We start from the raw sequence: 57,671 nt of genomic DNA, 5'->3' as shown, positions 1-57,671 counted from the left end.
ACATCATGGGTGAAGACCAACCGATTGCTCTAGTGACTCGTTACTGATTCAAGAACACTGGCTATCGATGATGTTCATCGACGAAATTCGCCATTGATAGCATATAGGTATAATATGAGAGCATTGGTTCGATAAGAATCAATGCTTTTTCTTATCCACATTCGTTATGAAAATTAAAATCACTGGTTCGCATTGAACCAGTGATTTTTTTGTCTGCTGATGTTGGCATGATTAAAGATAAATGAGACGCTCATGATTTTTAGATGTTTCAGAATAAGGCAGTATTTATCATTGTGGTGCAGAATGTTCTACTGTGGTGCGCATCTAGTTTTTATGTCAATTAATTTGGATTTAACTTAGATGGTTATCATGCGCCTTGTTGACTCTCAATTTTTAGCATGATGTTAATCTTGCTTATATTTGTTACAACCTATATGTATCAGGCTATAAGTGCACTTAGAAGAGTAGTTCTTTTGAAAAAAACGCGATTGATCTAGCGAAGTTTTTAGAACGCTAATCTTATTTTTAGTGAAAAATAAAAGACAAATGGATAGCGATAGATGATGACTGGCACATCGCTTGCAATGTTAATTGTAAGCGGTTAACTACCGTATATCATTAATCTAAGAGCTAAAAAAATGCCGTCTAGGGTTCCGATATAGTAGAGGAAAGCTTTCTAAAACTATATGACTGGTCCGAGAGATGGCGGTTCGAAAGAACTACACGGAGGGATAAAAGCCCGGGAGACTCTAAGTGATACTAATCACTTAAGCTCATAACTGTGGAGTTTTTTATGTCATCCGTTTCAATCACTACTTCCGATAGTTCGTATTCAGATCGTTTCACCACGCATCTACCAGGTGGCCATCATTGGTGCGGACGTATCAATAAAAATACTGTATTAACACTCAAATCACTGGCAGCCAATGCCAATGCTAGCCTATATGTGGTCAACGCTGATGAGAAGCTTGAACGCTTCAACATGCCAGACAGTCTAAAAGCACAACACACCTTATATTTATCTGAAGGTCACGTACTCTACTCCGATATGGGCCGAGTGCTGGCCTCTATTATCAGCGATGACCATGGCTGGAACGATGCCATTTGTGGCCCTAGCACCGCTGCTATGATCAGCTCACAATATGGCAAAAAAACCTTCCAAGATGCTCGTAACGAGCGCTATCAAAACGGTCTTGACGGACTACTAACAGAGATGTCGAAGTTTGCGCTAAATGAGCGCGACCTTACGGCAACGATAAACCTGTTCTCCAAAGTCACCCCCGATCTACAAGGGCAGCTGTCCTATATCGCTGCTGACAACACCAACCAATCTATCGCCCTACGGTTTGAGATGAATTGCTTAGTATTCATCTGTAATGCCCCGCACCCACTTGATCCATCAGACATCTATGATCCAGCTGATATTGAGCTAACCATTCAGCAGGCAGTACCCATAGTGCCAAAGTCAGAGTCTGATATCTGCCGTGACTCTTGCTCGCAAAACCAACGCGGGTTTGAGAACAATGCACGCTATTTTGGCGACTATACGAACGCCTAACGAAAGGCAGTGTTCGATAGGCGAAAGCAGCTATTAAATGCTTATCAGTTAAGCGGCATTAAATACTAATCAAGTGGTTATCAATTTCTAATTTTTGACTGACAAAACGAGTTCTATAGGCTCATTCACATAACATTTATGCCTATAACGTTTACAACCAGTCATATCAACTAAGAGAGCAGGCTCATGACAACTAACAATGATACTAAAAATAAAGATCAAGCTATTCAAAATCCAGCGCCAACAACTTTAGATTCAATCGATTCCAAGACAATCAAGCTACGTGAGGTTTGTGCTGCTGGAGAGGGATGGATGGCAGAGGTTAAGAAAAACCAGACCTTGCGTATTATAGATACCGAAGGCAATCAAGCGGTCGATACCTTGTTTATAAGCTGTGCAGATACTGCAGAACGTTATAGTGCCACAGATACCTTGGCACAAAATCAAAAGCTGTTTTTAGAGATGGGCAGTCAGCTCTTCACTAATAGAGGGCAAGTCATTGCCACTATCACAGATGACACTTGCGGTCGTCATGATACGTTGGGCGGTGCATGCTCATGTGAGAGTAATACCGTGCGTTATGCTCATGATACTTATCCTATGCATAGCTGCCGAAACAACTTTATGCATACCCTAGCAACGCATTCAGTTGCTCAAAAATATGATCTGAACCTACGTCATGTCGGACCAAATATCAATTTCTTTATGAACGTGCCTATTACGCCTGATGGTAGTTTGGCGTTTGATGATGGCATCTCAGCCCCTGGCAAATACGTCGATATCACTGCACAAATGGACATGATTGTCCTGATATCGAACTGTCCTCAGCTCAACAATCCCTGCAACGGTTATAACCCCACGCCTATTGAGCTGGTGATTTATGAGTAAGTAAGCGATTTTCGAACAAGACGATACTGCCTATTAATGAGAATGCTGAGGAAGTTGTGATGTTTAAAAAAGTATTGATTGCCAATCGCGGTGCTATTGCTTGCCGAATTATACGTACCTTAAAGCAAATGGGTGTCGGCTCAGTCGTTGTCTATACTGATGTGGATAGGGGCTCACTACATGTCAGTCAGGCTGATGAAGCCATCAACATCGGCTCTGGTCCTGCCAGTGATAGCTACCTGAATATGGATAAAGTATTGCAAGCAGCGATTGATTCAGGCGCAGAAGCGATCCATCCTGGTTATGGGTTTTTATCAGAAAACGCGGCATTCTGTGATCGCTGCAGTGATGCTGGAATCGCTTTTATTGGGCCAACCTCTGAGCAGCTGCTGAGCTTTGGGCTCAAGCATACGGCTCGTAAGCTCGCCATTGACAGCCAAGTGCCATTGTTACCCGGTAGCGAACTGCTACAAGATGTGGACGAAGCATTATGTGAGGCCGAGCGTATTGGTTACCCTGTCATGCTAAAAAGCACTGCAGGCGGCGGTGGTATCGGCATGCGTCTGGTGTGGAATGAGGTCGAACTAAAGGATGCTTATGAGTCTGTGCATCATTTGGCACAAAGCAACTTCAGTGATGCTGGGCTATATCTCGAAAAGTTTGTAGAGCATGCTCGCCATATCGAAGTGCAAGTGTTTGGTGACGGGGTAGGTAATATCATCACTTTAGGAGAGCGTGACTGTTCTATCCAGCGTCGTAATCAAAAAGTGATTGAAGAAACACCAGCGCCTTTACTATCAGATACACAAAGACAAAATCTACAAGCGGTGGCGACTAAGTTGATGCAACAAGTCAACTATCGCTCTGCTGGTACTGTCGAGTTTGTGATGGATGTGTCGACGCAAGACTTCTATTTCTTGGAAGTCAACACACGCTTGCAAGTTGAGCATGGTGTCACAGAAGAAATCTATCAAGTGGACCTAGTACGCTGGATGATTGAGCTGGCTGCAGGCGAGTTCGTATTACCAGAGCTACCACTGCACGCGTCAGGACATTCGATTCAGGTGCGTCTGTATGCTGAAGACCCTGTCAAAAGCTTTCAGCCAAGCACGGGGATTTTAACGGATGCCTATTTTGATACAGCAGCTCGCGTTGAGACTTGGATAGAAAAGGGCAGTGAGATATCAGCCTTTTATGACCCGATGCTAGCAAAAATCATTGTCACGGCACCTGACCGCGCGCAAGCGCTGGAGAAAATGAGCCAAAGTTTGGCTGTGTCACGTATGGCAGGTCTTGAAACTAATTTTGAGTATTTGCAGCAGATAGTGGCTTCAGAGACGTTTGATCAGGGCGAGCAGACTACAAGGTTTTTGAACACTTTTACGTGGCTCAGTCAAAAAATTGAAGTGTTGCAGTCGGGCGTACAGACCGCCGTACAAGATGTACTTGGCCGAGAAGGCTACTGGGATGTGGGCGTACCTCCATCAGGTGCGATAGATGGTCTGAGTCTCAATACGGGTAATCAGCTGTTGGGTAATCCATTTAACACTGCAGGTCTTGAGTGCGTGGTTACTGGACCAACCTTATTGTTCCATTGCGACAGTCAGATTGCCATTACTGGCGGTAGCATGGCCTGTACCTTGGATGGTGTAGAGCAGCCGATGTGGCAAACCATTCCTGTGCGTAAAGGTCAAAAACTTATTTGTGGCAATATCACCTCAGGTTGCCGAAGCTATATCGCTATCAAAGGTGGAATAGATGTCCCTGAATATTTGGGTAGCCAAGCGACCTTTAGTTTAGGTCAGTTTGGTGGTCATGCTGGTCGTAACTTACTTATCGGCGACATGCTGCCCGTTGTACAGTGCGATACGTCCATTGCTACTAAAGCCTTACCTGCTGTACAGCAACCAACGTTTGATGGACTATGGCAAATCGCGGTCATGTACGGGCCACATGGCGCGCCAGATTTCTTTACGGACGCTGATGTGACGCAGTTCTTTAAACATGAATGGGACGTCCATCATAACTCTAGCCGTACCGGTATCCGTCTGGTCGGACCCAAACCCGAATGGGCACGTGAAGATGGCGGCGAAGCAGGGCTACACCCATCCAACATCCATGATAATGCCTATGCCGTTGGCGCGATCGACTTCACAGGGGATATGCCGATCATCTTAGGCCCTGATGGGCCAAGCCTCGGTGGCTTTGTCTGCTTGAGCGTCATCGTTGCAGGTGAGCGCTGGAAAATGGGACAGCTCAAGGCAGGTGATCGAGTGCAGTTTATCCCTGTCAGCTACGATCAAGCAGCACAATTACATCAGCGCTACGATGACATGCTACGGGCTGATGACTATTATTTGGTTGATTATGATTTACCCATTCATACAGAAAACGCGACTTTGCAGACAGCTATATTGGACACCTTACCCATCATTGATGACCATCCAAAAGTGGTGTATCGCCCTGCTGGAGACAGCTACATATTGATTGAGTACGGCGAGCAGGTGCTTGATTTGCAATTGCGCTTCCGCGTTCAGGCATTGATGGAGTGGCTACAAGCACAGCACGTCGATGCCATTATCGATATGACGCCAGGTATTCGCTCGTTATTAGTGCATTACCATTCATTAAAATTGCCACAGGCGGCACTACTGGCAATTCTCAAGCAAGCAGAAAGTGCATTGCCCGATATTAAACACATGCAAGTGCCGTCCAGAATTGTTCATCTACCAATGGCATGGGCTGACTCTCAGACCAAGCTAGCAACTGAGAAATATCAGCAACTTGTCTATCCCGACGCACCTTGGTGTCCTGACAATATCGAATTCATCAGACGTATCAATGGCTTGGCCTCTGCCCAAGCGGTCAAAGATATTGTCTATGATGCCAGCTACTTAGTCATGGGACTCGGTGATGTCTATTTGGGTGCGCCTGTTGCCACACCGCTTGATCCAAGACATCGCTTGGTCACCACTAAATACAATCCTGCCAGAACATGGACGCCAGAGAACGCAGTGGGTATCGGCGGCGCTTATATGTGTATTTACGGTATGGAAGGCCCAGGCGGCTATCAGTTTGTCGGTAGGACACTACAAATATGGAATCGCTATCGCTCGCATCCCAGTTTTGAAGCTGAAAAACCATGGTTACTACGATTCTTTGATCAAATTCGTTTTTATGAAGTCAGTGAAGAAGAACTGTTATCGATGCGAACTGCCTTTAAGGCAGGTGAGCTATCGATTGAGGTTGAGGATAGTGTGTTAAACCTCGCTGAGTATTACGAGATGTTGCATGAAAACAAGGACAGTATTCAGACGTTCAAAGATCAGCAACAAGCCAACTTTGATGCAGAGCGACAACGTTGGAAGCAGCAAGGTCTTGACCAGTATGTTGGCGAAGATATTGACGCGGTAGAAGTATCATCAGAAGTTTCTGTACCTGAGGGCGGGGTAGTCGTCAAAGCTCATATGATGGGCAGTGTATGGAAGATTTCTTGCGCGGTAGGTGATGTAGTCGATGAGGGGCAGACCCTAGCAATCATAGAAGCCATGAAAATTGAGATACCAATTGTCTCACCCGTTGCGATGCAGGTCGTGAGTATTGAAATTGAGATTGGTACTACAGTGAAACCCGAGCAGCCTTTATTTGTACTTGCACCCATTACTGCTCGTGAGACAGTGGTGGCAGACGCAGACGCAGACGCAGACGCAGACGCAGACGCAGTCAGCCGATGCTGTACGGACTCATCTAGCCGATAGTGAGATAGCAAAACAACGATAAAAATGGCGAAGAATAATAGAGAGAGCAACTATGCAAAAGAATTGGACGATCAAAGATTGGCAAAGCGCTTATGCCGAAGGAAGTATCCAGCTAAGTGATCTACTGGATTATGTGGCGGGTATTAGCAATGATAATAATGCTTGGATTGAGATTGCGACTCCTGAGCAGCTAACCGCTCAGATTGACAGTATCGCCACGCAAAACTCCCAAGACTTACCGCTATACGGCATACCGTTTGCGGTAAAAGACAACATCGATGTGGCAGGGTTTCATACTACGGCAGGATGTACAGCCCCTTTGTATTTGGCTGACAAAGACGCGCATGTGATTGCCAAGCTCAAATCAGCAGGCGCTATCGTCATCGGAAAAACCAATCTTGACCAATTCGCGACAGGACTGGTAGGGACGCGCTCATCTTATGGGGCAGTGGCCAACAGTTTCAATCCCGACTATATCAGTGGCGGCTCAAGCTCAGGCTCTGCGGTAAGTGTGGCAAATGGCATCGTTCCTTTTGCATTAGGAACGGATACAGCAGGCTCTGGACGTGTGCCTGCGGGTCATAACAATATAGTGGGTTTGAAGCCTACAAAAGGATGGTTCTCCAGTAATGGTCTCATTCCAGCGTGTCGATTACATGATGTGATTTCTATTTTTGCGCTGGGCGTTGATGATGCGTGGCAAGTAGCACAGTTAATGAAAGGCTACGATAAAGAGGATGATTATAGTCGTATCCATCCCGCCACTGCGCCAGTCGCCTTTAGTCTTGGCAAAATCGCTATCCCTGATACTTTAGAGTTCTACGGTGATACCGAGTCAGAGCAGGCTTTTGAGATAGCCATCACGCAGCTAAAGATGATGGGCTACGAGGTCACACCGATAGACTTTACCGTCTTTAACGAGTTAGCAGATGCGCTCTATAACGATAGCTGGGTCAGCGAACGCACCTTTGCCATCGATCAGCTCGTCGAGCGTGACACGCTGTTGCCTGTCACTCGCGAAATCATCAGTCAAGCTGAGAACTACAATGCGGTTGATGCAATGAGTGCTGAGTATTCTCGCGCTGCATTAAGTCGCCGTATTCAACAAACGCTATCTGAATTTGACGCATTAATGGTGCCAACTGCGCCGACTATTTACACCATCGATGCAGTCAATGCTGACCCGTTAACGAAAAATAGCCACATGGGTGCTTATACTAATTTTGTAAATCTAGCGGACTTGTCGGCGTTGGCGTTGCCGAATCTAATCGCTAGAGACGGATTACCGCGCGGTGTGACCTTTATCGCTATGGGCTGGCATGACGAAGCTTTAGCCAACTTTGGGCATCAGTGGCAAACCGCTCTGGATATACCAATGGGAACCTCTAACCATCGTTATCACTCCGACACCTCTCAAACACAAACAGCTCAATTAGATCAACCACAACCGCTTATTCCACTGAGTACCGATGACAGTGATAGTAGTGTGGCGTTAGCAGTAGTTGGTGCGCATCTGAGTGGTATGCCGCTCAATTATCAGCTGACGGATAGAGGTGGTGTGTTGTCCGAACAAACCCAAACGGCAGCAACTTATCAGCTCTTTGCATTGGCAGGATCGACACCTGCCAAACCGGGACTGAAACGCCATGACGAAGGACGCTCTATTGCGGTAGAAGTTTGGCGAATTCCTAGAGCAAGGTTTGGCGAAATCGTCAACGAAGTGCCTACGCCATTAGGCATTGGCAATGTTGAATTGGCAGATGGGCGCTGGGTCAAGAGCTTCATTTGTGAAGAATATGGGTTTGAAGGCGGTACAGATGTGACCGCATTCGGTGGTTGGAAAGCTTATATAGCCAAGCAAACAGAATCGGTTATTTAGATGGCTGCTTAATTAATCAGCATTCAGACTGACTCAGCTGAATGCTGATCCAAAAATAGTAGCGCCAGTAATATTCTCTCTCGTGGTATTGCAAACAATAATCAATGGACATTCCCATAATGGGCTTGTCTTTATTCAAGGAGCAAGACTCATGAATCGACGCTTATTTACTTTTGCGGTTCTCTCAAGCTTTATGCTATTTGGTTGTGACAACACGGCCACCGTGTCAGTACCCGAAGGGGAAGCGGCACCAGAAAAAGCCACTGCCTCAAATGATGAACCGATTTCTATCGGTTACAGTGATTGGCCTGGCTGGGTAGCGTGGCAAATTGCGATTGATAAAGGCTGGTTTGATGAAGCTGGCGTGAATGTTGAGTTTAAGTGGTTTGATTACTCTGCCTCGTTATCTGCTTTTGCATCAAAACAGTTGGATGCTATCTCTGTGACCAACGGTGACAATCTAGTCAACGCTGCGAGTGGTAGTGAAGGCATCATTATTTTGGTCAATGACTACTCAGCAGGTAATGATCAGATCATCGCTAAACCTTCGGTCACCAGCATAGCGGATCTAAAAGGCAAATCAATCGGTGTCGAAAAGGGCTTGGTAGATCATTTGCTGCTCAATAGCGCGCTGGCTGACAATGGGTTGACAGAGGCTGATGTAACACTGGTGAATGCCACCACAAACGAGCTACCTCAAGTCTTCACAAATGACAGTATTGACGCCGTCTCCATCTGGCAGCCCAATGCCAATCAAGCACTAAAAAATGTACCAAGTGCAAAGGCTATCTATACCTCAGCGGATAAGCCCGGTCTGATTTATGACACGTTAGCCGTCAGTCCCGCCAGTCTCTCTGCGCACAAGGCAGAGTACGCCAAGATCATTCAGGTGTGGGGCAAGGTCGTCAACTATATCAATGATCCAGCGACTAGAGATGATGCGATTAGCATTATGTCTAACAAGGTCAATGTCCCTGCTGATCAATATAGTGCTTTCTTGAATGGGACGAAATTAATGAGTCTGGAAGACAATAAAAAGATTTTTGCGAAGTCTGATGAGCTGAGCTCTATTTATGGGTCTAGCTATCACGTCAACCAGTTCAATATTGATAATCAAATTTATGATCAAACGCTTGATATAGATAAATTGATCTATCCTGATTTGATTAATCAGTAAGGATAGTTGTAGTTTTGTCTATTACAAAGGCAGTGGTTTTTGAGTCTTTATCATCGTTTTAGAGGGTAGTCTATGAGTCATATCAATACATATCTCACCAAGAAAACCACGCTTGGGCTCAATGTACTCTCATTTTTGATTCCAATCTTAATATGGTGTGCGGTCAGCTATCTGCCTTTCATTTGGCATCCGCAGGTTGAGATTACCGATGCTGGCGCAAGTAGCTATCTACAAGAGGGCAGCCGCATTGATAAAGAGGTATTTTATCGAGAAGCACAGGATGCGATGGCCTCTGATGCAGTACCTCCGCAAGGAAAGCTGGTCAACCCTGTCTACTTGCCAGCACCTGATGAGGTAGCCACAGCGATGGTTACTGCATTTGCCACCCCGCCTGCGCAAGCGGATGCTCCTTGGTTACATGAGAGTCTTTGGCAAAGTGTACGCACGGTATTTATCGCTTTTTTTATCTCATCTATTTTCGGTATACCACTAGGTCTGCTGTGCGGGTTTTCTCAAAAAATCGCACAAATCACTCAGCCTTTCGTAGAGTTCTTTCGCTATCTACCAGCGCCAGCATTTGGACCCTTAGCCGTGGCGGTGCTTGGTATCTACGATGGACCAAAAATTGCCATCATCGTGATTGGGACTTTGTTTCAACAGATTCTAATCATTGCAAATACTACGCGTACTATGGATCTTGGTCTTATTGAGGCAGGTTACACGCTAGGCACAACCAAACTCAAAAGTTTCTTTTATGTACTGCTTCCTGCGGTGTTGCCCGATGTCTATCGAGACTTACGTGTCCTACTCGGCTGGGCATGGACGTATTTGATTGTCGCTGAACTGATCGGGACGACCTCAGGCATCACATGGTTTATTGTGCAACAAGCCCGTTACCAGCATTTTGATAACGTCTATGCAGGTATTCTTCTTATTGGGTTTATCGGTTTAGGTACAGATATCTTGTTGTACCAGCTCGGTAAAAAACTCTTCAAATGGAAAGCGAGTATTTAAATGATGACTAATGATATGACCTCTTCCGTCCCTACAAACAGTGCTCGCACTACCCATAGCGGCACCACTGACGATTATTTCAAAGCGCTCTATCAGCGAGATGTGGTGCTGCAAGTTGATCAACTGACACAGTCGTTTGATCAAGGCGGTAGCCAAAAAGTAATATTGAAAGATGTCAGCCTAAAAATCTATGAGCGTGAGTTTGTATGTGTGATCGGTCCTTCTGGTTGCGGTAAATCAACATTGGGGCGTATCGTTGCAGGATTAGATACTTATCCCAGCGGAGAGGTAATCGTTGATAAAGAAAAAGTCAAAGGTCCAAGCGCCAGTCGTGGCATGGTTTTTCAAGGCTATACGTTATTTCCTTGGAAGACGGTTAAAGAAAATGTCATGTTTGGTCCTATCATGGGCGGCCGCAGCAAGTCGAGTGCAGAGCGTAGCGCTCGTGAGTGGCTTGATGTGGTTGGACTGACCAAGTACGAAAACCACTATCCGCATCAACTGTCTGGCGGTATGAAGCAGCGTGTTGCGATTGCGCGAGCGCTGGTCAATGAGCCAAAAGTATTGATCATGGATGAGCCTTTTGGCGCACTTGATCCTTATACGCGTCAAAAAATGCAGAAGCATTTGCTAGATTTATGGCGCAATATTGACATTACTATCGTATTTATTACGCATGATATGGATGAGGCAGTATTACTGTCAGATCGTATTGTTGTACTCAAGGCAAATCCAGGTGAGGTACAAGAGATTATTGAAGTGCCGCTCGCACGGCCTCGTTCTCCTGATATTGTGACAGACAGTCATTTTTTACAACTAAAAGCACGTATCAATAATATCGTACACAATCCACAGCCTGTCATTGATCCTGCATTGATAGATATGCCAGATATCCCACGTATGACGCCTTTGGACAAAAACAAATCAGCAACATAGCTATTTATCTCAAATTATAAAATACATTCCCTAATCATAACTTTCTACCACCACAATCGTTGCTAGCTATAAGGCGCATCGGTTGTGCATAACTGTATTTGATTATAAAGTATATGACTCATATACCAGTCTCGCTTAGCAATACTACTACGAGTTATCTCTGATTAACTGCTGCTGATAAATACGACTGCTGTTATACTCAGTAGCGTATTCATCTGCTTATCGATCCTTTTATGACTACCACCTCTTTTGTTTTAACCAGCTACAATATTCACAAAGGTATGTCACCACTAAACCGCCAAGTGAAAATGCAGGGTATTGCTCAAGCGCTAGAAGCTGTGGGTGCAGATATATTATGCTTACAAGAAGTGCAGGGTCAAAACCTCAAACGTAACATGCAATATAACGAATATCCTGATCAGTCACAACATGAATGGTTTGGCGAGTTTTTAGATCTAGAAAACAGCTATGGTAAAAATTCAGAGTACGAGAATGGTCATCATGGCAATGCAGTATTGAGCCGATTCCCGTTAGATCCAAAACACAATGTCAATATTACGGTCAATAAGCTTGAGCAGCGCGGGGTCTTGCACTGTGAAGTGCAACCTATCGGTTGGGAGCAGCCTGTCGTTGTATTGTGTGCGCATCTCAATTTGTTTGAGCGTGATCGTATCAAGCAGTATCAAGCGATTAGCGACTACGTGCGCCATGAGATTGCACCTGATCAGCCGCTTATATTGGCAGGCGATTTCAATGACTGGAAAAAGATGTCTTGTGACAAGCTCGCGACCGAGCTGGGTATGATAGAAGCCTTTAAACACTGCCATGGCAAGCTAATGCCGACGTTTCCAGCAAAACTGCCAGTACTCAGCCTAGATCGTATCTATGTGCGTAACTTGATAGTCAAAGATGCGTGGGTACACACTGGTAAGCCTTGGTCGTCGCTATCAGATCATCTACCGATTAGCGCAGAGTTGGCATTGCCATAAAGCAGCGCTACCGTACCAAAAAAATAATGAGAAAGGCTCTATAAAAAAGCTTCTATAAAAAAAGCTCGATTACATAAAGTACTAGTCAACAAATGGGTATAAAATAAATCGTGCGATAATATATAAGGATATATAACGATGTCTAATAATCAAATACCAATCACTCAACAGGCCGTACTTATTCGTGAGTTTGGCGAACCTGACGTTATGAATTATGAGGATAGTGTTGCTGTTCCTACTTTGGCGGATGAGCAAGTCTTAGTAAAAGTAGCCTACGCAGGCATTAACCCCGTTGATTACAAAACCCGTCAAGGCAAAGGGTGGGGCGCTGATAATATTCGTAAAGATAAATTTGATCATGATCAGCCAGCGATTTTAGGCTTTGATATGTCAGGAGTGGTAGTCAGTAGCAATAACGAACAGTTTGCTATTGGTGATAAAGTCGCCGCCTTGACTTTCAATGGTGGCTGCTATGCTGAGTATGTGGCAGTCGATGCCAAATTGCTCGCCAAAGTGCCAGAGTCAGTCACATTAGAGCAAGCAGGTGCGCTGCCTTGTATCGGACAAACGGCGCTACAATTTGTAGAGTTTGCTGATATCAAAAAAGGTGAGCATGTCGTCATAAATGCACCAGCAGGCGGCGTCGGTCATTTATTGATTCAATTGCTCATGAATAAAGTGTCGCAAGATAACATTAAGGTGACGGTAATTTGTTCGCCAGAAAAATATGCCAAGCTCGATGCATTAATAGATAAATCTAAGCTGGCAGGTTGGATTGATTATACCAAGGATGAGGAATTTCCTGAGCTGCAAGCGGATGTGCTGCTAGATTTGGTCGGCGGTGATGCAGGTATACGAGCGATTAGCGTGATCAAGCCTGAAGGTCATGTCTATGTATTACCCACTATTTGGGTAGATAAGCTCAAAGAGGCGGGTAGTCAAAAGAACTTAAATGTGGCTGGTTATAAAGCGCAGCGTAGTGGGCAAGATATGGCAAGAGTGTTAGAACAAGTGGGCACTGGTAAGCTCAAATTACAGATTCAGCAGACGTATCCGTTATCTGAAGCCGTGGCAGCACACCGCGAGCTACAAAAAGGCGATACCTTTGGTAAGATTGTTCTAAAGGCAGACTAATCGGGCAGCATCTGCCGAAACGTGAGACTAATGCGTCCAGTGTTGACAGTTTTAGTCTTGGTGATAGTGTGTTTCCAGTAGGCTTGTGTATCGCCATGCATGACAATAAGCTGACCAGACTCAAGATAAAGCTCGACTTTATCTTGAGTTTTTTTATGCTTAAAGACAAATTTGCGCGTGGCACCGAGCGATAGGGCAGCGATAATTGGCTGATAGCCTAACTCTTTCTCGTCATCTGCATGATAGCCCATGCCATCGCTACCTGAGGGGTAATAATTCAACAGACAAGAGTTAAAGTTAGCGACAATGCCAATATTTGCTAGTTGTTGTTCGACATACTGTCTCATGTGAAACACTGTCTCTGACCATGGGATACTTTGGCGGGCGTGTCCAGAGTAGTGATAGCTGCTATTGTTTCCACCCATCCAAACGATTTGACGCGTGGTGACATGGGTCTTGCCAAACAAAGTAACGATGTCAGCATGCCAAGGCAGTTCGCTTAATAAGAGGTCGTAAAGCTCATGGCTATTCTCGACAACGATGCCCAGATCATTGAGTATCCCTTCATAAGGCAATAGGTTATCTACAGGACTAGGGGCGAATAAATCAGTCATAAGCTAAAATTTTAACGATTAAAATTCTGTAAGATAAAAGTGGCGCATTGCTTCGGTGCTTCTATAGGCAATAGATGTCCGTTCTCAGGCATGATGTTAAGCTGGTTAGCGGGCACAAATTTTTGCCAATTATTACGAACTTTATCATTAATAAAAATAGTCGGCTTGCCAATGATGAGTTGGTAAGGCACCTTGGTTTTCGCCAGCTTCTTTAATGCACTGTCGATATAAGGAATGCCAAAATAATTCGCTATCTCTTGTTCGGGAGTGAATATAAATGCATAACTGCCATCGCCTTGCTGTATTAAGCTTTGTTCGGCAAACAGGTACAAGTGCTCATCAGAGATGCGTCGATAAGCGCTTTTTTCTCGTAGGTTTTTATAGAACTCATCTATATTTGCCCAAACCTTTTGCTTGGTTAAAGCGCTTTTAAAAGGTTGACGTTTAAGCTTAACGGAACGAGGTATTAGCTTATACAACAGCGCTTGCGATTTGGTAAAAGTTACCGGCTCAATCAAATACAACTCAGAGAATAGATCAGGGCGTTTAGCCGCTGCCATAGCGGTAGCGGTAGCGCCTTGTGAATGTCCAATGCCTATAACAGGACCATCTTGAGTCTGCTCTAAAAACTGAATAAGCAGATCGGCATCTTGCTCACGCGTTAATACACGGGCTTTTGGCTGGTCGTACCAATAGCCGCGCATCGCGAGCGAGCTGATGTCAAAACCAGCAGCAAGCTCTGTCAACAGAGGCTTGTAGTTACCTACTGTAAAACCATTGCCACCATAAAAGTGCGCTCTAGGGCGTTTGTTTTTATTATTAGCGGATGTATTCAATGAGCTTAAATCATAATAGCGTGCCTTTTGACCACTGATATCGATACTGTTTGTGAATGCTTCCATAAAAGTAACACTGCCTTATGATTTATTATTCATCAATAATTAATTGTTTTCGCCTAAGAAGCCGCCACTTTGACGCTGCCATAAGCCAGCATACACCCCATTTAATGCCAATAGTTCATCGTGGCTGCCTTGCTCGATAATCTGACCTTTATCCATGACCACCAGTCTATCGAGTGCGGCAATCGTAGAGAGACGATGGGCAATGGCAATAACTGTTTTGCCCGTCATAATATCATTCAAACTTTCAGTAATGGCAAATTCAATCTCGGAGTCGAGCGCACTGGTCGCTTCATCTAAGAGTAAAATCGGCGCATTTTTTAGCATGACACGTGAGATGGCGATACGCTGACGCTGGCCGCCAGATAGTTTAACCCCACGCTCGCCCACTTGTGTATCCAGACCAGTATTGCCTTTATCATCATATAAATCTTTGATAAATTCCCAAGCCTGTGCTTGCTCAGTGGCAAGGATGATTTCTTCATCGCTGGCATCAGGGCGACCATAGGCGATGTTTTCACGGACAGTGCGATGGAGCAGCGAGGTATCTTGCGTGACCATACCGATTTGTTGACGCAAGGACTCTTGAGTGACTTCGTCAATCGCTTGTCCATCAATGTAGATTTTACCTTTATCCACATCAAAAAAGCGCAATAATAAATTCACTAAGGTTGATTTACCAGCACCTGAGCGGCCCACCAAACCAATCTTTTCACCCGGTTTGATATCTAGATGGAAGCCATCAAGTAGTTTGACTTGTGAATGGGTAAGGGCTGTTCCGGCAGTATTAACCTCGTCAATGCGCTCGCCTTCGATATCATCGTTTTCACTTTCATAACTAAAGTCAACATGATCAAAGACGATATGGCCATCAGTCACTTTTAGCGTAGCAGCGTTAGGTGTATCAACGATAGTCTGCGGTGCAGATAGTGTACGCATACCGTCCTGAGCGGTACCAATGCTTTCAAATAAGCTGGCTGTTTGCCACATAATCCACTGCGTTAAACCATTGAGTCGCAAGGCCATCGCTGTGGCTGCGGCAACAGCGCCAACACCGATGTCGCCTTGCTGCCATAAATAGATGCCAATCCCAGCCGTACTACTCACTAAAATGACACTAATCAGATGGGTTGAGACCTCTAAATAGCTGACCCAGCGCATTTGTGCATGAACCGTTCCTAGGAACTGACCCATGGCGTTCTTGGCATAACCCAGCTCACGGCGTGAATGGCTGAACAATTTGACAGTCATGATATTAGCGTAAGCGTCAGTGATTCGGCCAACCATCAACGCACGGGCATCAGCCTGGACGATAGCCGTCCGTTTAAGCTTGGGAATAAAGAAGCGCAACGCAATGCCAACCAGGACAAACCAAATAACAAATGGGATGAGCAATAAGCTGTCTAAGTTAAATAAGATAACACCAGTCGTAATAAAATACACGATCACGTACATAAACATGTCAGTGACCGTCATCACCGTATCGCGTACGGCCAGAGCCGTCTGCATCACTTTAGCAGAAACGCGACCAGAGAACTCATCTTGATAAAACTGCATCGACTGTCCGAGCATGTGCTGATGAAAACGCCAGCGCATTTGCATCGGAAACACGCCTTGAATCGACTGAAAATGAATAAACGAAGATAAGGCAATCCAAAAGGGACTCAATAGCATGACTGCTAGCATCAAAAGGAGCATATCACCTTTTTCAGCCCACAGCGTTTGTGGCGTATAGATACCCAACCAGTCGACGATATTACCAATCCAAGCAAACAGCATCGCTTCATAAATGCCGATACCCGCCGACAAAATCATAAAAAAGAGTAGCCAGCCACGCAAACCTTTAGTACATGCCCATAAAAACTTCATCAGCCCGTCACGAGGTGAGGGCAATGGCATAGGCGTATCAGGAAAGGCGGGTAGACGGTTTTCAAAAAAGCGAAATAGAGCATTCATAGGCAAGGGTAGAGCATCAATAGCAATACGCCAAGACAAAAGCTGGCAAGCATTGTCTTGAACATTTATTTGTGTGAATAGGAAGTTACGCTATTTTAACAAAACTTCGTAATCACGCCTGCATGCTAATTGTAAATTGACAATCAATAGCTGCCTGCATTTATTACTTGTTAGCAAAAGCATTATAAATAGATTGCTGTGTAAAACATATTTTGTTACATTCTATGGTTTTGTTGAGCAGAAAACATAGCTTAGGGCCTGTTCTCATTTCTGGCTAATTTAGTCGCTTCTGTTTAGGGCGTGTTGAACATTCAAATGTGGTGCTGGCAGTGACTATTTTTTAGACAATATGCAGTGAAATTTTTGATGCCTAGTCATTCTAGGTTAAAAAATTTCGCCATATATTGGCAAAAAATAGTCCTGCCCTGAAAGGCTGATGCCAAAATCACCCCAAACGTTGTTGTAAGCCTAGCTAAGGTCTCGATATTATCGTCAGCTTACGCCTGATTTGATAAAATGTTTGGTGCAATTTTAGCAATCAGCAGCCCTAATATTTGAATATTCAACACGCCCTAGATTGATGACGCGTTTGAGTAAACGAATAATAAATACACAAAATTGCAGCCTAAAAGGTAGACGTTCATGATGTATTTAACCATCGCGGTACTATGTAGTGTCGCTGTGTCAGTACTTTTAAAAATATTACGTCAACGAAATATCGATATCCGTCAGACTATCGTCGCCAGTTACCCAGTAGCGTTCTTACTCACTTGGTTTTTATTGAAGCCAGACATCAGCGGACTTAGTCTGTTAGGAAGCGCGTGGGGTATTATCATAGCGCTTGGCGTATTGCTGCCTGCCGTATTTATCATTCTTGGGCGCGCGATTGCAGCGGTCGGCATGGTGGCAACCGATGCCGCCCAACGCTTATCACTCATCATTCCTATCGTTGCCGCATTTTTATTATTCGGTGAGATGCTGACGGGTACTCGTATATTTGGTTTGGTATTAGGGTTTTTAGCTCTCGGTGCTTTGGTTTATCGTCCACAGCAAGGCGGCATGGATAAACAGGCGCGCCAAACGCCGCTTTGGTTATTTGGCGTCTGGGCAGGCTACGGCATTATTGATATTCTATTCAAGCAAGTTGCCAAGCAAGGGTCTGCCTTTCCGCTAACTTTATTTATAAGTTTCGGGCTGGCAGGGCTGTTACTGTTTATTTATTTGCTAATCACTCGTGTGCGCTGGCAGGGCAATGCCCTCATGGCAGGAGTACTGCTGGGTGCGCTGAATATGGGTAATATTTACGCTTATGTACGGGCACATCAAGTATTGTCTGAGTCACCAAGCATTGTGTTTACTGGTATGAATGTGGGTGTCATCGCAGTGGCAACTATGATAGGCGTTGGGGTATTTAAAGAGCGGCTCAATCGTATTAATATAGTAGGCTTGGTATTAGCAATTTGCTGTGTGGCAGTATTGTTTTTAGCTTAGGAAACACCCTAATAATTTAGCCTAAATCCATCAACGTCGTTGCGATTTATAAAGTCGTTAACTTATCAGATATAGGCACGCAGGGCATCCTATGATAAGGTTGCTTAAAAATAGCAAGGCTGATATAAGCTGATAAAAAGCGATTTGCTTTGAGACACTTGACCTCAATGAATAACAATAGGATATACACTCAATGGAATACCAGAAGCAATTACAGCGTATAAAAAATGGTTCAGGCTTCATCGCGGCGCTTGACCAAAGTGGGGGCAGTACGCCAAAAGCACTCGAAAATTATGGCGTGAGCAGCGACGATTATGACAATGATGATGCCATGTTTGATCTCGTACATGAGATGCGAGCCCGTATCATCACTTGTGAGTCTTTTGATAATGAGCGCGTGCTTGGGGCGATTTTATTCGAAGATACCATGGAGCGTGAAGTTGACGGTAAGTCGACGGCTAACTATCTGTGGGAAAATAAAAATATCGTGCCATTTCTTAAGGTTGATAAAGGTCTGGCTGAACAGATGAACGGCGTGCAAGTCATGCGCCCGATACCTGATTTAGATGCGCTATTGGACAAAGCCAAAAACTATCCAGTATTTGGTACCAAGATGCGTTCAATAATTTATGAGCCCAATGTCGATGGTATCGAGCTAGTCGTGCAGCAGCAATTTGATGTCGCCAAGCAAATCATCTCAAAAGGCCTGATGCCAATCGTCGAGCCAGAAGTAAATATTGATGGCACTAAAAAACATGACTGTGAGCTGATACTTAAAACCAGTCTATTGCATAATCTGGATCGTTTAAGTGGTGATCATCAAGTCATACTGAAATTGACTTTGCCAGAGGAAGCGGGTTTTTATCAAGAACTGATTGATCATCCAAAAGTGCTAAAAGTGGTGGCTTTATCGGGTGGCTATAGCCGGAGCGATGCTTGTGCTAAGCTAAAACAAAACCCAGGTATGATTGCGAGCTTCTCACGTGCCTTTACTGAAGGTTTAAGTAAGCAACAAAGCGATGAGGAATTTTCTGAAACCATTAACAACTCAATTGAAGATATCTTTGAGGCGTCGAAAGTTTAATCTCCAATTATTTTAGAACATAGATTTGGAATCCTAGTAAGCATATTGTTTACTGGGATTTTTTTATTGCTTTAATTCTATATTGAACTTATTATTATCCGAATTAAGTTCATCATTTTATGAGCTTATTTATCATAAAATGGAGCTCTTCTGATGAATGTACGTTACTCAAGCTTGTTATTAGTTTCTATATTAGCTTTATCTGGTTGTGGCGGTGGTTCAGATTCAGATAGTGGTGATTCTTCTGTTACTCCGAATACTGGTAGTCCTTCTGTAGAGCAAAATACTAACACTCAACAGCGTCAAGAGCCTGAACCTTTTGCTGGCTCTTACAGTGGCGTAATCAACAGTGATTTAAAAGACATCTATAATACCTATTTATCAATGAGCACTATCGTCAATAATGATGGTGAATTTTGGATGGTATATACCAATAATGGCTTCATTTATAATGCCAATGATTTAGTATTTGGTTTGATAAATGGTAGATTTGAAAAAAGTAGTAATCCAAATTTCACCTCATTATCATCAAATGCTACTGACTATAGTTTTACCAGTAATAGTGTTGGCACAAGATCCATTGATCTTGACCTTGGCAGACAAAATGGTGCTGATTTTACTTTTTTTGAAACTGTGGTTTATGAAGATGTGTCTAATCCAGAAGGCTTTGAGGAAGAGCTCCGGTACCCAGTATTCTTAGACTACAATCAAGGAAATTCTACAGATAAATTAGAGGATTACAAAGGGGTTTACCAAGGTGCCTTAGTGACTACGAGCACGCGTAGTACTGCTAGCATGGTCACGAACGCTATCTCAAAGGGAAGGATGGGATATAGTATTGTGGATGAACAGGGTTGTATTATTGAAGGAGATATTACTTTTGACCCAAAATCTATTTATCTTCGTGTGGATGGAAACGTAGACAACTCAGCCATCACTTGTCATCTAGAAGAGGGCAAGGTACATGGCCTTGTAACTAAAGATGATGATAAGTCCAAGGTTTTGATGCTTGTTAATGACGATAACAAAGAAGCATATGTATTTAGCGTCGTTAGTTAAGCAACCAAATATCTCTAATATTCAATTAAGACCAATAAAAAAAAGCTTGCCCCTAATCTAATTAGAGGCAAGCTTTTTATTTTATCTGTTTTTCAGTACTTAAAATCAAACCTCTTTATACAACTGACGACTGTCAGAATGACATTTCTTGGTCATCGCAGTTTTACCTCAACGAATTTTTTCAGCAATGGCTTCGCCAAATTGTCCAACGAGATCCATATTCACCTTTTTAACCAAATTACTAGCATTCGTTCAGTCGACTGTTTAAAGCATTGCTTTTTGGCTGGCGGCATTTTTGTCCAGTCCTGCCGCATAATCTCGCACATTCTGAGTGATTTTCATCGAACAGAATTTTGGCCCACACATCGAGCAAAAGTGCGCTGTCTTATGCGCGTCTTTCGGCAGCGTTTCGTCGTGATATTCACGCGCCGTATCTGGATCGAGTGCTAGATTGAACTGATCATCCCAGCGGAATTCAAAACGTGCTTTAGATAACGCATTGTCACGTGCTTGTGCACCTGGATGACCTTTGGCCAAATCAGCAGCATGGGCAGCAATTTTGTAAGTGATGATGCCGTCTTTGACATCCTTTTTATTGGGTAGACCCAAATGCTCTTTTGGCGTGACATAACAAAGCATCGCAGTGCCGAACCAACCAATCATCGCCGCTCCAATGGCACTAGTAATATGGTCATAACCCGGTGCAATATCAGTCGTTAATGGCCCCAATGTATAAAATGGCGCGTCCGCACACAGCTCAAGCTGCAAATCCATATTTTCTTTAATACGGTTCATCGCGACGTGACCCGGTCCTTCAACCATCACCTGCACATCATGCTCCCATGCCACTTTGGTCAGTTCACCCAAGGTTTTGAGTTCGCTAAACTGAGCTTCGTCATTGGCATCTTGTAAACAACCCGGACGTAGGCCATCACCCAAACTAAAGGCGACATCGTAGGCTTTCATAATCTCGCAGATGTCTTCAAAGTGCGTGTATAAAAAGCTCTCTTGTTGATGCACCATGCACCACTGCGCCATGATAGAGCCGCCGCGTGACACAATGCCTGTTAGGCGTCCGGCAGTCATTGGCACATAATCCAGCAACACACCTGCGTGAATGGTGAAATAATCAACGCCTTGCTCTGCTTGTTCAATTAAGGTGTCACGGAATATCTCCCACGTAAGGTCTTCGGCCACGCCATCGACTTTTTCTAGCGCTTGATAAATAGGGACCGTACCAATCGGCACTGGTGAGTTACGAATCAGCCACTCGCGGGTTTCGTGAATATGATTGCCGGTGGACAAATCCATGATGTTATCCGCGCCCCAACGTGTGGCCCACGTCATTTTTGAGACTTCTTCATCGATAGAGGAGCCGAGTGCTGAGTTACCGATATTGGCGTTGATTTTTACCAAAAAATTGCGCCCGATAATCATTGGCTCAGATTCAGGGTGGTTGATGTTATTGGGAATAATGGCACGTCCAGCGGCCACTTCACTACGCACAAACTCAGGAGTGATAACCGTCGGCGTATTAGCACCAAAGCTCTCTCCGTCATGTTGGCGTATGTCCGTCAAATCATGCTGCTTTTGAGTTTCACGGATAGCAATGTATTCCATTTCAGGCGTAATAATGCCGCGACGTGCGTAGTACATTTGCGTGACGTTGCCTGTTTTACCATCAACATCTTTGGCACGGCGCGGTTTATCAATGTGAGCAAATCGTAAGTTGGCAGTGCTGATATCACGCGCGCGCGTTTGTCCATACTGACTTGATAGGCCTGTTAACTGCTCGGTATCTCCGCGCTCGTTTATCCAGCCTTCACGTAGTTTTGGCAGACCTTTGGTGAGGTCAATGGTGGCATTGGGGTCAGTATAAACACCTGAGGTGTCATAGACATAAAACGGTGGGTTTGGCTCCCATTCGTTCTCAGAAAGGCCTTGCACAGGGGTAGGATCAAGCGTTATTTCGCGCATCGGTACTTGAATATCGGGTCTTGAGCCTTCGATATAAATTTTACGGGAAGCGGGCAAGATACGGTGCAAGTCGCGGGCATCTTCTTCAAAGCGCGCGTCTGTTTGATGGCGATGGGCAGGGGTTTTTAGGGCATCTGCTTTTTTATCCGCTTTGCTAGCAGTCGCGTTGAGCGAAGCATTGGCTGGGATATGAGTTTGAGCAGCTTTTGTGTTCGAGGTAATGTCTGAAATAGTCATATGCTGTCCTAGCGTGTTGGTCTAATAGTATAGGCAACACCGCCAGAATCTGCGGGGGTAAGCATATATGATACGGACAAATTCAATCGTAAAAAAACCTGCTAGCGCTATCAAACCTAAACGTAGTCAGTAGTCTTTTGCTGATTGAGGGACGGAACTGTTTATTAACGCTATCCACCAGCACAAAAAATACTGGTAGAGGTTGGCGATAATAAAAAGGCATTTCTGCACGCCCTTTGTACTTGTATAACATATGCTTAAGACTTCCCTGCGTCGGTACTAACCGCATCAGGTTCGGCGGGTGATCTCTCAGCGAATGTATAAAGGCGGTTACTTTAATAAAGCGAATTTAATAAAGCCAGTCTTTAACACACCGCACCCCGAGTCTGTCAGTGTTGTGAATCTTATTCATACTAACAAAATTCTGCACCAACGGCTAATAGTATTTGGCTAATCATATAACAACTTAAGATGGCGTCTGATGGTTTCTATGAGTATAGTTGCATCAGGTTGTTATCTATAAATTATTGATATAATTAGTATTTATTGAAAATATAGCAGTGCTACCTGAATATTATGTAAAGCGAATGAAAGATTGTGACAACTGTCATCAAACTGTCATAAAGATTTGGCAAGATAGCACGCATATCACAAACAATACTTTTTCATATCGTTGTTAAACTTCAGGAGTCCTACATGCGTTATTCGTTATTAGCAGTAGCCGTTAGTTGTACATTAATGCTCACGGCATGTAATAAATCAACCGACACGGCAGAGCCCACTGCTGATACTAGCAGTAGCGCTGTTACAACGGCTGAGTCAACCTCTCAAACAGCCTCTTCTGCTACTACAGGTTTTAAATCTGCTGAAAATATCGCCATGAATATCACGGGTGCAGGTGCGTCATTCCCGCAGCCTATCTATGCCAAATGGTCTTATGACTACAATGGGGCAACTGGTGGCCAAGTCAACTATCAATCTATTGGCTCATCTGGCGGTATCAAGCAAATTCAATCAAAAACCGTTGATTTTGGTGCTTCTGATGCACCGATGACGCCTGAAGAGCTTGAAGAGTCTGGCCTTATTCAGTTTCCGACGGTTATCGGTGGCGTCGTGCCAATCGTCAACATCGATGGTATAGAGCCGGGCGCATTGAAGCTAGACGGTACGACCTTAGCAGATATCTATTTGGGTAAAATCAGTAAATGGAATGACCCAGCTATCAAAGCTATGAACCCAGATTTGACCTTGCCAGACGCGGCAATCACGACGGTATTCCGTTCAGACGGTTCAGGTACGACTTTTAACTTCACGGACTATCTGGCCAAAGTATCACCAGATTGGAAAGACACGGTTGGTGTTGATAAAACAGTTAAATGGCCGACCTCTGCGACTGGTGCAGGCGGTAAAGGTAACGAAGGCGTATCAAGCTACGTAAACCGTATGAAAAACTCTATCGGCTACGTTGAGTATGCATACGCTAAGCAAAACAAGATGTCACATACGGCATTGAAAAATGCAGCTGGCAACATCGTGCAACCATCAGCTGAGACCTTTGCTGCGGCAGGTGATATTGATTGGTCACAACAAGAAGGCTTTTATAAAGTCATCACCAACTCTGAGACGGACCAAGCATGGCCTATCGCTGCTGCCACCTTTATCTTAGTACATAAGCAACCAGAGAATCCTCAGCAAGTCGCTGGCGTGTTGAACTTCTTTGACTGGGCTTATAGCCAAGGTGATGATGATGCCATGGCACTAGACTATGTACCATTCTCTGACACGGCAGTGGCCTTGTTCAAAGCAAAATGGAACGACGTAAAAGGTAGCGATGGACAGCCTGTCTATAAACCTGCTCAGTAATTCGATAGTCATTATTTAATAACGATCGAATTACCCTTTCAAACAACTATTCTCCGGTAGTTGTTTGAAAGGTTTTATCACAGCGAATTTAAGCGTAAAGCCAATGATACTTATAGCTTCTGATACTCATATCTGCTGAGTTTGTTGTGATAAAACCTGATAAACACGCTCATTTTTTAATCTTATCCTATTGAATGCTGAGACACTTATGACAGACTTAAGGTCCCAACTGGCTAAACAAAAACGTTACGATGCTTTATTCGTTAACTCCACCAAAGCATTTGCCATACTGGTATTGATGTCTCTAGGTGGTATTTTAGTGTCGTTAATTGTCGGGGCTTGGCCAAGTATTCAAGAGTTTGGTCTAGGTTTTTATACCAGTAATAACTGGGACACGGTCGCCAATGAATATGGTGCACTTGCACCCATCTATGGCACCTTAGTGACCTCGTTTATCGCCATTCTGATAGCCGTGCCAGTGAGCTTTGGCATTGCCATATTTTTGACCGAAATGTGTCCTGCTTTTCTAAAAAAACCGCTTGGTATCGCCATTGAGCTATTGGCTGGCATCCCCTCTATCATTTATGGTATGTGGGGCTTGTTCGTCTTCGCGCCGTTTTTTGGCGATCACATCCAGCCATGGTTTATTGAACACGTCGGGCCTTTACCGATCATCGGTAAACTGTTTGCAGGCGCGCCGATGGGACTGGGGATGTTTACCGCTTCCTTGGTGCTTGCCATCATGATTATTCCCTTTATCGCTGCCACCATGCGCGATGTTTTTTCCGTCGTGCCAGACTTATTAAAAGAATCAGCCTATGGCATGGGCGCGACGACTTGGGAAGTCATGTTCAAGATTATTTTGCCGTATACCAAAGCTGGTGTGGTTGGTGGTGTTATTTTAGGGCTGGGTCGCGCATTGGGCGAGACCATGGCGGTGACTTTCTTGATTGGTAATGCCTTTAATATCAGTCCAAGCCTGTTTACCTCTGGGGTTACGATTACCTCAGCGCTGGCCAATGAGTTTGCCGAAGCGTCTAGTGAGCTGCATCTGGCATCTTTATTACATTTAGGCTTAATCTTATTTGTGATTACTTTCATTGTGCTGTCCATAGCGAAGCTCATGCTCATGCGCATGGATCATAAAGCAGGCAATCGCTAAGCCAACGTTGTATCAGCACGATAGAGATTAATGTTGTCTAAAAAGATTATCTAAAAAGGCTATCTAAAAAGATACGGGAAACGAATGTTATGCCTAATCAAGCTATCAGAGCTACTACCGCATTACCGACGAAGACAAGCTTTGAGGCACGTTATAACAAAAGCCTTTATAACAAGCGTCGTCGTCTGAATAAGCTTGGATTGGGCTTTGCGTTGTCGGCGATGGCGTTTGGTTTATTTTGGCTATTATGGATTTTACTGACCCTGTTCGTTGAAGGTTTTCAAGGATTGGTACAGTTGCCAGTATTTACGGCTGATACCCCGCCACCGATGAGCGCAGGTGGCCTACGCAACGCCATTGTCGGCTCAATCATGTTGGCGTTTTCAGGCTTGTTTATCGGGGCACCGATTGGGCTGATGACCGGTATTTATTTGTCAGAATTTTCTCAAGGCAGTATGCTAGGCAAGGTAACTCGTTTTTTAAACGATATTCTGCTATCAGCACCCTCGATTGTGATTGGTCTCTTTATTTATGCGCTGATGGTCAAAGGCAATAACTTTTCTGGTTGGGCAGGCGCATTGGCGTTGGCATTAATCGTTATTCCTGTCGTCGTACGCACCACAGAAAATATGCTCAACTTAGTGCCCAATAGCATCCGTGAAGCGGCCTATGCCTTGGGCACACCAAAGTGGCAGCTGGTAACCAAAGTCACGATCAAAGCTGCCAAAGCCGGACTGACCACAGGTGTGTTGTTAGCCTTTGCCAGAATCACTGGTGAGACCGCACCGTTATTATTCACCGCGCTGAACAATCAATACTTCAGTACCGATATGGGTAAGCCCATTGCCAACTTGCCCAACACCATTTATCAGTTTGCCATGAGTCCTTATGACAATTGGCATACCTTGGCATGGTCAGCGGCATTACTGATTACCTTGTCTGTACTGATACTGAATATTTTGGCGCGGTTTATTGGCAACCGTGGTCACAGCAAATAACAGCTACTAAAAATCAGGCCTTGTCGATTTTTACTTAAATTTATATCACTTTTCATTGAGTTAGGTTGGATAATATTATGAATGATGTCATCAATAAAGCGCCTAAAAAAACGGCGGTTAAAAAGTCTCATATCACCGAAGACAATCTATTAACCAACCCTTTATCGACCAGTGCACAAATGGCTCAGCCAGATGCTGCAAGCTTTAACAAGCAAACACTGCATGATATTCCACAAAATATGCCGCCTGCAAAATTGGAAGTTCGAGATCTGAATTTTTATTACGATGATTTCCAAGCATTAAAAAATATCAATATTGATATCCCTGATAAAAAAGTGACCGCGTTTATTGGCCCATCAGGTTGCGGAAAATCAACGCTGCTGCGTACCTTTAATCGTATGTATGATCTGTATCCGGGCATGCGGGCAGAAGGTAATATCAATATTGACGGTGCAAATATTTTAGACAAAGACGTCGATGTTAATTTGCTACGCGCACGAGTCGGCATGGTCTTTCAAAAACCGACACCATTCCCAATGTCGATTTACGACAATGTGGCGTTTGGTGTGCGTCTTTATGAAAAATTAAGCAAAGCTGAGCTGGACAATCGAGTGGAATGGGCGCTGAAAAAATCAGCATTATGGCCTGAGGTTAAAGACAAACTTAAAGCCTCTGGACTGTCATTATCAGGTGGACAGCAGCAACGCTTGTGTATCGCGCGTAGTGTCGCCACCAAGCCAGAGGTATTGTTACTCGATGAGCCAACTTCCGCGCTTGATCCTATCTCTACCGGTGCTATTGAAGCGCTGATTGAAGATCTCAAAAATGACTACACCATCGCTATTGTGACGCATAATATGCAGCAAGCGGCACGGGTGTCAGACTATACGGTCTATATGTATTTGGGTGATATGATCGAGATGGGCGAGACGGATCAGATATTTACCAAACCGGCGCAAAAAGCGACGGAAGATTATATTACGGGTCGTTATGGCTAAGCGCATTGATGATTAAGTTGGGCGACGCTTAGAGTCAGCCGTCAGTCGCTTTTCATTGAGTGATAATGTCAGTCATTACGCTGATGGTTATGTACTGACCATCAAGCACTGATAATAAGACGCTGATAACAAGCAAATAGGATGAGCACTTATTGTGAGCAATCATTCGAAGTTTTTGACATTGACCGAGGTATATCGGCAGCTCGGTTTTGAGCACTCAAACAATGTGCCCTTTAATAGGCACACGGTGTCATCGAAACCCAGATTTCAGGGAATACGTTCTATGCAAAATGACAAGCATATCTCTAAAAGTTTTGACCAAGATCTTGATGAAGCGATTCGACTGTTTCTGCATATGGGTGATAGCGCGGCCAATCAAGTCGCCAAGGCAATCCATGCATTAACCGATAAAAACCAAGCGCTGGCACAAGAAGTGATTGATATGGATTTTGATATCAATCGTATGGAAGTCGATTTGGATGAACATATCTTATTACTGGTTGCCAAACGTCAGCCAGCTGCCAGTGATTTGCGTTTGGTCATGGCCATCAGCAAAGGCGTGGTTGATTTAGAGCGCATCGGTGATGAAGCGGTGAAAATCGCCCAGATGACAATCAAAATTATCGCGCAAGGTAAGACTGAGTATGGGTATGCGGAAGTCCAGCATTTGAGCAACCAAGTTCGGCTGATGGTACATAATGCGCTGGAAGCTTTTAGCCAATCAAACGCTGAGCAAGCCTTTGAAGTCATGCGTAATGATAAGGTGGTCAATGATGAGTATCAGTCGGCCATTCGCGCCTTGATGACTTATATCATGGAGGACTCGCGCTATGTCTCAAAAGTCATGAATATCATGTGGGTACTGCGTGCGCTTGAGCGTATCGGTGATCATGCGCAGAACGTGGCAGAGCTGGTTATTAATTATATCAGCGGTCAGGACGTGCGTCATTCAGACTATGCTGAGGTCGAAAAAGCGGTGCAAGAAGCCAACGATCGAATGGCTGCACGCCAAGCAAGCGCAACATCCGTTACCGATGCTGGCGCAGCAAACAAGACTGAGGATTGATAGGGTATTTAACACGCTTTATAGTCGATGTACTCTAAAAAGAACATAGCGCTACTGGGATGAATTTTACTTGCGTGCTGCGTTCCCAGAGGCTGTGCAAAATTTATCCCAGTAGCGCGTTTAAATTTATATAACAGTTTTATTTTCAATTGACTATAATTTATAAATAAAAAACGCGCTATATTACTTATATAGCGCGTTTTTTTATAGCAGAAAATCAAAAATAATTAGCTTTCTGGCGTCCAACCTTGCGCGCGCTCATAATCTTCATTGTCTAAAAACTTATCACGTTGCTCTGTTAAAAACTGCTTGGCCTTAGGATCCATCATGCTTAGATGGTTTTCGTTAATCAGCATGGTTTGGTGCTCAATCCATTCTTTCCATGCTTTGTCAGAGACCGTTTCTTGCAGCTCTTGACCTTTTTTATTAGGAAAAGGTGGATGTGGCATTTTTGGCAATTCTTGCTGATATTTGCGGCAAAATACCGTATTGGCTTGTGGATTAAAACTCTCAGTCATGAGGCAGTCCTTATTGTATTATTAAATCGAATATTAGTATCCACCTATGATAACGGTCTTGGTGGATTTAGCCAAGCCTATCAGGTGTATAGAAGGTAACCATCCATTTGTTTTTAACGCTAATAAAAAACCCGCCTAGAGAGCGGGATTTTTATTAATAGATGCTAGTTTTATTAAAGGTTTTACGCAAATACTTTTAAGCGTGCGCGACCATTAACGACGGCTTGCTTCACTTGATTGGGCGCTGTGCCACCTAAATGATCACGAGCTGCCAATGAGCCTTCTAGTGTCAGATACTCAAAGACATCGTCACCAATAGCATCGCTAAACTGCTGTAGTTGTGCCAAGGATAAATCACTCAAATCGACGCCTTCTTTGATACCTAAAGCGACGGCATGACCAACCACTTCATGAGCATCACGGAAAGCGACACCGTTACGTACCAGATAGTCTGCCAAATCAGTCGCTGTCGCATAGCCTTTCATGGTAGCAGCGCGCATGTTTTCTTTATTTGGGGTGATGTTCGGTAGCATGTCACCAAAGGCCAATAAACAGCCGGTAAGCGTATCGACGCAATCAAAAAGTGGTTCTTTGTCTTCTTGGTTGTCTTTATTGTAGGCGAGAGGCTGGCTCTTCATCAGGCTGAGCAAGGTCATGAGTTGACCAAAGACACGGGCTGCTTTACCGCGTACCAATTCAGGCACATCAGGGTTTTTCTTTTGCGGCATGATAGATGAGCCGGTACAGAAGCGATCTGGTATCTGTACAAAGTTAAACTGCGCTGACATCCATAGGATAATCTCTTCGCTCATGCGTGACATGTGCATCATCAAGATAGAAGCAGCTGATGTGAACTCAATAGCGAAGTCACGATCTGAGACCGCATCAAGCGAGTTTTGGCAAATGCCTTCAAAACCTAGCAATTCAGCAGTGATGGTACGATCGATTGGGAAAGTCGTACCAGCAAGCGCGGCACTACCAAGCGGCATCTGATTGATACGGCGACGCGCGTCAACGAGGCGTTCAGTATCGCGGTATAACATCTCAAACCAAGCCATCACGTGATGACCAAAGCTGACTGGCTGCGCGGTTTGCAAATGGGTGAAACCAGGCATGATGGTATCAGTATGCTGCTCAGCCAAATCTAGCAAACCACTTTGCAAGCGCACTAACAAGGCAATGATATTATCAGTCTCTTCGCGCAGCCATAAACGGATATCGGTGGCGACCTGATCATTACGGCTACGACCAGTGTGTAGCTTTTTGCCCACCGCACCGACGATATCTGTCAGGCGCGATTCAACGTTCATATGCACGTCTTCAAGCGCAATCGACCAGTTAAATTCACCAGCTTCAATCTCTTTCAGCACTTGTTGTAGACCGTCAATAATAGTGGCAACATCATCAGCACTTAAGATATCGCATTCTTTGAGCATGGTTGCGTGTGCAATCGAGCCTTGAATATCGTGCCGCGCGAAGCGTTGATCGAAGCCCACGGAGGCAGTAAAGGCAGCGACGAAGCTATCGGTTGCTTCACTAAAACGCCCGCCCCACATCTGCTGACCTTGACTGCTGGTCGGGCTGTTTTGTACCGCAGCGTTTGTTATAGAAGCATCTGTGCTAAAATCAGTGACAGATGAATTTTTATTTGAATCAGGATTACTAGGGTTTGAAGAATTGGCGTTCATATCGGTCTAAGACAAATCAAGAGAATAAGAGCCCAAGTATAGCAAATGATGAGGTTGCCTTACTAGCTGCGCGCTTAGAGTTTTTTATTCCCAAGCTCATGGACGTCATGAGACCTTGGCAGTGGCTGCTTTACATCTTTTTTTGGTCGCTGTTCGTGACGGTGATTGATCGTCATGACTTGGCAACTTGGTCAGAATTTGTGATTAAATTCATGAGCCGATTTTTACAAAACACAGTAAGTATCATCCCATCATTATACCTAGTAGATTATTTACGCCCTGTCTTTACACGCATGAGCATCGTCAAAGTCAGCATTTATATTCTTGCGCTACTCATGCTAGCTTCTGCAATATCAATGACATTAGTCATGCTTATTATGATCAATATGGGCTGGCTTGAATACGATCTGCAAGCTTTTATTATCAATGTCCTGTTTGATACCATCATTGGTGGCGGTTTTACCTTGGTGTTTCTACTGTATTTTTTACGTCGCTATCGTGAGGTTAGTGCGCTCAAAAAATCGTTTGAGTATAAATTGACTGCACAAAACGATGTGATTAAAGCACGCCTTGCCCCGCATTTCTTCTTTAATACCATTAATACTTTAGTATCCCTTATTGAGTCCAACCCTCCTCGGGCAGCTGATTTACTACAACACGTTTCCGCGTTATTCCGTGCCAGTTTTGAAGGTGCCCGAGAGATTAGCTTTGAAGAAGAAATCGCGCTTTGCGAGCATTATCTTGCCATTGAATCTATTCGTTTGGCGGACAAGCTCATTATCAATTGGCGGCTACCTGACGAGGATGTCATGTATGATATGGTCATCACTGCTTTGATGCTCCAAAGCGTGATTGAAAAAATGCTACTCAATGTGGTTGAAATGACCACCGAAACCATTTATATCGATATTGAAGTAACGTGGCAACAGCATCACGTGACGATTACCATCAGTGTGCAACTGCCCAAAAAAACCTTAATGGTTCACTATGATTTACGTCAGCACATGAATTTTTATATTCAGGCCGAACGTTTACGCGCCTACTTTGGCCAAAGTGCCGATATTCAAAGTACCGTCACTAGTAAGCAAATCGTTACTGTCATAGATTATCCTCTTCAAGACGTCAGTCTATGATCTTTATCTGTTTATATTCTCTTTAGTAACTGACCGTGGCATATTTATTGCAGCATTTATACTATTATGATTTTCGTTATTAGTTTTAAAGGATGGCGATAACAGCTTAAGGATAAATGTTATTATGTTACTGATACGATTAAAGAAATATACTAGGTACGCCGTAAGAAAGGAGTTTCCATGCGGATTGTAGTTTGTGATGATGAGCCGTTAGCACGTGAGCGTTTGGTTAGGATTGTGCAGGAGTCAGGTCATCAAGTGGTTGCGCAAGCAACGACAGGCGCAGAAGCCATCGTGGCAGTGAAAACTCAACAACCGGACATCATTTTATTAGATATTCGCATGCCTGAAATGGATGGGGTTCGCTGTGCGCAAGAGCTTGCTAAGCTTGAGCACCCGCCAGCGATTATTTTTGTCACTGCCTACGATCATTATGCGATTGCCGCGCTAAAAGCCAATGCGATCGGTTATTTATTAAAACCAGCCAATAAAGATGAACTGCTAGAGGCACTTGCTAAAGCGAAAAATCTAAACGCAGCGCAGTTAAACGAGATTCGTAAGCTCGAAGATCCAATGGCACGTCCCGTCCGTGAACATATTGCGGCACGTACCCACCGCGGTGTTGAGCTGATTAAGCTCAAAGATATTTACTACTTTACGGCTGATCAAAAGTACGTCAAAGTTCGCCATAAAGATGGTATTGTCCTCATTGACGAGACCCTAAAAGAGTTGGAGCAAGAGTTTGAAGACCGCCTCTTTCGGGTACACCGTAACGCTATTATTAATCTCAGCTTTTTGGACTTTTTAGAGACCTTAGATGCGGGACAGTATCAGATACGTTTTAAAGGTATTGATGAGACGCTAGCGGTGAGCCGCCGTCACCTGCCAGCGTTACGTGAAAAAATTCAGAGTATGTAACACACCATTGTCATAGCGAAATAATCATCCCATATCATCAAACCCTTATTTATGCTTAAATAGGGGTATTTTTTTGCGTCGGCAGTCATGATAAATGGTCTTTATCGCTATTTTATAAGGTAAATTTGCATGACTGTTTCGCATTGACATCGCATGAACATTGCACTGTCGTATCGAACTTATTGAGGCCCTTTATGAGCAATCCGCAGCAACCTGCTTTGACCACTTTAAATATCGCCACACGCCAGAGTCCGTTGGCGCTATGGCAAGCTGAACATATTCGTGATCGCCTGCTAGAGATGTATCCTGACTTGACCATTAATCTGCTAAAAATTGTCACTAAAGGTGACAAAATTTTGGACACGCCATTGGCCAAAATCGGCGGTAAAGGTTTGTTTGTCAAAGAGCTCGAGCAAGCCTTATATGAGAACCAAGCAGATATCGCCGTACACTCATTAAAAGACGTGCCCATGCAGTTGCCGGAAGGCTTGATGCTGGGTGTTTATTGCAAACGCGCTTCACCGACGGATGCTTTTGTTTCCAATACTTATAATAGTATTGACGAGTTGCCACAAGGTGCGGTGGTCGGCACGTCAAGCTTGCGTCGTCAGTGTCAAATCAAAGCCTATCGCCCCGATCTACAAATCAAAACCTTGCGCGGTAACGTTGGTACCCGTTTGGGTAAGCTGGATGCTGGCGAGTACGATGCGATTATTCTAGCGACCAGTGGTTTACAGCGTATTGAGCTTACCGATCGCATCCGTGGCGAGCTTGATATTGATGCTTGCTTGCCTGCGGTCGGACAAGGCGCTCTGGCAATTGAATGCCGTGAAGGTGATGACGAGGTGATAAAATTGCTTGCACCGCTCAATGATGATAAGGCTCGTATTCGCCTTATCGCTGAGCGCGCGCTAAACCGTCATTTAGAAGGTGGTTGCCAAGTGCCGATTGCGGCTTATGCCGTTCTACAAATGGCTAATGAAACAGCTGCCAACAACGATGACAATGGCGATAATGGCAACAATGATAATGGCAATGTGTTGTGGTTGCGTGGTCGTGTGGGTCAGGCCGATGGTAGTGAACTACTAAAAGCGGACAAGCGTGTCACATTAGTCGGTACGCAAGAAGAGCAAGAAATACAGGCCAATCAACTTGGTATTGATGTTGCCAAGCTCCTACTTGCCGATGGTGCTGGTGCTATCTTATCAGCGATTTATCATCCTGAATAATGTTCGAATAAATAATATTTCTGTATGGTGAGTAGCTCAATCATAGAGTGGTAATTACTTATACTGACTCTGATTACGCTCACTTTAATTTCATAAGCATTGTTTCATGGTCGGTTTATGCTTTGTTCAACATCACAGTTTACGGATTCGCCTCACTTAACTGAGCAATCATCAGCGCTGCCGCAAGTAGTCATCAATACTCGCCCGATAGAGCGAGCAGCGCCACTGACGCAGTGTCTACAAGCGGCAGGGCTGTCGGTCATTGAGATGCCGATGTTGGCATTGCAAGCACGTGTAGCGACCGATGAAGACAGAAAAATGATGCGGCAATGGCTGGCTGGTGACTATCAAGCACTGGTTATTGTCAGTCCGACCGCTGCTGCCTCAGGGTTAGCCATGTGGAAAGCACTTGAGGTTGAGCGTCACAAACAAAGCAACACTACTGAGCTGGCAGAGTCCGCATTGGCGGCGCTAGAGACACCAAGCCATTTGATTGCAGTTGGTGAGGCGACTGCTGCTGTCCTCAATGATGCCAAGCGACCAGTGGCAAGTTATCAGGTGCTTCAGCCTACCATTGCCAATAACGAAGGTATGCTGGCGATGCCTGAGATTGAAAGTCTACAAGCGGGCGATAAACTATTGATATGGCGCGGACTTGGCGGACGTCGTCTGCTGGTCGATACCTTGCAGGTGCGCGGTGTACATATCGATAGTATTGCTTGGTATGAGCGCATCATGCCTGACGAGGCGCAGAGTCAATATGAGCAATGGCTACAAGATTTTCAGGCACAAAACGCATCAAAAACCATAGCATCAGCAGACAGAATAAAGCCCATCGTCATGATCAGTAGTGGTACTGCCTTTGAGCATTGGGCAAGTATTGTTAAAGCAACAGTAGTAAAGGCTTCAGAAGCGACGAATTTAGAAACAATTGCAAATCAAAGCAAGATCGACAACGCAGCGCTTAAATTATCAGACTTTACTTATATCGTATTGGGCGAACGCTTGGCAAACATGGTCGCAGAACAGCAGTTGAGCTACTGGCGTGTGGAAGATTTGGCGCCGGAAACCATTCTGGCAGCCATTAGCGCTAAAGTCCTATAGAAAAAACGATTTCTTAATAACCAGACAACACTCAAAGCGTGATACGCTTTTTTTGTTCGCTTTAAATAGGTTTAACCCTACCCATAACGGTACTGTCTTATGTCAATAAATTCTGAATCATTATCTAAGGAACCTTCTGCTATCCAGCAGCGTCGGCAAGCAAACACTTTGTTGTTGCGTCTACAATGGTTGGTGATTTTGCTACTTATCGCGGCATTATTAGTCTTATATATTAGCCATCAACGTTTTCAACATAGCGTCAATGAGCGTCTGCAAAGCAACGAGCAGGTGGTCAGCCGTCTAAATGAGATGGATGATCGCATATTTGCCATGAGTCAGCAGACCTTACCAGAGCCGAGCGTAGCGACCAATAACCAAGCTCAGAATCAGTTGGATTTATTGCGTATTCAAATACAGGCAGCCAATAGATTATTGGCCGACAATAACGATAGCGCAGCGATAGACTTACTACGTGGTCTGCATTGGCAATTGGCACAAAGCAGCAATGAGATTGCCCCAGCGTTGACGGTGGTCATTAAGCAAAGTTTGCTCAAAGATATCGAACGCCTGCAAGCACAAAGTGCACAACCAAGCCCGTGGCAAATTCAAAATCTAGCGATTCAAAATATTCAAGATTTTTTGCATAGTCATGAGCGTGCCGCGAGCAGCAATAGTAATGGCACTAGCAATAATAATGGCAATGAAGGCACTCAGCAAAGTAGAGCAGCAAGCAATAATAACCTTGCTTTGACACGTCGCCAATTAACCATTCATGAAGTTATTATGACATTGAATTTAGCGAGCCAAGCCAGCAATATGCGTGAACAAGATCAGCTGGTCAGCTATCTGACGCAAGCTCGTAAGCAGCTAAAAACCTTAGTGCCACAGTCTTCTATGACTGCTAGCAAACAACCTGCGCAAGCAGCAAAAAGTGCGACGAGCGCTGCTGAAAGTACAAACGATCTCGCCAAGAATTTAGAAACAATGAAAGCGCCAAGCGATATTCCAGAAGTACTCGATTGGTTAGATAGACTGATTGCCAATGCACCAAAACCAACGCCACTGTTGACCACGCAAATTTTGGACAAGCCCCAAAATTAGGCCGATTCTCAAAAATTGAGACACAGACAATACAAGCAATAAGGTAAGTTATGAGCAGTTTTGATAAGCAATCAGGTTTGGTCTCTGCACCAGAGTATTATCCTCGTCCTGACGAATTGGCGCATTATCCTGTTATTCATCATCAGCCGATTCACTGGGGCGAGATGGATGCATTTAACCACTTAAACAATGTCGTCTATTACCGTTATGCTGAGTCAGCGCGTATTGCGTATTTGCAGACGTTAGGGATGTTTGATGGCAGCATGGTCACCGTATTAGCACAATCCAGTTGCCAGTATTTGCGTCCCGTGACCTATCCGGATACTTTATTATTAGGCGTTCGTTGTCAACGTTTGGGTAATACGAGTATAACCATAGAGTATCGTTACTATAGTATGGCGCAATTGGCTATCGTTGCGACGGCTGAAGCAGTCGTGGTGCGCTTAGAGAGTGATGGCAAAACTAAGTTGCCTTGGACAATCGAGGAGCGTGAACGACTGATCGCATTAGAGGCAGAGTTTGGTCACACGCCTAAATTTTAAAAATTAACACCTCATAAATATAAAAAGGCACGCTAACATTACGCTAGCGTGCCTTTTTTAAGCTTGATTTTTCGACTCAATAACGCAAACAGATTTTAGTCTTGCTGCGGCGCATGCACAAAATCAACCACGTTCAGATCAAAGCCTGATAATGCATAAAACTTCATTGGTGATGACAATAGGCGCATATCACGGACACCTAAATGACGTAATATCTGTGCGCCAACACCAACGCTACGATACGGCTGTTGAGTAAGCGTTGATTGCGATTCATTGTCTGCAGCTTTGTCTAACGCATCCCCTAAATCAACCGGCTGGTTACTACCAATCCAAACCAATACACCGCGATCTGAGGCGCTAATTTCTTTTAGTGCCGCTTGTACGCTCCAGCCACTACGGCCAGTCATGTCATTTTTAGCTGCAAACAAATCACGTAATGGATGGAAGCCATGAACACGTACCGTACTGACGCCTTCGCTGACATCGCCTTTGACTAATGCTAAATGGGTCTCATCAGCACCAAATTCACGGAAGCGATGCAAAGTGAACGTACCATGTTCAGTCTCAAAAGGATGTGATTCTACTTCTTCTACTGTTTGTTCATTGGCGATACGATAGTTGATGAGATCAGCAATCGTACCAATTTTAAGGTCATGCTCTTTAGCAAATATTTCAAGATCATCGCGGCGTGCCATCGTACCATCAGCATTGATGATTTCGACGAGCACAGATGCTGGCTCAAGACCTGCTAAGCGTGATAAGTCACAACCTGCTTCTGTGTGGCCAGCGCGATGCAATACGCCACCGTCTTGCGCGATGATAGGAAAGATATGGCCAGGCTGTACAATATCTTCAGCTTTAGCAGTAGCAGACACCGCTGCTTGAATCGTACGAGCGCGATCGGCAGCAGAGATACCAGTCGTAACGCCTTCAGCTGCCTCAATTGATACAGTAAAGTTGGTGCTAAATTTGGCTTCGTTACGTTCAGACATGAGCGGTAAAGACAGCTGATGTGCACGTGCCTGCGAGATGGTCAAGCAGACTAAGCCGCGAGCATGGGTAATCATAAAGTTGATATCTTCAGGGCGCACATGGGTCGCTGCCATGATGATATCACCTTCGTTTTCGCGGTCTTCATCATCCATCAAGACGACCATTTTACCAGCACGAATGTCTTCGATAATCTCAGGAATCGTATTTAAACTCATAGTAAATCTCAATGTCTTATTATTTATAGATAGGTGTGATTTGGAATATAGAGCATTATCTGCCTATTGTAGCAGCAGATGATACAAAGCGCTGTTACGGTCAAGCAAAGCGCGCTATCAGTAATGTCATTCAATAAAAAGTGACGCACTTAATAGCTTGTATCATTCATTATGAGGTCATTTTAACGCTTTTCATCGCAACGTGCTGTGTCATCTTCCCACTATATCGTTCAGTATGTCAAAAATCGTCATAAGTATTATCAATGAGCGCTACCATTTATGCATTAAAGCACACATTGGATAATGAGCTGAGCCACATTATACGTGGTTAGTCATTACTCGCCGCTTGGTCTTTCAGCCAATCCATGAACTGTTTACTATGCTGCTCGCGCTGATTGTCTGCAAACTCATAAAAGCGTGTGCCAATTAAATTGTCTGGCAAATATGACTGCGGATAATAATGGTTGGGGTAGTCATGAGGATAGACATAGTCCTGACCATAACCTTGATGTCGCATCAGCTTAGTAACGCCATTGCGCAGATGTAGCGGCACAGGGGATGCATCATTTTCTGCCAATGCCATCGCAGCATTAATCGCTTTATACGTGCTGTTACTTTTGGCACTGGTCGCCAGATAAACCACCACTTGCCCTAAAATTAGACGTGCCTCAGGCATACCAATCGACTGCACACTACGCAACGCTGCATCAGCAAGGAGTAAGGCATTCGGATTTGCATTACCGATATCTTCGCTGGCTAAGATGACCAAGCGCCGCGCGATGAAGTCGGCAGGTTCACCGCCCACCAGCATCCGTGCCATCCAGTATAAGGCTGCATCAGGGTCAGATCCACGTACGGATTTTATCATTGCTGATACGATATCGTAATGCTGCTCACCATCTTTGTCGTAACGCACCAAAGCGGTTTGCGCCACTCGGCTAATCAGTTCGTCATCAATGATAACTGGCGACTGTTTAGCATCAGCCGTTTGAATCGCTAGCTCCAATACATTCAGCGCCTTTCTGGCATCACCATGCGCCAATTGACTGATAGTGTCTTTTGCTTGTAAATCGACAGTCAGTTCTTTTAGCACATTGTCTTCCGACAGCGCTCGCTGTAATACCGCACTGATTTGCTCTGGTGTCAGAGGTTCTAGACGATACACTTGGCAACGTGATAGTAGGGCGTTATTGACACTAAAGGAGGGATTTTCCGTAGTCGCACCAATCAAGGTAATATCACCAGACTCTACAGCGCCCAGTAATGCATCTTGCTGAGCTTTGTTAAAACGATGAATCTCGTCGATGAACACCACTGGTGATTCGAAGTTTAAAGAATCTTTGGTATCTAGCACTTCACGCAATTGCTTAACGCCAGTATTCAAGGCAGATAGGGCATGAAAAGGCCTGCCAACTGCATCAGCGAGCAGCATGGCAATGGTGGTTTTTCCAATGCCAGCTTCACCATGCAAGATAATGGACGGCAGGTGTCCTTGCTCCACCAAACGTCTTAATGGCGCACCCTTTGCTAATAAATGTTCTTGACCAATAATAGCATCAAGAGTCGTGGGGCGCATACGCTGGGCGAGTGGGGTATCGGCATGAAAGTTAGGCGGCATAGGACTCTCTATTATAGGGTCGGATAATTATGACTTTACTACAATGACAGAGTGACTTGATGAAGCTGTTTTGTACAGAATAAATATTCGGCAGTCGCTATTTTTTGTAGAAAAACAAAGCTATTTGATAATCAGTATTAGACATCAGTGGTAAAAATAAGCTAATTTATACAAACAGCCCTTAATCATTGCTCTTCATAACTATTATAGTTGAGCGGCTAGGCTAACGTAGATTGACGTTAAGAAAAATCGGCTAAGTGTACAGCTTATGTCTTAGATATTTGTTTTTCAATGCTTGGGTTTCAATGTTTGCACCCCTATTTAATGGTTTAGCATGATTCACTAGCGTAAGGTAACTCATTAACCATGTATCAGCAGACTCTCAAGCAGTTTTTACAAGCAAGATTTTCAAAAAAACAATCACGAAGGCTGACTGCTGGTGAGATAGCGTTCGCTCATTCGGTATTCGGTAACAGTATCACGCTCGATGATGTTCACCTTAAAACCGCGCGCTGGGTACTCAAAAATTATGCGGTCAGCCCTAATGGTAATATTTACTTCCATCCGGCAGATTGGATAGCAGATTTTAGCCATGCGTCCATTGGTAAGCAAAGTTGGCTCATACACGAGCTAACCCACGTTTGGCAGCTACAACAAGGATTAAAAGTCGTGCGTGGTGCGATTATCAATCGCCGTTATGATTATGTGCTAGAGACGGGTAAATCCTTTTTTAGATATGGTATCGAACAACAGGCACGCATGGTGCAAGACTATTTCGTACGTCGGCAACTTGGCAAAGACTGTCAAGATCTAGAAGCTTGTATTCCATTTCTGAGCGTACATGCTGTGAATAATGCGACAGGTAAAAAGTACGACTAAAAAAACGACATAAACCAGCAATGGATTGCTGTGATAATTCTAACTTTTATTATTTTGCATTAACAAAGGATATGTACTCTGATGTTTAAATTTTTGCCAGAAACGCTGGATAATGAGGCTCATGATAGCGACATGAATCAAAGCTTCTCAGACAAAAGCACCAGCTCTCTACGTTATCCCTCAACGGTACTTATGGTAATGCTAAGTGGCATATTACTATTGAGTGGTTGCCAGCAAGCAGACACGCAACCTGAGCCAAAGGACAGTCAAAGCACTGAACAGACGAGTGCTGAAGACAGTCAACCAATGCCGCAAAGTGATTCGGCTGCTGCGCGTATTAAACAGTTTCAGCCGTTGTACGTCGCTCAAGCACAAGGGTTGCAGCGTCGGCTACAAGCAGAGTATGAGTCATTACAAGCTGCTGATGCGTCCGATGGCGATGCTTTATTGCTCGAAGGAGCAACTCAGGACACTGCTAATCAGGCCACCGCTAATCAGGCCAGTGCCCCAGTGACTGCTAGTAATACACCCGATAATAGCGGTTTGCCAGCTACAGAGGCGAGCAACAGTAATGCGTCTGAGCAAGCATCAGTACCAGCCGCTACCGAGGGCGATGTTACGGATGCTGACATTAACACCAGTACTGAGGTTGGTGAGCGCGATTTGACTGTACTTAAGCGTATCAGTCTCGAGCCGCGTAAACCTGTGATGATGACTGAAGCACAAATGATAGAAAGCTATCAGCAAGCGATGGACGCATTATATCAGCCTGTGACTACGCCGCTTAGTGCAGAGGATTCTGATACGCTGATTAATATAGCCACTTTGACACCGCAGTTATTCGAGCATGCAGAAATCGCTGGCAGGGTCAGTGCAAAAAGCCCAGCGCTGGCTCGCTTGATTATTCAACACCAAGTCTGGGAGCAAATAGAAGCGCAGCAAGTCATCGATATGCAACAAATGAAGGTTGATCAGCAACAAGAGTTTGAAACATTGATGACTAAGTTTAATGACACCATCGAAGGATATGATGAACAAATCGCTAAATACGAGCAAACTTTGAAAGAGTTTCAATAACTGACGATATTGAGTACGATTGAACTATCAATTGTATCTGTTAAAGTTAATACATTTATCTAAAAATAAAGCAATAAAAAATCCCGCACGATGGCGGGATTTTTTATTGCTCAAATACTATTTAGCTTACTTGCGATCTTCGACCTTTACAAAATCACGGCGCGTTTCACCAGTATATAACTGACGTGGGCGACCGATTTTGAATGGTGCACTGTGCATCTCTAACCAATGGCTGATCCAACCAGAAGTACGAGCCAATGCAAAGATTACGGTAAACATTGACGTTGGGATACCGATAGCTTTCAAGATGATACCAGAATAAAAATCAACGTTTGGATATAGGTTACGCTCGATGAAGAACGGGTCTTCTAGTGCAATTTTTTCTAGCGCCATTGCCAATTCAAGCTTAGGATCATTGATACCAAGTGCTTCTAATACCTCATCACAAGTCTCTTTCATTACTTGTGCACGTGGATCGAAGTTTTTGTAGACACGGTGACCAAAGCCCATTAGCTTCACTTCACGGCTTTTTACTTTTTCCATGAATTCAGGCACGTTCTCAACAGTACCGATTTCATCTAGCATCTCAAGAACGGCTTCGTTCGCGCCGCCATGTGATGGTCCCCAAAGGGCTGCGATACCAGCAGCGATACAGGCATAAGGGTTAGCACCCGTAGAGCCTGCTAAACGTACCGTTGACGTAGAAGCGTTTTGCTCATGGTCAGCATGCAAGGTAAAGATTTTGTCCATTGCACGAGTGATGACATCGTTTTTCTGATAATCTACATCAGCAGGCGTTGCAAACATCATGTATAAGAAGTTTTCAGCGTAGTTAAAGTCATTACGCGGGTACATGAACGGTTCGCCCTGAGAGTATTTGTAACTCATTGCAGCAAGCGTTGGCATTTTAGCAATCAGACGAATAGCCGTGATTTCACGATGCTCTTCGTTACTGACGTCTAGGTTGTCATGATAGAAGGCTGATAAAGCACCAACGACACCAACCATAATAGCCATTGGATGCGCGTCACGACGGAAGCCTTCGAAAAACTTACGCAATTGGTCATGGACGCCTGAGTGCTTACGGATCTTTTCAAAGAAATCTGCTTTTTGCTCGGCATTAGGCAATTCGCCATGAACAAGCGCATAAGCCACTTCTAAATATTCAGCGTTGTTTGCTAATTGATCGATAGGGTAGCCGCGATGCAATAACTCGCCTTTGCCGCCATCGATAAAAGTAATTTTTGATTCAACAGGTGCGGTTACTTTAAAACCAGGATCATAAGACCAAAAGCCCGACTCTTGTAACGCCGCAACATCGATAACTGGGCGCCCTAAAGTACCTTTAATAATTGGAAGTTCGTATTCTTTACCATCTACGGTTAGTTTGGCGTGAGTGTCAGCCATAAATTCCTCTCCATTGGTTGTAACTTGTTAGAATAAAAATATACCGACGCACAGCCTCGCGCCATTACTAGTAAAACGGTCAAAATGTTTTTAACGTATTTAATATGCAGGCTATATTAGCAGCAATTCTCTATGATTTGAAAAAACTTTTAGCAGCAAAGGCACCAACTGGTGTGGTTTCATAGTGTCTATCTACTGTAAATTTTGTATCAAAATATGTCTGTCAGGTTATTTTACTTAAAAACTGCCCTTTTAGAGCGTTAAGGCAAACTCTATTATGCGCATAATATCTGCATCGATTTACCAAAATAGAGCAAAGCGTATTTTGGCTATCTATGCTAAAAACAGACTGCGTATGAGTAGTAGGCGAACGGAATGGGTCATCTAATCCTCTGAGCTGAGTCGTCAGGGGGGATTTAGTATTGCACAAATTCGCTTGTTTGTTAAATAAGCCTTCTTATTTCATTAGTTTAGGGATAAATTTGTAATTGTCGCCCAGTCATTTTATAATTAGCGTTACTTAACTGGCACTCGCTTTGTGCGAATTGATAAGTGGTCATGATATAGTGTCGTTTAAAGCTGACTCTATCTATATTTAGTGACGACTAGACGGTGACTGTTTAGACCAGAGCTGTACGTGATGGTCTGATAGATCTTGTTAACTGTCCTATTTTTAAGTAATGAGCCTATTTTAATTAATCCGCTTATGGTTCATATTGATGTAGAGAAGACAGTGATCTTTTTCTATGTGAAAAGTATCAGTAAAAATAGAATAGTTAATCGCTCTAACGAATAGTGCGGTTACTTGTTGGTTAGTCGATGAGCCGCTATTAAAAAGCTTATCAATTTAACGAGTCCTGCTACACCGTTTACCATCCGACCATTTCTTCATATTTAGCGCAAACTAAACGAAGTCAGCTAGCTCTTCCTTACTTTATTCGTCTCGTGTGTTGCTCAATACCTAACTTGATACTATTTATATCAAGCAGTGGTTGTTAGCAGATACAGGAGTATAACCGCAAAAAGGATGCCCGCTGTGAAAAGCAACCGACCTATTGATCTGCCTTTAAGCCAAGTGATTAGCGTTAATCGCTCACCGATTGCGATCGCCTCAATCTTGCATCGTATCTCTGGCATTATTCTATTTTTATTGATTCCTGTCATGCTGTGGTTACTACAGAACTCATTGGCGTCGCCTGAGAGTTTTGAGACCGTATTTGACAACGTACTTGTGCGCTTTTTAGCATGGATATTCGTTGCGGCGATTGCTTATCACTTTGTGATGGGTATCAAGCACTTATTTGCTGATATGGGCATGAATGAAGAACTAAAATCTGGCCGCACTGCGTCTATGGTTAGTTTTGTGATTGCAGCGATTCTAATTGTCGCGTCATTTGTATGGGTGATGTTCTAATGATTAAAAATGATTCAGGAATCAAAAGTGCGACTGGTCTGACCGGTTCAGGCTCACGCGATTGGATTATCCAGCGTATTAGCGCTGTCGTTTTAGCTGTTTATAGTGTGGTATTGCTGGGCTTCTTTTTGACGCACGGCGACGTTACTTATCTTGAATGGTCATCATTCATGACCAGTCTGCCTATGCGCTTATTTAGCTTAGTGGCGGTACTTGCACTAGCTGGCCATGCTTGGGTTGGTATGTGGACCGTGTTCACTGATTATATTACCACTGGCAAACTAGGCTCAAGCGCAGCAGGTCTACGCTTAGTGCTACAGTCATTGATGATTATTGCTATTTTAGTGTTTTTATTTTGGGGCATCATGATTTTTTGGGGTACTGGTTTCGGTGTTGTTGCCGTTTAACTATAGCCAATCCCTATAATATGAATACGGCGTCAGGCTCGCTTAGTCTACTATTTGTAGTACTTCACTCGCCTTACTTGTATTCATATTATATTAAACAGACTATATTTTGATAAACCCTATTTATCTATAACCAATAACGGATGCACCCAGCAGCACTAGTGGCTGATCAAGCATTATAAAGTCGTCCGTTAGTCGTTAAAAATAGTCATAGCCAATCATAGCGTTGGATATTACTGACTTAGTCAGTCACTTATATAATAGGTGCGCTATGGTTTAGTCAGTGAGCGAACCCAATATAAAGATAGATATGCAAATTAGGTGGCTAAAGGTTGTTTGCGTCATCCACTTTGATAATTTCAAGTAGGGGCGAGACAATACAGTGTTTTGTCCAGCAATAGGATGATTTTGAGACAGCCTTTTTATTTACTTCTAAGCATTAACAGGCATTAGGAAAACCGTAATGGCAACTAGACAAGATAATACCATTAGTAATATTAAGACCCTAAACTACGATGCAGTTATCGTTGGTGGTGGTGGCTCAGGTATGCGTGCTTCATTGCATTTAGCGGAAGCGGGCATGAAGGTTGCAGTCCTTACCAAAGTATTCCCAACACGTTCGCACACGGTTGCCGCTCAAGGTGGTATCGGTGCAAGTTTGGGTAACATGAGTAATGACAACTGGCACTTTCACTTTTATGACACCGTAAAGGGTTCAGATTGGTTAGGTGATCAAGACGCTATTGAATATATGTGCCGCGAAGCGCCAAAAGTGGTCTATGAGCTTGAGCATATGGGCATGCCGTTTGACCGTAACGAAGATGGCACGATTTATCAGCGCCCATTTGGTGGTCATACGTCTAACTATGGTGAAAAAGCAGTACAACGTGCTTGCGCCGCTGCTGACCGTACAGGTCACGCACTATTGCACACGCTATATCAAAAAAACCTAGAGCAAGGTACTGAGTTCTTTATCGAGTGGATTGCTCTTGACTTGATCAAAGACGAAGCCGGCAACATCAATGGTGTTATCGCGCTTGAACAAGAGACTGGTACTGTAGCTGTATTCCAGTCACCGATTACTGTCCTAGCGACAGGTGGTGCAGGCCGTATCTTTGCCGCATCTACCAACGCTTATATCAATACTGGTGACGGTATTGGCATGGCAGTACGTGCTGGTATTCCATTACAAGACATGGAATTCTGGCAGTTCCATCCAACAGGCGTTCATGGTGCAGGCGTGCTATTGACCGAAGGTTGTCGTGGTGAAGGTGCTATCTTACGTAATAAAGATGGCGAAGCATTCATGGAGCGTTATGCGCCAACTGTGAAAGACTTGGCACCACGTGATCTAGTATCACGTTCTATGGATCAAGAAATCAAAGAAGGCCGTGGTTGTGGCCCTAATGCGGACCATATCGTTATGGATATGACGCATCTAGGTGTTGAAACCATCATGAAGCGTTTGCCATCAGTATTTGAGATTGGTAAAAACTTCGCCAACGTTGATATCACTAAAGAGCCGATTCCCGTTATCCCAACCATTCACTATATGATGGGCGGTATTCCAACCACGATTCATGGTCAAGTAATCACTCCTGATCTAGAAGCGGGTACGGATGAAGAAGGTCTATACACGAAAGGCACTGTCGTTAAAGGTCTTTACGCGATTGGCGAATGTGCTTGTGTCAGTGTTCACGGTGCCAACCGTTTAGGTACGAACTCACTACTTGATCTATTGGTATTTGGTCGTGCGGCTGGTAAGCATATCGTTGATGAATTCCATCACGCTGATCATAACTACAAGCCACTTGATCCTCGTGTGCTTGATTTTACAGTGAAGCGTTTAGACAAACTGCAACAGTCTACCGAAGGCTATAACGCTCAAGATGTTGCGGACGAAATTCGTGCGACCATGCAGACACATGCCAGTGTATTCCGTACGCAAGCAATGATGGACGAAGGCGTTGAGAAAATTTTAGCGCTAGGCGACAAAATCGACCAGATTCATTTGGCTGATAAATCACAAGTCTTTAACACGGCCCGTATCGAAGCTTTCGAAGTGGCTAATCTATATGAAGTGGCTAAAGCAACAATGATATCAGCAGCGATGCGTCATGAAAGTCGCGGCGCACACAGTGTGTCCGATTATGACCGTCCAGAAGATGATGATTATGCACCAAACGGTCGTAACGATCATGACTGGATGAAGCATACGCTTTGGTACTCAGAAGGCAACCGCATTATTTATAAGCCAGTACGCAAAGTGCCATTGACCGTTGATTATATCGAGCCAAAAGTTCGCGTCTATTAATTTTTGACTGCGCCGCTGGTCTATATGAACAGCGTTAACGTTTTATCCCTTATTAATTTATTAAAAAGGTGACCGCCAGCTACATGCTCATGCCAGCGCTGTGATAAAGATACTCTATCTAGCGCTGATATGTTGCAACCTTTGTACGCCCGCCATCACCTACGTGTGGAGTTTAGCATTATGAGCCGAGGTACTCGCACCATCGAAATCTATCGCTACGATCCTGATCTGGACGCAGCGCCACGTATGCAAACCTATACAGTTGAGTTGTTAGACTCAGATCGTATGTTGCTTGACGTGTTATTACGCCTGAAAAAGGAAGATGAAACCATCACCTTCCGTCGCTCTTGCCGTGAAGGCATCTGTGGCTCTGATGGCATGAACATCAATGGCAAAAATGGTCTAGCCTGTCTTATCAACATGAATACCTTGCCAGAAAAAATTACTGTTCGTCCGTTGCCAGGTTTACCCGTGGTTCGTGATTTGGTCGTCGATATGAACCAATTCTACGAGCAGTATGAAAAAGTACACCCGTACTTAATCAACGATCAGCCAGCACCGCCAACAGAGCGTTTGCAGTCACCTGAACAACGCGAAAAGCTAAACGGTCTGTACGAATGTATTCTATGTGCGTGCTGCTCAACCAGCTGCCCATCGTTCTGGTGGAACCCTGATAAATTCTTAGGTCCATCTGCACTATTACATGCTTATCGCTTCGTCGCTGATAGCCGTGATGGTGATACACAAGCACGTTTGGCACGTTTGGATGATCCGTTCAGCCTATTCCGTTGCCGCGGTATCATGAACTGCGTTTCAGTGTGTCCAAAAGGTTTGAACCCTACCAAAGCAATCGGTCATCTACGTAACATGCTGATAGACCAAGCAGGTTAAACGAGTTAAGCGCTGCTTAGTTTATGTACATGTCATAATGAAACACCGTCTCAGTATTAGGCGGTGTTTTTTATTAGCTAGATTTGCGTACTGGTAGGAGATAGAAGAGGTATTTCTGTTTACTATTTGGAGAGGCGCATTTGGCTAAAACGCTGGTCAAAAGTAAGCCAGTATTAACAATACGTTGGTGGTATGTAAGAAGTCCTGTTATGTAAACGAACTGTCTATATAATTAGCAGTAGAAATGCACGGAGTAAGAGGTTTATAATAGATATTCATTATGTAAATACCTACTATTGAGCAAACAAACTATGTCGTGCAAGGCATGCATGCTAAGCTATACAGCAATGTATGTTTGCCAAAAATGACAATAAATATCCTTCATAAGAAGACATTTCAGCGAAAACAGCCAATTTATAGGCTAGCTGAACGATAGGGTATTTGCAAAAGGTATTATCATTAATAAATTGGTTATAGCTGATAGCAGTATATATAAATTAATGTTGTGAAACGAGTCAGACAAGAAAACTGGACGTTCACAAATAATTTTATCAGATGGCTATTGTTTGAGCTGAGTGTTGTAGTAGCGCTATCATTATTACTTGACATATTTTTTATCAATAATGATGAACGCTACTTATTACAGTAAGAACAACGATGCCTTGTATTAGTCATCAGAATATTAGTCATCAGCAATTATTAATCATCAGCAATAGCAAATCTTATTACTGTTTAAGCTCAAAAGTCAAAATATCAAATGTACAACGAACGACACAATAATAAGCACGATTCCATTCATTTATCTATCAAATAGACGATTATTATGAATAGTATAACTAAAGAAGCCGCAGACGTAGAACATACTGAACTGGCTGCTGATAATGCCAACTATATCGAAGTGCTTTATGAGCAATACCTGACTGACCCTACTAGTGTTGATACGGATTGGCAAGCGTATTTCGAACAATACAAATCGCCAAACGATGCTCAGCATAATGCTATTAAAGACCAGTTTTTGTTACTTGCTCGCAATCAAACGGCGAACAAGGGCACTCCTGCAACCACAACGACTAGCAATGCAGCTGACTGTGCCGACCCTAAGCAAATGGGCGTACAGCAGCTGATTTCTGCTTATCGTCGCCGTGGTCATCGTCGCGCAAAACTCGATCCATTAGATCTGCATCCACGCGCTGAAGTGGAAGATTTGACGCTTGAGTATCACAATCTTTCAGAAGCCGATCTAGACACCATATATCCTACCAATGATTTGAATATTGGCAAGGACGAAGCACCGTTACGTGAAATTATTGAAATCATGGAACGTGTTTATAGCCGTTATATCGGTATCGAATATATGCACGTTACCACCAGTACAGAAAAGCGCTGGATGGAAAAATATCTCGAAAGCAATCTGGGTTATATTGAGTTTGATAAGGACAAGCGACTCTCTATCCTTGAGCGCTTAACCGCTGCCGAAGGCTTAGAGAAATATTTGGCGCGTAAATATACGGGCGTCAAGCGTTTCGGTCTAGAGGGTGGCGAGAGCTTTATCCCTGCTATCAATGAAATCATCCAACGTGCTGGCGGTTATGGCACCAAAGAGATGGTTATCGGTATGGCGCATCGTGGGCGCTTGAACTTATTGGTGAATATCTTAGGTAAAAAACCTGCTGATTTGTTCGACGAGTTCGATGGTAAAGTTCAGCCAGAAAAAGGCTCAGGCGACGTTAAGTACCATAATGGTTTCTCATCTAATGTGATGACGCCAGGTGGCGAAGCGCATTTGGCTTTGGCTTTTAACCCGTCGCACCTTGAAATCGTTGCGCCAGTATTGCAAGGGTCAGTACGTGCCCGTCAGGTTCGTCGTAATGACCAACCTCTTTTAGACAATAAAGGCGGTAACTCAGTCTTGCCAATTGTCATCCATGGTGATGCTGCTTTTGCTGGCCAAGGCGTGGTTCAAGAAACGTTCCAAATGTCACAAACTCGTGCTTATACCACTGGTGGTACAGTACATATTGTGATCAATAACCAAGTTGGTTTTACGACCAGTCGTCAAGAAGATGTTCGTTCAACTGAATACTGTACTGACGTGGCAAAAATGGTACATGCACCTATTTTACACGTGAATGGTGATGATCCTGAATCGGTCGTATTTGCCGCACAATTGGCATTAGATTATCGTCATCAATTTGATAAAGATATCATTATTGATCTTTTCTGCTATCGTCGTAACGGTCACAACGAAGCAGATGAACCTTCTGCCACTCAGCCTTTGATGTATGCCGTTATTAAGAAACTGCCGACGACTCGTACTATTTATGCACAGAAGCTTATCGCAGATGGTATCTTGAATGCTGAACAAGAAAAGCAATACGAAGATGAGTACCGTGAGTCTTTAGACCGTGGTGACTATGTTGCCAACTCATTAGTTCAAGAACCTAACGAGCAGCTATTTGTAGACTGGAAACCTTACCTAGGACATGATTTGGTTGATGACTGGGATACCAGTGTCGATATCGAAATCCTAAAAGGTTACGGACGTCGTATGGCTGAAATGCCAGAAGGCTATAAGCTTCAGCGCCAAGTTCAAAAAGTCGTTGATCAGCGTTTGGCTATGCAAACTGGCGAAGAGCCTCTTAACTGGGGTGCTGCTGAGACATTGGCATACGCATCTTTAGTCGATAACGATAAAGTATTGGTTCGTATTACTGGTGAAGATGTGGGCCGTGGTACTTTCGCTCACCGTCACAGTGAAATTTACAATATCGATGATGGCAGTATGTATGTGCCATTGGCTCATATGAGTGAAACACAAGCGCGTTTTGCCACCTATAACTCATTGTTATCAGAAGAAGCCGTACTGGCCTTTGAGTATGGTTATGCAACGACCGTACCAAACGCATTGATCGTTTGGGAAGCGCAGTTTGGTGACTTCGTCAACGGTGCGCAAGTCGTCATCGATCAGTTCATCTCGAGCGGCGAAACCAAATGGCAGCGTGTATGCGGTCTGACTATGTTGTTACCACATGGTTTCGAAGGTCAAGGCCCTGAGCATTCATCGGCGCGTCTTGAGCGCTTCTTACAGTTATGTGCTGAAGACAATATGCAGGTCATTACGCCAACGACGCCTGCGCAAATTTATCATGCCCTACGTCGTCAAGCAGTGCGTCCGATTCGTAAGCCATTGATCGTCATGTCACCAAAAAGCCTATTGCGTCATAAGTTGGCTACGTCAAATCTCGAAGAGCTGGCCAATGGTAAATTTGAGACTGTATTGCCAGAGATGGATGAGCACAATGCAGACAACGTGACTCGGATGGTGCTATGTGGTGGTAAGGTTTATTATGACTTGCTAGAACAACGTCGCGCGCTCGGTCTTGACCATGTCGCCATCGTCCGTATCGAACAACTTTATCCGTTGCCAGAAGAACGGTTGATTGCTGAAATTGAAAAATACAGCAATCTCAAAGAAATCGTTTGGACGCAAGAAGAACCACTTAATCAGGGCGCTTGGTATTATTTGGCACCGCATATGTTCCGTATTGTGGTACCGCATCCAACCAAGGCAAAAGTCATGGAGCCAGTAGCACGTCCCCCTAGTGCTGCCCCTGCGACAGGTTCTGCGAAATTACACGTACAACAGCAACAAGCATTAATCGCTGGCGGTCTTGGTATTAGTGTGGACGAATTGTCTAAGTAGCAGGTTGTCAAAGTAACAGACTAGATAAGACAAATGAATCAGGCGATGACAGTCAGTACGGTGTAAATAGTTTAAATCGGTACTGACTGCCTATCACGACTTAATAATAAATAGCAGTATCCAAATCTAAGGAGTATATCGATGGCTGAGATCAAAGCCCCCGTTTTTCCAGAATCGGTTGCCGATGGCACAATCGTTGAATGGCATGTCACTGAAGGCCAACAAGTAAACCGTGATGACCTATTGGCCGAAATTGAAACTGACAAAGTTGTATTAGAAGTTGTGGCACCTGATGATGGTGTGGTAACCAAAATCGTTAAGCAAGTTGATGATACTGTATTGTCTGATGAGTTAATTGCAGAGTTTGAAGCGGGCGCAAGTGGCGCTGGTGCAGACGACAGTAATGACGGTGATGCTCCTTCCGTGAATCCAGATCAGCCAGCTGCTCCAGTACAAGCAAAGCAAGCGGCAGATGGCGGCGAGCCAGTACAAGTAACAGATAAGAAAGAAGAAGCTGATCATAAAGATCAAAGCCCAGCAGTCCGTAAAGCGGCAAAAGAGAGCGGCGTTGATCCTAAAGACGTCGAAGGTAGTGGTCGTGGTGGTCGTGTAACCAAGACTGATATGGCAAGCCCAACGCTAAAAGCAGACAGCTCTATTAAGTCTGATAGCGGTCGTCCAGTAGCTGAATCAGCTGGTGAGCGCACCGAAAAACGTGTGCCAATGACACGCCTTCGTAAGCGTGTTGCTGAGCGTTTATTATCAGCGACGCAAGAAACTGCGATGCTGACGACGTTCAACGAAGTTAACATGAAACCGTTAATGGACATGCGTACCAAATATAAAGATCAGTTTGAAAAGCGTCATGGCGTTCGTCTAGGCTTTATGTCGTTATTCGTCAAAGCAGCGACTGAAGCGCTAAAACGTTTCCCAGCAGTGAACGCATCACTGGATGGCGACGACATTGTTTATCATGGTTTTTATGATATCGGTGTAGCCGTATCGTCAGACCGTGGTCTAGTTGTTCCTGTATTACGTGATACCGATCGCATGAGCATGGCAGATGTCGAAAGCCGTATCCGTGAACTTGGTGGCTTGGCTCAAAAAGGCAAGCTTGGTCTAGATGACATGACTGGTGGTACTTTCACTATCTCAAACGGTGGCGTATTCGGTTCACTCATGTCAACGCCTATCTTGAACCCGCCACAAACCGCTATCTTGGGTATGCATGCTATCAATGACCGCCCTATGGCAGTTAATGGTGAAGTTAAAATCTTGCCAATGATGTATCTTGCATTATCTTATGACCATCGTATGATCGATGGTAAAGAAGCGGTACAGTTCTTAGTTACTCTCAAAGAGTTGGTCGAAGATCCAACCATGCTCCTCTTAGACCTATAAGCTTCTAAGCTTGTATTGGCAACCGCCGATACAAGCTTTTTAACTTTGGTAGCGTGGTATAAATAGTTTTTTAATGATGCTACCGTTTCGAGTAGCAACGTCAGCAGCTATATTTTATTAGCGTTTTTTGATAAATAAATGTGTGGCGTTGATATAGTGTATTAACTAGCAGCGAGAAACATCGTTTATCTCTTAATAAAATAAACAATAGCATAAATGATAAATAAAATAGAAATAGGAACGTACTATGAAAGACAATTATGATTTAGTCGTTATCGGCGGCGGTCCTGGTGGTTACGAAGCAGCTATCCGTGCAGGACAGCTTGGTATGAGCGTTGCTTGTATCGAAAAACGTGTTTATAAAGGTGAGCCAGCGCTTGGCGGGACTTGCTTAAACGTTGGTTGTATCCCATCAAAAGCACTGCTTGATAGCTCGCATCGTTATGAAGCGACCAAGCATGATCTCGATGAGCATGGTATCAGCACCGGCGATGTCGCTATTGATATCGAAAAAATGATAGAACGCAAAGAAGGCATCGTTAAGCAATTAACTGGCGGTGTTGCGGCATTATTGAAAGGTAATGGCGTTGACTGGCTACAAGGCTGGGGCACGTTAGTTGACGGCAAAGGCGCTGACAAACAAGTTAAATTTGTCGCTTTAGAAGACGAAGCGGAAAGCACTATTACCGCTAAAAACGTGATTCTGGCGGCAGGTTCAGTGCCTATCGACATCCCAGTTGCCAAAACTGACGGCGATCGTATCGTTGATTCTACTGGCGCGCTTGATTTCACCTCAGTCCCTAAACGTTTAGGCGTTATTGGTGCCGGTGTTATCGGTCTTGAGCTTGGTTCAGTATGGCGTCGTCTAGGTAGCGAGGTTGTAGTCTATGAAGCGCTTCCTAGCTTTTTAGCTGCTGCTGACAAAGATATCTCGAAAGAAGCTGGCAAAATGCTGAAAAAGCAAGGTCTTGATATCCGTGTTGACACCAAAGTAACCAATGCTGAAGTTAAAGATGATCAAGTGGTTGTCACTAGCGAAAACAAAGGTGAGTCGAGCGAAGAGAGCTTTGATAAACTAATCGTTTGTGTTGGTCGCCGTGCTTATTCTGAAAAACTACTTGGCGATGACAGTGGCATTCAATTGACCGAACGTGGTCTTATCGATGTCAATGATCAGTGCAAAACCAATCTTGATGGCGTTTATGCCATTGGCGATTTAGTCCGTGGTCCTATGCTTGCGCACAAAGCAATGGAAGAGGGCATGATGGCTGTGGAACGTATCCATGGCGAAAAAGCTCAAGTTAACTATGACACCATCATCAATGTCATTTATACTCACCCAGAAATTGCATGGGTAGGCTTAACTGAGCAAGAAGCTGAAGCAGCTGGCTACGAAGTTAAAACAGGCTCGTTCAATCTAGCGGCTAACGGCCGTGCATTGGCTCAAAGCGAAGCAGAAGGCTCTATCAAAGTAGTGGCTGATGCTAAGACAGATCGCTTGTTAGGTATGCATGCTATCGCTGCTGGTGCTGGTGATATCGTCCATCAAGGTATGATTGCGATGGAATTTGTCTCTAGTATCGAAGACTTGCAGCTGATGACGTTTGCGCATCCAACGATGTCAGAAGCGGTGCACGAAGCAGCGCTATCTGCAGATGGCCGTGCTATCCACGCTATCCAGCGCAAAAAACGCAAGAAATAAGCAGTTGCTCGTTTAATTATTATCGATTTACAACCTGATTGTGGTATCGCTATTTTGGCGATAGCCACGATCATGAGTGCGTCAGACGTATGATTAATATATGCATGGGCGCACTTGATTTCACTTTTTATTAATTGTAAAAAATAAAGGATACAATCAATGAATTTACATGAGTATCAAGCAAAAGAGCTATTAAAAAGCTACGGTTTGCCGATTCAAGAAGGCATCATCGCCTATAGTGGCGACGAAGCTGCTGCTGCTTTTGATAAAACACCAACTGACATTGCGGTTATCAAAGCGCAAGTACATGCTGGTGGTCGCGGTAAAGCGGGCGGTGTAAAGCTGGTTAAAACTCGTGAAGAAGCCAAGCAAGTAACTGAAGAGCTAATCGGCACCAATTTGGTTACTTTCCAAACTGACGCTGATGGTCAACCAGTAAACTTCGTATTGGTTGCAGAAGATATGTATCCAGTACAAACTGAGCTATATCTTGGTGCAGTCGTTGATCGCTCTACTCGTCGTGTGACTTTCATGGCATCAACCGAAGGTGGTGTTGATATCGAAGAAGTAGCAAACGAGACGCCAGAAAAAATCTTTAAAGTACATGTTGATCCTTTAGTTGGTCTAATGCCTTTCCAAGCGCGCGATGTTGCGTTCAAACTTGGTCTAGAAGGCAAGCAAATCAACCAGTTCGTTAAATTGATGACTGGTGCTTATAAAGCATTTGTTGAAAACGACTTTGCTCTAATGGAAATCAACCCATTAGCCGTTCGTGAAAATGGCGAAATCGTTTGTGTCGATGGCAAAATCGGTATCGATTCAAATGCACTATATCGTCTGCCTAAAATTGCAGCACTACAAGACAAAACTCAAGAAAACGAGCGTGAGCTTAAAGCTGCTGAGTTTGACCTAAACTATGTTGCTCTAGAAGGTAACATCGGTTGTATGGTTAACGGTGCTGGTCTTGCAATGGCAACCATGGACATCATCAAATTGTATGGCGGCAAGCCTGCTAACTTCTTGGACGTTGGCGGCGGCGCAACTAAAGATCGCGTTGTTGAAGCATTCAAGATCATTCTTGAAGACAGCAGCGTTGAAGGTGTTCTAATCAACATCTTCGGTGGTATCGTACGTTGCGACATGATTGCAGAAGCCATTATCGCTGCTGTTAAAGAAGTCGATGTGCAAGTACCTGTCGTTGTACGTCTAGAAGGTAATAACGCTGAAAAAGGCTTACAAATTCTAGAAGAGTCTGGTCTTAAGCTTACGACAGCCCAAGGCTTAGCAGATGCGGCTCAGAAAATTGTCGATGCTGTTAAAGCTTAAGATATTTGAGGCATAGTCCTTTAAATATAAGCGTTTAAGCATAGTAGTCAACGTGTAATAGCAGCTTGTTGGTATACATTTATCATTAATATTTAATGGTTAACACATCATCAGGTAGCTATTACAAGACAACCGAATACAAGGAATAAATAATGAGTGTATTAATCGATAAAGATACCAAAGTATTGGTACAAGGTTTCACTGGTAAAAATGGTACGTTCCACTCTGAGCAAGCGATCGAATACGGTACTAAGGTCGTCGGCGGCGTAACGCCAGGTAAAGGCGGTCAAACGCACCTAGGCCTACCAGTATTTAATACTATGGCAGAAGCCATGGAAGCGACTCAAGCTGACGCTTCTGTTATCTATGTACCTGCACCATTCGTACTAGACTCTATCGTTGAAGCAATCGATGCTGGCGTTAAATTGATCGTTGTGATCACTGAAGGCGTACCAACTATCGATATGCTAAAAGCCAAACGCTATCTTGAAGAAGCTGGCGACGTGCGTTTAGTTGGTCCTAACTGCCCAGGCGTTATCACTCCAGGTCAGTGCAAAATCGGTATCATGCCAGGCCATATCCATCTGCCGGGTAAAGTGGGCATCATTTCACGCTCTGGTACGCTAACGTATGAAGCTGTTGCTCAGACCACTAAACTTGGTTTTGGTCAGTCAACTTGTATCGGTATCGGTGGTGATCCTATCCCTGGTATGAACCAAATTGACGCATTGAAACTGTTCCAAGAAGATCCACAAACTGAAGCTATCATCTTAATCGGTGAGATCGGTGGTACTGCTGAAGAAGAAGCTGCTGCTTATATCAAAGACCATGTGACTAAGCCAGTTGTTGGCTATATTGCTGGTGTTACCGCTCCAGAAGGCAAGCGTATGGGTCATGCTGGCGCTATCATCTCTGGTGGTCAAGGTACTGCTGAAGAAAAATTCAAAGCGTTTGAAGATGCTGGTATCGCGTATACGCGCGACCCATCTAAGCTTGGTGAGAAGCTAAAAGAAGTTACTGGTTGGTAGTTTAGAATTAATTTTGTAATGTAACTACTAAAACCATATTGAAATATTAAGAAGGCACCCCTACAATGGGGTGTTTTTATACATTTAATAAGAGTAATCTGAGGATAAGAAAAAAATGTTAAGTAATTCAACGATTTTAGTGACAGGTGGTACAGGTTCATTTGGCCACAAATTTATTCCTATGACGCTTGCAAAGTATAACCCTAAGAAAATTATCATTTTCTCTAGAGATGAAATGAAGCAATGGGAAATGGCGAAGCTTTTTGAAGGTGATGATCGAGTAAGATTCTTTATTGGCGATGTGCGTGATAAAGAACGCTTATATC

The 57,671-nt window shown here is 44.1% G+C and carries 44 protein-coding genes, 1 pseudogene and 2 riboswitches (2 of these 47 cut by a window edge); of the genes and pseudogenes, 36 read left to right on the top strand and 9 right to left on the bottom strand.

Translation table 11 applies throughout. The features are described 5' to 3' along the window. The 10 genes and pseudogenes from J5X94_RS08360 to J5X94_RS08315 all read left to right on the top strand — a co-directional run. Positions 1-47 carry the end of a hypothetical protein gene (locus tag J5X94_RS08360; RefSeq protein WP_210540932.1) on the top strand. The gene continues 1,066 nt to the left of window position 1, outside the view, so only the last 47 of its 1,113 coding nucleotides appear in the window; its start codon lies off the left edge, out of view; the stop codon is at positions 45-47. 587 nt (positions 48-634) lie between these two features. Continuing rightward, a riboswitch (guanidine-I (ykkC/yxkD leader) is annotated at positions 635-748 on the top strand. A gap of 45 nt (positions 749-793) precedes the next feature. Further along, the gene (locus J5X94_RS08355) at positions 794-1,558 is read left to right on the top strand and encodes an urea amidolyase associated protein UAAP1 (RefSeq protein ID WP_210540931.1); all 765 of its coding nucleotides are present in this window, start codon (positions 794-796) and stop codon (positions 1,556-1,558) included. A gap of 186 nt (positions 1,559-1,744) precedes the next feature. Next, positions 1,745-2,446: an urea amidolyase associated protein UAAP2 gene (locus J5X94_RS08350; RefSeq protein WP_210540930.1), complete on the top strand. Its 702-nt coding sequence runs from the start codon at positions 1,745-1,747 to the stop codon at positions 2,444-2,446. A 59-nt stretch (positions 2,447-2,505) separates the two neighbouring features. Beyond that, positions 2,506-6,108, top strand: a pseudogene (uca, locus tag J5X94_RS08345) (urea carboxylase); the annotation flags it as partial. A 148-nt stretch (positions 6,109-6,256) separates the two neighbouring features. Then, entirely contained in the window at positions 6,257-8,083 is a 1,827-nt protein-coding gene (gene atzF / locus J5X94_RS08340; protein ID WP_210540928.1) for an allophanate hydrolase, read from the top strand. 151 nt (positions 8,084-8,234) lie between these two features. Continuing rightward, positions 8,235-9,260: an ABC transporter substrate-binding protein gene (locus J5X94_RS08335; RefSeq protein ID WP_210540927.1), complete on the top strand. Its 1,026-nt coding sequence runs from the start codon at positions 8,235-8,237 to the stop codon at positions 9,258-9,260. Between the two features lie 72 nt (positions 9,261-9,332). Next, positions 9,333-10,274 carry an ABC transporter permease gene (locus tag J5X94_RS08330; protein ID WP_210540926.1) on the top strand — a complete coding sequence of 314 codons (942 nt, stop codon included), beginning with the start codon at positions 9,333-9,335 and terminating at the stop codon, positions 10,272-10,274. Between the two features lie 15 nt (positions 10,275-10,289). Continuing rightward, the gene (locus J5X94_RS08325; protein WP_210541050.1) at positions 10,290-11,210 is read left to right on the top strand and encodes an ABC transporter ATP-binding protein; all 921 of its coding nucleotides are present in this window, start codon (positions 10,290-10,292) and stop codon (positions 11,208-11,210) included. Between the two features lie 233 nt (positions 11,211-11,443). Further along, positions 11,444-12,199, top strand: a complete 756-nt coding sequence (locus J5X94_RS08320) for an endonuclease/exonuclease/phosphatase family protein (protein ID WP_210540925.1) — start codon at positions 11,444-11,446, stop codon at positions 12,197-12,199. Positions 12,200-12,337: 138 nt separating this feature from the next. Beyond that, entirely contained in the window at positions 12,338-13,333 is a 996-nt protein-coding gene (locus tag J5X94_RS08315; protein WP_210540924.1) for an NADP-dependent oxidoreductase, read from the top strand. Here the strand turns inward: J5X94_RS08315 and J5X94_RS08310 are convergent. The 3 genes from J5X94_RS08310 to J5X94_RS08300 are packed head-to-tail and all read right to left on the bottom strand — an operon-like array spanning position 13,330 to position 16,802. After that, a complete protein-coding gene (locus J5X94_RS08310; protein ID WP_210540923.1) occupies positions 13,330-13,947 on the bottom strand; it encodes an alpha-ketoglutarate-dependent dioxygenase AlkB family protein in 618 nt (205 codons plus the stop codon). The two genes, J5X94_RS08315 and J5X94_RS08310, sit on opposite strands and share 4 nt — an antisense overlap. 11 nt (positions 13,948-13,958) lie before the next feature. Beyond that, positions 13,959-14,849 (bottom strand): alpha/beta fold hydrolase, encoded by an 891-nt coding sequence (locus tag J5X94_RS08305; RefSeq protein ID WP_210540922.1) that lies wholly within the window; start codon positions 14,847-14,849, stop codon positions 13,959-13,961. A 39-nt stretch (positions 14,850-14,888) separates the two neighbouring features. After that, the gene (locus tag J5X94_RS08300; RefSeq protein WP_189584125.1) at positions 14,889-16,802 is read right to left on the bottom strand and encodes an ABC transporter ATP-binding protein; all 1,914 of its coding nucleotides are present in this window, start codon (positions 16,800-16,802) and stop codon (positions 14,889-14,891) included. Between the two features lie 642 nt (positions 16,803-17,444). Between J5X94_RS08300 and J5X94_RS08295 the strand changes: the two genes are divergently transcribed. The 3 genes from J5X94_RS08295 (at position 17,445) to J5X94_RS08285 (ending at position 20,436) form a co-directional block, all read left to right on the top strand. After that, on the top strand, positions 17,445-18,293 hold the full coding sequence (locus J5X94_RS08295) for a DMT family transporter (RefSeq protein ID WP_210540921.1): 849 nt from the start codon (positions 17,445-17,447) through the stop codon (positions 18,291-18,293). Positions 18,294-18,486: 193 nt separating this feature from the next. Beyond that, positions 18,487-19,377 (top strand): fructose bisphosphate aldolase, encoded by an 891-nt coding sequence (locus J5X94_RS08290; RefSeq protein WP_210540920.1) that lies wholly within the window; start codon positions 18,487-18,489, stop codon positions 19,375-19,377. A gap of 153 nt (positions 19,378-19,530) precedes the next feature. Next, positions 19,531-20,436, top strand: a complete 906-nt coding sequence (locus J5X94_RS08285; protein ID WP_210540919.1) for a hypothetical protein — start codon at positions 19,531-19,533, stop codon at positions 20,434-20,436. A 264-nt stretch (positions 20,437-20,700) separates the two neighbouring features. Here the strand turns inward: J5X94_RS08285 and thiC are convergent, their stop codons facing one another. Further along, a complete protein-coding gene (gene thiC, locus J5X94_RS08280) occupies positions 20,701-22,650 on the bottom strand; it encodes a phosphomethylpyrimidine synthase ThiC (protein ID WP_228293207.1) in 1,950 nt (649 codons plus the stop codon). Between the two features lie 248 nt (positions 22,651-22,898). After that, positions 22,899-23,043, bottom strand: a riboswitch (TPP riboswitch). A 303-nt stretch (positions 23,044-23,346) separates the two neighbouring features. On the opposite strand from thiC, the gene pstS reads away from it, so the two are divergent. The 5 genes from pstS to phoU all read left to right on the top strand — a co-directional run bounded on the left by pstS (position 23,347) and on the right by phoU (position 28,737). Continuing rightward, positions 23,347-24,513, top strand: coding sequence for a phosphate ABC transporter substrate-binding protein PstS (gene pstS / locus J5X94_RS08275; RefSeq protein WP_189583584.1), 1,167 nt, complete (start codon positions 23,347-23,349; stop codon positions 24,511-24,513). A 208-nt stretch (positions 24,514-24,721) separates the two neighbouring features. Next, positions 24,722-25,675, top strand: coding sequence for a phosphate ABC transporter permease subunit PstC (gene pstC, locus J5X94_RS08270; protein WP_194620604.1), 954 nt, complete (start codon positions 24,722-24,724; stop codon positions 25,673-25,675). An 89-nt stretch (positions 25,676-25,764) separates the two neighbouring features. Further along, positions 25,765-26,673 carry a phosphate ABC transporter permease PstA gene (gene pstA, locus J5X94_RS08265; RefSeq protein ID WP_189583578.1) on the top strand — a complete coding sequence of 303 codons (909 nt, stop codon included), beginning with the start codon at positions 25,765-25,767 and terminating at the stop codon, positions 26,671-26,673. 77 nt (positions 26,674-26,750) lie between these two features. Next, positions 26,751-27,671: a phosphate ABC transporter ATP-binding protein PstB gene (gene pstB / locus J5X94_RS08260; protein ID WP_194620605.1), complete on the top strand. Its 921-nt coding sequence runs from the start codon at positions 26,751-26,753 to the stop codon at positions 27,669-27,671. Between the two features lie 283 nt (positions 27,672-27,954). Then, positions 27,955-28,737, top strand: coding sequence for a phosphate signaling complex protein PhoU (phoU, locus tag J5X94_RS08255; RefSeq protein WP_210540918.1), 783 nt, complete (start codon positions 27,955-27,957; stop codon positions 28,735-28,737). Between the two features lie 227 nt (positions 28,738-28,964). On the opposite strand, the gene J5X94_RS08250 is transcribed toward phoU, so the two are convergent. Both J5X94_RS08250 and argH read right to left on the bottom strand, forming a co-directional pair. Continuing rightward, positions 28,965-29,255, bottom strand: coding sequence for an oxidative damage protection protein (locus tag J5X94_RS08250; RefSeq protein WP_010200774.1), 291 nt, complete (start codon positions 29,253-29,255; stop codon positions 28,965-28,967). Between the two features lie 182 nt (positions 29,256-29,437). After that, complete coding sequence (gene argH / locus J5X94_RS08245) at positions 29,438-30,811, bottom strand: argininosuccinate lyase (RefSeq protein WP_210541048.1); 1,374 nt, start codon at positions 30,809-30,811, stop codon at positions 29,438-29,440. 239 nt (positions 30,812-31,050) lie between these two features. Between argH and J5X94_RS08240 the strand changes: the two genes are divergently transcribed. The 6 genes from J5X94_RS08240 (at position 31,051) to J5X94_RS08215 (ending at position 36,970) form a co-directional block, all read left to right on the top strand. Further along, positions 31,051-32,076, top strand: coding sequence for a histidine kinase (locus tag J5X94_RS08240; RefSeq protein ID WP_228293206.1), 1,026 nt, complete (start codon positions 31,051-31,053; stop codon positions 32,074-32,076). A 180-nt stretch (positions 32,077-32,256) separates the two neighbouring features. Beyond that, positions 32,257-32,994 (top strand): LytR/AlgR family response regulator transcription factor, encoded by a 738-nt coding sequence (locus tag J5X94_RS08235; protein WP_189583566.1) that lies wholly within the window; start codon positions 32,257-32,259, stop codon positions 32,992-32,994. Positions 32,995-33,188: 194 nt separating this feature from the next. After that, positions 33,189-34,223 (top strand): hydroxymethylbilane synthase, encoded by a 1,035-nt coding sequence (gene hemC, locus J5X94_RS08230; protein ID WP_210540916.1) that lies wholly within the window; start codon positions 33,189-33,191, stop codon positions 34,221-34,223. 117 nt (positions 34,224-34,340) lie between these two features. Then, positions 34,341-35,327 (top strand): uroporphyrinogen-III synthase, encoded by a 987-nt coding sequence (locus tag J5X94_RS08225; RefSeq protein ID WP_210540915.1) that lies wholly within the window; start codon positions 34,341-34,343, stop codon positions 35,325-35,327. A gap of 99 nt (positions 35,328-35,426) precedes the next feature. Beyond that, positions 35,427-36,428 carry a hypothetical protein gene (locus J5X94_RS08220; RefSeq protein WP_210540914.1) on the top strand — a complete coding sequence of 334 codons (1,002 nt, stop codon included), beginning with the start codon at positions 35,427-35,429 and terminating at the stop codon, positions 36,426-36,428. A gap of 50 nt (positions 36,429-36,478) precedes the next feature. Continuing rightward, entirely contained in the window at positions 36,479-36,970 is a 492-nt protein-coding gene (locus J5X94_RS08215) for an acyl-CoA thioesterase (protein WP_210540913.1), read from the top strand. A gap of 95 nt (positions 36,971-37,065) precedes the next feature. On the opposite strand, the gene ribBA is transcribed toward J5X94_RS08215, so the two are convergent. Beyond that, on the bottom strand, positions 37,066-38,178 hold the full coding sequence (gene ribBA / locus J5X94_RS08210; RefSeq protein ID WP_189583552.1) for a bifunctional 3,4-dihydroxy-2-butanone-4-phosphate synthase/GTP cyclohydrolase II: 1,113 nt from the start codon (positions 38,176-38,178) through the stop codon (positions 37,066-37,068). A gap of 328 nt (positions 38,179-38,506) precedes the next feature. Beyond that, on the bottom strand, positions 38,507-39,796 hold the full coding sequence (locus tag J5X94_RS08205) for a replication-associated recombination protein A (protein WP_210540912.1): 1,290 nt from the start codon (positions 39,794-39,796) through the stop codon (positions 38,507-38,509). A 366-nt stretch (positions 39,797-40,162) separates the two neighbouring features. Between J5X94_RS08205 and J5X94_RS08200 the strand changes: the two genes are divergently transcribed. After that, positions 40,163-40,675, top strand: coding sequence for a type IV secretion protein Rhs (locus tag J5X94_RS08200; RefSeq protein ID WP_210540911.1), 513 nt, complete (start codon positions 40,163-40,165; stop codon positions 40,673-40,675). 81 nt (positions 40,676-40,756) lie between these two features. Further along, complete coding sequence (locus J5X94_RS08195) at positions 40,757-41,752, top strand: hypothetical protein (RefSeq protein ID WP_210540910.1); 996 nt, start codon at positions 40,757-40,759, stop codon at positions 41,750-41,752. A gap of 126 nt (positions 41,753-41,878) precedes the next feature. On the opposite strand, the gene gltA is transcribed toward J5X94_RS08195, so the two are convergent. Next, a complete protein-coding gene (gene gltA / locus J5X94_RS08190) occupies positions 41,879-43,159 on the bottom strand; it encodes a citrate synthase (RefSeq protein ID WP_010200792.1) in 1,281 nt (426 codons plus the stop codon). 1,027 nt (positions 43,160-44,186) lie between these two features. Between gltA and sdhC the strand changes: the two genes are divergently transcribed. The 10 genes from sdhC to pseB all read left to right on the top strand — a co-directional run. Then, positions 44,187-44,573 carry a succinate dehydrogenase, cytochrome b556 subunit gene (gene sdhC / locus J5X94_RS08185; protein ID WP_010200793.1) on the top strand — a complete coding sequence of 129 codons (387 nt, stop codon included), beginning with the start codon at positions 44,187-44,189 and terminating at the stop codon, positions 44,571-44,573. Positions 44,574-44,593: 20 nt separating this feature from the next. Beyond that, a complete protein-coding gene (sdhD, locus tag J5X94_RS08180; protein ID WP_227500963.1) occupies positions 44,594-44,980 on the top strand; it encodes a succinate dehydrogenase, hydrophobic membrane anchor protein in 387 nt (128 codons plus the stop codon). Positions 44,981-45,443: 463 nt separating this feature from the next. Further along, entirely contained in the window at positions 45,444-47,294 is a 1,851-nt protein-coding gene (sdhA, locus tag J5X94_RS08175) for a succinate dehydrogenase flavoprotein subunit (RefSeq protein WP_210540909.1), read from the top strand. 180 nt (positions 47,295-47,474) lie between these two features. Beyond that, positions 47,475-48,185: a succinate dehydrogenase iron-sulfur subunit gene (locus J5X94_RS08170; RefSeq protein ID WP_010200796.1), complete on the top strand. Its 711-nt coding sequence runs from the start codon at positions 47,475-47,477 to the stop codon at positions 48,183-48,185. Between the two features lie 823 nt (positions 48,186-49,008). After that, complete coding sequence (locus J5X94_RS08165; protein ID WP_210540908.1) at positions 49,009-51,888, top strand: 2-oxoglutarate dehydrogenase E1 component; 2,880 nt, start codon at positions 49,009-49,011, stop codon at positions 51,886-51,888. 141 nt (positions 51,889-52,029) lie between these two features. Continuing rightward, entirely contained in the window at positions 52,030-53,289 is a 1,260-nt protein-coding gene (gene odhB, locus J5X94_RS08160) for a 2-oxoglutarate dehydrogenase complex dihydrolipoyllysine-residue succinyltransferase (protein WP_210540907.1), read from the top strand. A 247-nt stretch (positions 53,290-53,536) separates the two neighbouring features. Continuing rightward, on the top strand, positions 53,537-54,991 hold the full coding sequence (gene lpdA / locus J5X94_RS08155; RefSeq protein WP_210540906.1) for a dihydrolipoyl dehydrogenase: 1,455 nt from the start codon (positions 53,537-53,539) through the stop codon (positions 54,989-54,991). A 159-nt stretch (positions 54,992-55,150) separates the two neighbouring features. Further along, positions 55,151-56,317: an ADP-forming succinate--CoA ligase subunit beta gene (sucC, locus tag J5X94_RS08150; RefSeq protein ID WP_010200809.1), complete on the top strand. Its 1,167-nt coding sequence runs from the start codon at positions 55,151-55,153 to the stop codon at positions 56,315-56,317. 152 nt (positions 56,318-56,469) lie between these two features. Next, on the top strand, positions 56,470-57,345 hold the full coding sequence (sucD, locus tag J5X94_RS08145; protein ID WP_010200812.1) for a succinate--CoA ligase subunit alpha: 876 nt from the start codon (positions 56,470-56,472) through the stop codon (positions 57,343-57,345). 115 nt (positions 57,346-57,460) lie between these two features. Then, positions 57,461-57,671 carry the 5' portion of a UDP-N-acetylglucosamine 4,6-dehydratase (inverting) gene (pseB, locus tag J5X94_RS08140; protein WP_210540905.1) on the top strand. It continues 788 nt past the right edge of the window, so 211 of the gene's 999 nt are visible here — the first part of the coding sequence; the start codon lies at positions 57,461-57,463; the stop codon falls past the right edge of the window.

This window comes from Psychrobacter sp. K31L (assembly GCF_017942195.1).
GTDB lineage: Bacteria > Pseudomonadota > Gammaproteobacteria > Pseudomonadales > Moraxellaceae > Psychrobacter > Psychrobacter glaciei.
The sequence above is the reverse complement of the archived record's forward strand: the minus strand, read 5'-3'. Positions and strand labels throughout refer to the sequence as shown.

Excerpts from the sequence above, each read along its gene's own strand:
- J5X94_RS08355 (WP_210540931.1), top strand. The coding sequence starts at position 794 with ATGTCATCCGTTTCAATCACTACTTCCGATAGTTCGTATTCAGATCGT.
- J5X94_RS08350 (WP_210540930.1), top strand. The coding sequence starts at position 1,745 with ATGACAACTAACAATGATACTAAAAATAAAGATCAAGCTATTCAAAAT.
- atzF (WP_210540928.1), top strand. The coding sequence starts at position 6,257 with ATGCAAAAGAATTGGACGATCAAAGATTGGCAAAGCGCTTATGCCGAA.
- J5X94_RS08335 (WP_210540927.1), top strand. The coding sequence starts at position 8,235 with ATGAATCGACGCTTATTTACTTTTGCGGTTCTCTCAAGCTTTATGCTA.
- J5X94_RS08330 (WP_210540926.1), top strand. The coding sequence starts at position 9,333 with ATGAGTCATATCAATACATATCTCACCAAGAAAACCACGCTTGGGCTC.
- J5X94_RS08325 (WP_210541050.1), top strand. The coding sequence starts at position 10,290 with ATGACCTCTTCCGTCCCTACAAACAGTGCTCGCACTACCCATAGCGGC.
- J5X94_RS08320 (WP_210540925.1), top strand. The coding sequence starts at position 11,444 with ATGACTACCACCTCTTTTGTTTTAACCAGCTACAATATTCACAAAGGT.
- J5X94_RS08315 (WP_210540924.1), top strand. The coding sequence starts at position 12,338 with ATGTCTAATAATCAAATACCAATCACTCAACAGGCCGTACTTATTCGT.
- J5X94_RS08310 (WP_210540923.1), bottom strand. The coding sequence starts at position 13,947 with ATGACTGATTTATTCGCCCCTAGTCCTGTAGATAACCTATTGCCTTAT.
- J5X94_RS08305 (WP_210540922.1), bottom strand. The coding sequence starts at position 14,849 with ATGGAAGCATTCACAAACAGTATCGATATCAGTGGTCAAAAGGCACGC.
- J5X94_RS08300 (WP_189584125.1), bottom strand. The coding sequence starts at position 16,802 with ATGAATGCTCTATTTCGCTTTTTTGAAAACCGTCTACCCGCCTTTCCT.
- J5X94_RS08295 (WP_210540921.1), top strand. The coding sequence starts at position 17,445 with ATGATGTATTTAACCATCGCGGTACTATGTAGTGTCGCTGTGTCAGTA.
- J5X94_RS08290 (WP_210540920.1), top strand. The coding sequence starts at position 18,487 with ATGGAATACCAGAAGCAATTACAGCGTATAAAAAATGGTTCAGGCTTC.
- J5X94_RS08285 (WP_210540919.1), top strand. The coding sequence starts at position 19,531 with ATGAATGTACGTTACTCAAGCTTGTTATTAGTTTCTATATTAGCTTTA.
- thiC (WP_228293207.1), bottom strand. The coding sequence starts at position 22,650 with ATGACTATTTCAGACATTACCTCGAACACAAAAGCTGCTCAAACTCAT.
- pstS (WP_189583584.1), top strand. The coding sequence starts at position 23,347 with ATGCGTTATTCGTTATTAGCAGTAGCCGTTAGTTGTACATTAATGCTC.
- pstC (WP_194620604.1), top strand. The coding sequence starts at position 24,722 with ATGACAGACTTAAGGTCCCAACTGGCTAAACAAAAACGTTACGATGCT.
- pstA (WP_189583578.1), top strand. The coding sequence starts at position 25,765 with ATGCCTAATCAAGCTATCAGAGCTACTACCGCATTACCGACGAAGACA.
- pstB (WP_194620605.1), top strand. The coding sequence starts at position 26,751 with ATGAATGATGTCATCAATAAAGCGCCTAAAAAAACGGCGGTTAAAAAG.
- phoU (WP_210540918.1), top strand. The coding sequence starts at position 27,955 with ATGCAAAATGACAAGCATATCTCTAAAAGTTTTGACCAAGATCTTGAT.
- J5X94_RS08250 (WP_010200774.1), bottom strand. The coding sequence starts at position 29,255 with ATGACTGAGAGTTTTAATCCACAAGCCAATACGGTATTTTGCCGCAAA.
- argH (WP_210541048.1), bottom strand. The coding sequence starts at position 30,811 with ATGTGGGGCGGGCGTTTTAGTGAAGCAACCGATAGCTTCGTCGCTGCC.
- J5X94_RS08240 (WP_228293206.1), top strand. The coding sequence starts at position 31,051 with ATGAGACCTTGGCAGTGGCTGCTTTACATCTTTTTTTGGTCGCTGTTC.
- J5X94_RS08235 (WP_189583566.1), top strand. The coding sequence starts at position 32,257 with ATGCGGATTGTAGTTTGTGATGATGAGCCGTTAGCACGTGAGCGTTTG.
- hemC (WP_210540916.1), top strand. The coding sequence starts at position 33,189 with ATGAGCAATCCGCAGCAACCTGCTTTGACCACTTTAAATATCGCCACA.
- J5X94_RS08225 (WP_210540915.1), top strand. The coding sequence starts at position 34,341 with ATGCTTTGTTCAACATCACAGTTTACGGATTCGCCTCACTTAACTGAG.
- J5X94_RS08220 (WP_210540914.1), top strand. The coding sequence starts at position 35,427 with ATGTCAATAAATTCTGAATCATTATCTAAGGAACCTTCTGCTATCCAG.
- J5X94_RS08215 (WP_210540913.1), top strand. The coding sequence starts at position 36,479 with ATGAGCAGTTTTGATAAGCAATCAGGTTTGGTCTCTGCACCAGAGTAT.
- ribBA (WP_189583552.1), bottom strand. The coding sequence starts at position 38,178 with ATGAGTTTAAATACGATTCCTGAGATTATCGAAGACATTCGTGCTGGT.
- J5X94_RS08205 (WP_210540912.1), bottom strand. The coding sequence starts at position 39,796 with ATGCCGCCTAACTTTCATGCCGATACCCCACTCGCCCAGCGTATGCGC.
- J5X94_RS08200 (WP_210540911.1), top strand. The coding sequence starts at position 40,163 with ATGTATCAGCAGACTCTCAAGCAGTTTTTACAAGCAAGATTTTCAAAA.
- J5X94_RS08195 (WP_210540910.1), top strand. The coding sequence starts at position 40,757 with ATGTTTAAATTTTTGCCAGAAACGCTGGATAATGAGGCTCATGATAGC.
- gltA (WP_010200792.1), bottom strand. The coding sequence starts at position 43,159 with ATGGCTGACACTCACGCCAAACTAACCGTAGATGGTAAAGAATACGAA.
- sdhC (WP_010200793.1), top strand. The coding sequence starts at position 44,187 with ATGCCCGCTGTGAAAAGCAACCGACCTATTGATCTGCCTTTAAGCCAA.
- sdhA (WP_210540909.1), top strand. The coding sequence starts at position 45,444 with ATGGCAACTAGACAAGATAATACCATTAGTAATATTAAGACCCTAAAC.
- J5X94_RS08170 (WP_010200796.1), top strand. The coding sequence starts at position 47,475 with ATGAGCCGAGGTACTCGCACCATCGAAATCTATCGCTACGATCCTGAT.
- J5X94_RS08165 (WP_210540908.1), top strand. The coding sequence starts at position 49,009 with ATGAATAGTATAACTAAAGAAGCCGCAGACGTAGAACATACTGAACTG.
- odhB (WP_210540907.1), top strand. The coding sequence starts at position 52,030 with ATGGCTGAGATCAAAGCCCCCGTTTTTCCAGAATCGGTTGCCGATGGC.
- lpdA (WP_210540906.1), top strand. The coding sequence starts at position 53,537 with ATGAAAGACAATTATGATTTAGTCGTTATCGGCGGCGGTCCTGGTGGT.
- sucC (WP_010200809.1), top strand. The coding sequence starts at position 55,151 with ATGAATTTACATGAGTATCAAGCAAAAGAGCTATTAAAAAGCTACGGT.
- sucD (WP_010200812.1), top strand. The coding sequence starts at position 56,470 with ATGAGTGTATTAATCGATAAAGATACCAAAGTATTGGTACAAGGTTTC.